Here is a 57671-nt window from a genome sequence, read left to right as displayed (position 1 = left end):
AGGTCGGCGCGACCATCTGCCGCGGCGAGTCCGACGGCGATGCCGGTGGCGCCGAGGGTGACAACGGCGGCCGCGACCGCCAGTGCCACCAACCCGATGTCGTAGTCGCTCTGGTAGCCACGTTCGACGACGAGGCCGCCGTCGATTCCGGCGTCCGCCAGTGCTGAGTCCGCCCGCTCGGCCTCGGCCGCCGTGGGCACCCGGGTCGTGCTGGCCATCACCGCGTCGGGAATGACCGAGTACCCCCGCGCCCGTACCAGCGCCGGGGGCACGACGATCATGTCGATCGGGGTACCGCCGGCGCGCCTGACGAGCCTGGCGGGCAGGACGAGCGTCCGTTCGCTCGTCCCGACAGCGGACTGCCCGGGATCGTACGGCGGACTGACCTTCACGACGACGGTCCCGTCCGCCCGGAGGTACTGGGGGTTCGTCACGGCGACGACGCCGGCTGCCACGACGGCCCGGGCATCGGGGTAGCCGCCGTTGCTGGCGACGTCCAGCGCGGTGCCGTCGTCCACCGCGACGCCGTTGTGGACCTGGATGAGCCCCCGTTCGCCGCACCGTTCGTCGACCGACGCGTCCCACGGGGCCAGGCTGGGGCCGTACGTCCCGTCGCAGGAGAGGTCGCTGCGAGGGTCGGGGTAGGCGTAGGACGAACTGTCTGCGGCACTGCCGATGGTGTAGATCGGCGCGACCCTGTCCACGGGCAGGTTCGCGCGCAGCAACGCCTCCACCTGCGCCGCCGGATGCGGCTGTTCCGGCCCGTTCGGCCCCCACCGCGTCAGGTCGAGCACCACGCCCCCCGGGGCGGCCGACGGCCGGTAGGTGAGGTGGTCGTGGTGGTCGAGCGCGGCGACGTAGAGCGAGATCGCCACCGATCCGGTGACCGCGGCCATCACCGCCCCGACGGCGGGGGCGGTGCGACCACGCTGGCGAGCCGCGTCCCGCAGGGCCATCCGGGCGGCGACCGGCAGCCGCCGGGCGGCCCTGGCGAGGAGCTCGACGATCGATCCCGCGGTCGCGATCAGGCCGAGTGTCACGACCGCGGTACCGGCGAGCAGCGGCAGTGGTTCGGCGGTGGCCGCGCCGAGCGCCGCCAGACCGACCCCCACCGCGACCGCGACCACGCCGAGTACCGGAACTCGCCTCGGGGTGACGAGCGGACCTCGTCGACTGGCCAACGCCGCGACGACGTCGACCCTGCTGGCCTGCCAGGCCGGCACGACGGCCGCCGCAACGGCGGTGAGCGTCCCGACGAGAACGATCAGTGACAGGTCGAGCAGCCGGACGTCGGTGTGCGCGAAGTCGCCGTGTTCGTAGTGCTCGAGGACGGGCAGCGCCGCCGCGCCGACGCCGGCGCCGAGCCCGGCGGCGGCCACCGAGGCCCCGAAACCGACCACGAGTCCGCCCGCGAGCACGATGGCGGCGATCTGCCGGCGGTTGCCGCCGCTGGCGGAGACCAGCGCGAGATTGCGGATGGTGCGCCGAGCGCCGACCGCGAACGCCGGCCCCGCCAGCAGCGCGACCTCGAGCAACACCAGGCCGACGGCCGTGGCGGCGACCGCCGCGTCGGCAGCGGCGAAGGTGCCGGAACTGTTCGGCACCGCGGGCACGTCGCTCGCGGGGGGCGGATCGGCGAACACCGCCCGGCTCACCACGACCGCACCGAGCCGATTCAGGCGCAGCACATCGTTCCAGGTGACAGGGCTCGGACCCACCGCATACAGCGTGTCGTTGCCGTAGCCCGGGGTGTCGGTGGCCGGCAGCAGGCCCGGCGTGCCGAGCACCGCCCTGGTGTTGCGGTCCTCGTGGAGGCAGGCGACTCCCACCACGTCCACCAGGCGCAGGCGCCCCTCACCGCCGGCGGGAGAGACGGCACCGGTGGGTGCGGTGGAGTCGGCGGCCGCACGGCCCGGAAGCTCCAGCTGCATGGTGTCGCCGACCCCGACGCCGAGGTGCCTGGCGAACGAGGCCGTCACGGTCACTTCGCCATCCTTTGCCGGCAGTCGGCCCGAGGTGAGGGTGACCAGGCCGGCGAGGCGGGGGTCGGTCCAGGCGGCCTCGTGCAGGTCCGCGCGAACGAAGCGGCTGCCGTCGTGGGCGCGGGGGTCCTCGATCCGCAGGCGCGCGTCGTGGGCGTCGTGCACGGTGGCGAGCCGGTCCCCGGGCGGCAACGCCGCGGCGAGGCCGGCCCGCGCCCGCTCGGCATCGGGCAGATGGGCCGGCCCGCTCGCGTCGGGGTCGACCGGACTGGCGGTCTCGGCGTCGGGGCTCTGCGCCATGGGGAGCCCGATGTTCCAGCCGGTGAACCGTGCCTGCAGCTCGGGGTGCGTGCCGAGCGTGCGCCAGACCCGCTGCGCAGGGCCGTCGTCTGCCGATCGGGCGATGACGTCGACGGCGGAGACCAGCAGGACCGGCAACCCGATCATCACGGCGATCAGCAGCGTGCGGCCCTTGGCACGCAGCGCGTCGCGTCGGGCGACCCGCAGGGCCGCCCGCCCGGCGGGGAATCCCAGCTTCGTCACCGGTCGGCTCCGTCCGTTGCGCTCCCGCTGTCCCCGTCGGGCCGTCCGGGGTCGGTCGCTCCGGGGCTGGGCCGTCCGGGGCTGGGCCGTCCGGGGCTGGGCCGTCCGGGACTGGACGGTCCGGGACTGGACGGTCCGGGATTGGATGGTCCGGGGTTGGTCCGTCTGGGGACGAACGGTGGGCGGTCGGAGGATCGGCTTCCGTGCGGGTGGGTCGACGTGCTGCCGAGCAGGGACTCGGGGGTCGACGGTTCGCCGGTGGAGTCGACCACCGTTCCGTCGCGCAGGAACACCACCCGGTCGGCCCACCCGGCGTGCCGTGCCTCGTGGGTGACGAGGAGGCCGGCGGCGCCGGCGTCGCAGCGGGCACGAAGCATCCGCATCACCTCGCCGCTGGTCGCCGAGTCGAGCGCGCCGGTCGGCTCGTCCGCCAGCACGAGCCGCCGGGGGCCCACCAGCGCGCGGGCGATCGCGACGCGCTGCTGCTGGCCGCCCGACATCTGGTCGGGAAACCGGTCGGCGAGATCGGCCACGCCCACGTCGGCCAAGGCGGCCACCGCCTCCCTGCGTGCCGTGCGCGTGGCCACGCCGTCGAGTTCCCGGGGGAGCGCGACGTTCTCGGCCGCGGTCAGCGCCGGAACGAGGTTGAGATCCTGAAAGACGTAGCCGAGGCTGCGTCGACGCAGCGCCGCGAGCGCTCTGGCGGACAGTCCTCCCAGCGCCGTCCCGTCGACGAACACGTCGCCCGACGTCGCGAGGTCGAGCCCGCCCGCCAACGTCAGCAGGGTGGACTTGCCCGAGCCGGACGGGCCCATCACGGCGACCAGCTCCCCGGGGTGGACGACGAGGTCCAGCCCGCGCAGCGCGACGACCTGGGTCACGCCACCGCCGTGGACCCGGGTCACGCCGCGCATGCGCAGTATCGGGGCCGAGGCGGGCGGGGAGGTGCCGGGGGGCGCGGGCTCCGGCATGCGAGGGGGCGCGATCGAGGTCATCGTCCGCTCTTTTCGGTCGTGGCTGCGTCTGGGTGGCCTGGCGAGGACAGGGCCGTGGTCGGTGTGGCCGGCGGGGGAGCACCGCTCGGGCTGGCGTCGGTGCGGGCGGCCCGGCGGGCCGTCCGCTCGAGCCGGGCCTCGACGTGGTCGAGCCAGCGGATCTCGGCCTCGGCGGCGAACACGAGGCTGTCGAGCACGAGCAGCCAGGCGGTGTCGTTCGCCTCGTCGGCCCGGCGACTGAGCCTGGTGTACTGCTGCACCGCGCGCATCGTCTCGGTCCGCTGGCGCTGCACGACCGCCTGCACGTCGACTCCGGGCAGCGTGACGGCGAGCGCGAGCTTGATGGCCAGCTCGTCTCGGGCCGGAGCGTGGCGGGTGACCGGCGCCGACCACCATTTTTCGGTCTCGGCGCGGCCGGTCTCGGTGAGCTGGTAGACGGCTGTCTGGTCATCGGCGTACCCGGCGGTGTCCGCCGGCTCGACGAGCCCGTCACGTTCGAGTCGCTGCAGCGTGGTGTAGACCTGCCCGATGTTGAGCGGCCAGGTCGAGCCCGTGCGTGTCTCGAATTCCGCCCTGAGCTGGTAGCCGTACATCGGGCGCTCGGCGAGCAACGCCAGCAGCCCGTGTCGGATCGACATCACGCCTCCCTGCGCCTGCGTCGGCACGTGCCTGGCGGCAGGTACCTGTCGGGCACGGCATACCTGGTATTTACATACTCGGTATGGTCCCCCCCTCTGGGGGCAACATACGCAGTATGGCATACCCGGTATCTACCTGGAGGCTGTCGGAATGAGGTCGCCCGTATCGCGTGGACGACAGACTGCCGTGACAATCCAAAAACGAGTGGCGGGTCCAGGCTGGCGACGCCACGGTGGCCCTCGTCGCACTCGCCCCTGGGGCGGGTGCGATCAGATTCGTTTCACCGCGCGCGCGGACACGGTGAGGGGAAAGTCCTGATCCACCACGTCCAGCTCTGCGGCCGTCACGTCCTCCACGGTCAGGCCCTGGAGCGCGCAGACGGCGGCCAGGACGTTGCCGTGGCCGTGCACGTCATCGCTGGGCAGGCCGGCGGTGGTGAGTTCGGTGCGCAGCCCCGCGGGAGTCCAGCGGTACAGATCCGCGTCCCGGTCATGGGGGTCGAGCCGGGCGAGGGCGGGGACGGTGAGCAGCAGGACGCCGCCCGGGGCGAGGGACTGCCAGAGGTTCGCCAGCGCTGCCTGAGGGTCGACATACTGAAGGACCTGGGTGACGATCGCGCAGTCGTAGGCCCCCGGGGGGAGGCTCCCCACCTTGTTCAGGTCCGCGTGCAGGGTGAGGTCCGGATTGTTCGCGTCGATGTCGACGATCGTCAGCTCGGTCGGCGCCCCGTACAGGTCACTGTAGTGGGGGTTCTTCACCTCCATCACCCGGTTACCGGTGTAGTCCGCGCAGTGGGCGGCCATGAAACCGTCGATGTAATGCCGGTCGACCGGTCGTCCCCGCTCGCTGCCGTACCAGGCGGAGAACGGGCTGGTCCGGCGCAGATTCCCCCACCGCACCGGGTGCGTCTGCCGGTTTCCCGCCTGCACCGTCGCCCGCGCCGCCGCCTTGCCGCGCCGGACAAATCCTGCCACGTCCACCGCATCCTCCCCGCTCTCGCCCCGGCCTCGTCACGACCGTGACCCACCGGCCACTATTGGTATCACCGGAGATGGGGCAACTGCCGGCTATCTCCGGATGTGCGGGGACGAGGGCCGTGGCGTTACGCGGGTCGCGGCATGGCGTGCCTCGCCGGGCGGCCGACAGGACTGCGCGAGTGAGCTCGGCGAAGGGAACTGCCACACCTGGCAAGCCCTTCGAGTCGTGGCCTCACCCGCGAGGATGAGGATGACAGCCGATGTCTGCCGACGGATGTGACCGTGATCGCGGCGAACGGGATCGCGACTGTTGTGGCGCTGGGTACGGACTGGTTGGTGTTCCGGTTGCCGGAGCCGCCGGTCGGGGTGGAAATGATCTCCCTGATTCCGTCGCTACAGAGCAGCCAGGGTTGGTTCAGTGTCAACGCCTGGCAGCCGGGTGTCCCCAGGCCGATGGCTCTCGCGCGGCTGCGGGCTCTCACCCGCGACACGATGCGGTACGCCGCCACGCTGCCCTGACCCGCGCCGGGCAGCCGAGGGGGACCGGCGGGAGGCCGCCCGGAGGGGNGAAAGTGAAATCGGTAGAAATCGGTCATCGGGTAGCGGAGGCGAAGGTGCAGGGGAAGTCGATGGAGCCTGTCCGCCCTTCCGCGTCTATCCTGTCGTAACGGATCCCCTGAGTAAAGCAGGCGTCATGGGTGGACGTGTCGTCAAATTCGTGAGCGATGCCGACGGTATGCGGCTGGCCGGCCGTGGTGGTGGCCGGCCGACCGTGTCGACGAACACCTTCACCCGGGTTCTGAACGGCGGTGGAATCGGTCGTTTCGCGGCCCGCTCTCGGAATCCGGAGATCCCGTCCTCGTCGATTTCTCGGAGCGATGGTGGAATGGCGGTTCCCCGCCCGCTCGCGAAGGTTTGGGCAGCAATCTTCAGTGATACTGAAAATCCCTTCTTCTCCGGGGTTCTTCGGGGCGTCGAGGCCGCTGCGGCCCGCGATGGATATTCGATTCTCCTGTGCAACGCCGATGAGGATCTGGACCGAGAGAACGCCTATCTCGATCTTGCCGTGCTCGGGGAGGTGGCGGGTGTCATCGTCGCGCCGACCTCCGAGGAGGAGACCGATCTCGGGCGGCTGCTCGACCATGGGACGCCCGTGGTGACGGTCGACCGGCGCGCCCTGCGTAACCAGGTGGACGGTGTTCTGGTGGACAATGCCGCCGGTGCGTGCAGCGGCACGGAACACCTGATCAGTGAGGGGTTCTCGCGTATCGCCCTCATCGGCGGTCCGCTGCGCACGACGACGGCACGCGAGCGCCGGGAGGGCTACGAACGTGCCTTGCGGTTGCACGGTATCGAACCGCGTGCCGAGCTGGCGGTGTTCGCCGACTACAAGCGGCAGGGCGGATACGACGCGATGAGCCGCCTGCTGCGTACACGACCGCGCCCCGAGGCGGTTCTGGTCTCCAACAACCTGATGGCGGTGGGGGCCCTCGAAGCGCTCCGGGAGGCCCGCTGCTCGGTTCCGCGAGACATGGGACTCGTGGCGTTCGACGAGTTCCCCTGGAACGGGATGCAGGATCCGCCCATCACCACGATCGAACAGCCCTTTGACGACATCGGGCGATCCGCCGCAGATCTGCTTCTCAGTCGGTTGGCGGGTTCGGCGGCCACCGGGAGGACGGTCGTGCTCAACACGGAGCTGCGCATACGGGAGAGTTCGGTGAAGAACCGAGGCGCGGACCTCGGGTGAGGGTCAGGGTGCGAGCGAGAGGAGCCAGGCCCGCGTGACTGACACGGTGTGCGTCGTCGGCAGTCTGATGATGGATCTGATCACCTACGCCACCCGCCGGCCGCTTCCCGGCGAGACGCTCGTCGGCGACGACTTCACGATGACTCCCGGGGGAAAGGGCTTCAACCAGGCGGTCGCCGCCGCTCGCGCCGGCTCGCGGACGAGCCTGGTCGGCCGGGTCGGCGCCGATCAGTTCGGCAGCATCTTCCGTCAGGCACTGGCCGAGGAGGAGATCGATACCACGCACCTGCACGGCGCCGAGCAGGACGGAACCGGCGTCGGGTTGCCGGTCGTCGAGCGGGGCGGCCAAAACTCGATCATCATCGTCCCGCGGGCGAACGCGTCGGTGACCGCGGCCGACGTGGCCGCCGCCCGGTCGGCGATCACCGCGGCGGACGTCCTGCTGCTCCAGCTCGAACTCCCGCTCGACGCCGTGTGGCAGGCTGCGCGGATCGCGAGGTCGGCCGGGGTGAAGGTGATCCTCAATCCGGCGCCCGCTGCCGCACTCCCAGCGGACCTGCTTTCTCTCGTCGACTACTTCGTGCCGAACGAGGTCGAGGTGTGCCTGTACGCGGAAGGGGAGGTGATGGCGGAGCGGCTGGACGATCTTGCCTCCCGGTTTCCCCGCATGAACGTCGTTGTCACGTGGGGAGAGCGTGGAGTGATCGGCCGGCTTGTGGGGGACGACGGTGTCGCCCTCTCGTTGCGGGAACCAGCCCCGGTGGTGAACGCGGTGGACACGGTCGGCGCGGGGGATGTCTTCTGTGGCTATCTCGCCGCCGGTCTGGCCCACGGAGTCCCCCCGGCGGCGGCCATCCGTTCCNCGGTGTCGGCCGCCTCCCTCGCCGTCACGCGGACCGGGTCGGGGCTGTCCGCTCCTTACGCCAAGGAGATCCAGGCGTAAGGGGGTCCGTGGCAGCGGGAAATCGAGATGCGAGGATACCGGCTGTCCGCCGACCGGCCCACAAGTGAAGGCGATCAGCATGTACCTGGATTCGGCAGCATCCGATGAGGTGGCCCTCGCCGCGTCGCTCGGATATGTGCGCGGAGTAACGGTGAACCCCACCCTGATGGCCAGGGCGGGTGCCGCCGACGACCCCCTGCGCCATCTCGGCGCGTTGCGTGCGCTCCTGCCGGGTGGCATGTTCTTCTATCAGCCGTGCAGCGTGAGTCCAAACGCCGCCCTCGGCGAGGCATGGGCCGCCTTCGAGCAGAATCCGGACCACACCGTGATCAAGATTCCTGCGGTCTCGGAGTACTTTTCCATGGCCGTTGAACTTGTCGGTCGAGGGGTCCGGGTCGCCATGACGGGGGTGTACGGAGGATCGCAGGCGGCGCTCGCCGGCTCGGTGGGTGCCGACTGGGTGATTCCCTACGTCGACCGGGCGGCCCGGCTGCTCGGGCACGATCGTCTGGTGACGGAACTGGCCTCGATTCTCGTGCGTCCCGTGCCGGACCGGAAGAGGTCACGCATCCTGGCGGCCAGCGTGAAATCCGTGCGGCAGGCGGAGGCCGCCCTGCTGGACGGCGCCGATGAGGTAAGCGTGCCGGTCGGGCTGCTCACCGCCCTCGCCTCCCACGAGCTGTCCCGGCAGGCGCTTGAGGAGTTCCAGCAGGCATCCCGCTACACGTTCGTGCCCGGTGTCCCCGACGACGAACAGGTCCCACGGGCGCTGCGCGGGTAACGCCGCTGCGCAGCCCGCGGTGGGCGGTCCTACCGCGCGATGGCCGGTGGCTCATCGGTCGGGTCCGGTCGGGTGCTGTCCGGGGGTGCCGCGCCGGATATCGGCCCATGGGGTGCGTGCTCGTCGGGCTGAAGTTCGTCGGGCTGTGGTTCGGCGGCCGGACGGCTTGCGCCGAGGACAGCGGGACCGACCGCCAGGCGGCTTTCCGATGCGCGGATGTCGGGGTGATCCGCGCCAAGAATGTCTCGCATCCGCTGCAGCGCCTCGGCGTGCAGGGTACGTGCCTCCTCGAGGAAGCCGAGGGCGTACAGGTCGTCGGCGAGGTTGATGGCGGAGGTGAGGGTGTCGGGATGTCCGGCGCCCAGGGTGCGGCGGCGGCGGTCGAGGGTCTCCTCATTGAGCGCTCGGGCGCCGTCGTAGTCGCCGAGGGCGTACAGGTCCACGGCCAGGTTCCCGGCCGCCCCGAGGGTGTCCGGGTGATCGGGGCCGAGCACCGGGCGCATTCTGCGCAGCGTCTCCTCGTGCAGGAGCCGGGCGCGGTCGAACTGGCCGAGGGCGTACAGGTCGACGGCGAGGTTGTTGGCGGAGGTGAGGGTGTCGGGGTGGTCGGCTCCGAGGGTGCGTCGGCGGCGTTCGAGGGTTTCCCCGTTGAGGGCTCGGGCGCGGTCGTAGTCGCCGAGGGCGTACAGATCGGCGGCGAGGTTGTTGGCGGAGGTGAGGGTGTCGGGGTGGTCGGCTCCGAGGGTGCGCCGGCGCAGCGTGTAGACGTCCTGGTCCATCGCCCGAGCGTCGTCGTAGCGGCCCAGGCCCCGCAGGGCCGCGGCGATGTTGTTCGCCGAGCTCAGGCTGTCGGGGTGGTCGGCTCCGAGGGTTGACCGGCGCAGTCGGTGAAAGGCGAGCGCGAGTCGGAGCGCGCCGGCGTAGTCGCCGCGGGCGTGGAGGTAGCGGCAGAACCTGTCCAGCAGGTCGCGCAGTGGATGGGAGTCCGTGCCCGCCGGGTGGGTGGTGAGGTGCAGCAGGTGGGGGCCGAGGACGGCCCAGGTCGGCCAGGTCGTGGGATTACTGGGATCACTCGGCTGGGCGGCCAGGAGGAGTTCGGCGGCCGTCGTGAACGACGCCTGGCGGTCCTCGACGCTCATGCTCCCCCAGATCACCGCCTGCACCAGGCGGTGGACCCGGATGAAACCCTCTTCCCGGCGCAGTAGCGAGTAGCCGGCGATCGCGGCGATGATGTCGTCCAGATCCTCCCCGGGATCCTCACCGCTGACTCGGGAACGCAGCGGTTCCGGCAGGATGGCCGAGGCCTCCTCGAACAACGTCAACGGGATCAGATCCGGGGCGAGGACCGAGACGATCTGCAACAACTGCACGGCGGCAGGTGCGGTCGCCTCCAGGCGTTCCAGGGACAGCGACCAGGCGGTGTGCAGATTCCCGCCGTAGGCCAGGTCCTCGCCTTTACGCAGCATCCGCTCCCGGCGGGACCGGAACTTGTTCAGATAGGTGGACAGCCCCATCTCCGTCCGCTCGATGTAGGCCGAGGCCTGTTCGAGGGCCAGTGGCAGGTCACCGAGTTCACGGGCCAGATCCGCGGCCGAACTCACGTCGCTGCCCGCGTTCCTGCTTCGCAGCAGGGTGATGGAGTCGGTTCGCGGCAGAACATCGACGTCGATTCTCGTCGCCATGTCCCCCCAGCTCGGGCTGCGGGAGGTGATCAGGATGTCACCGGCTCCCCCGGGCAGCCATGGGCGCAGGTCGCGGGGATTTTCGACGTTGTCGTAAACCAGCAACCAGCGGGGGCGGCGCGCCAGCATCGCGAGGACGGCCTGGGCATCCTTTGCGAGAATACCGCTCTCCGGAAGGTCGAGTCGGCTCGAGAGGGCGGCGATCTTCTCCGTGATCAGCGCCGACTGGGTGGCGTTGACCCACCAGACCAGGGTGTACTCGGATGCGTGGCGCCAGGCGTACTCGACTGCCACCTGGGTCTTGCCGACGCCGCCGAGGCCGCGCAGCACGGTGATGGCCGGGCTGCCGCCGGGGCCCGATCGGCCGACCGGCTGCCGAGACAGCACCTCGATCCGGTGCAGGACCTCGACCCGGTCGGTGAAGGTGGGGAGTCTCGGCGGGACATTCCAGATCGGCGGTATCGAACCGGGAAACGGGATCTGCCGGGCACGGTCTGCCCGCCGCTGCGCGGATCCGGTGGACGTCGCTCCGGGCCAGGGAACCCGCTCGTCCAGATGCGGCGCCCGGACCGCGAGCCGATCGAGTAGGCGGGCGGCGGCCTCTTCCTCGCTCAATCCGGTCAGATCTATGTTCGACAACCGGGCAAGGAGTGGCGGCAATGCGGTGGGTGCGACGATCACCGGCACCAGCAGGCCGTCTCGTTCGTGCGCGAGTTGCAGCGCGGCCTCGCGTTCCTCCCGGCCGAAGGAGGTCCGATCGAGGTACGCGGGAGTTATCACGGCGATGATGCGGTCGGCTCTGGCCAGGGCCATGTCCATGCGCGCGAGAAAACTGGTGCCCGCCTGCCACGTCCACTCGTCGTACTCGACCTCGTACCCGGCACGGCGCAGGTGTTGCGCAATCCACCGCGCCCACGGCCGGTCCGGGCCCGCGACACTGATGAACACTCGCTGACGCGACCCGTCCGCAAACAATGTCATTTTTCCCCCGATGCCATGCTGTCACCTTCCCAGACCGGCTGGGGTCGGATCGACAGCACCCACGCCCGCTCTCGACTGCGGGCGATGGCGTGCTTCGGGGGCATCGCGGTCATTTACCGTGGCCCGTCCTGGCTTCCGGACAGCAGGGCATCTGAAGAGGCCGGTGCCGTCACGGCCCTTTCGGCCGAGGCGACAATCGACGGAGGTGACGGCGAGGCCGGCCCCACTACCGCGNGCACGGCCTCGTTCGGCCAGCGGGACTCAGAACCAGCCGCGGCGGCGGCCGAGGTGTTCGAGCTGCTGGTGAAGCAGGCCGGCGAGCGCGTGCCGGTCGGTGTCGTGGTGGGCGAGGCGGAAGCGGCTGAGCTCGTCGCGACCGGAGGACAGCAGCCCGCCGCGGCGGTCGGCCTCGAGCACGACGTCCATCCCGGCGCCGTCGACGAGGAAGGTCACCTCCAGCTCGGAGATCCGCCGGGCGTACTCGCCGGCAGGCTTGAGCTCGATCTCCTGGTAGAAGGGCAGATCAGAGCCGTGCAGCCGGCCCTTCTCGACGTCCGCGGACCGGAAGTGGAAACCCAGGTCGCCGAGCGCCGCCAGCACCGCCTCCTGCACCGGCAGGGGATGCACGCTCACCGGGTCCAGGTCGCCCGGGTCGACCGCGCCGGAGATCGCCAGCTTCGTCCGTACGCCGATCTTCATGCCGTGCAGGTGCCAGCCGCCGACGTCGGTGATCGGCGTCTGCCACGGCACGGGCAGCTCGAACCGGCCGCTGATCTGCTGGCCCGGGTTGATGGTGAAGCCCCCGCCGACCTGCTGGGTGCCGAAGGTGACCTGCTCGTACCAGGTCGAGTCGTCCCGCTCGACCTCGACCGTCGCCTCCAACGCGACGAGGACCTTCTCGACCTCCTGGTCGACCTTGCCGCCGGTGATCGTCGTCGTGCCGGTCACGACCTGACCCGGCAGCGTCTCCGGACGGTCCAGCACGGTCTCGACCTCGGCGGCCCCCACGCCGAGCCGCGACATGAACCGCTTCATCCCCATCGTGCGTTCGTCCCCATCGTGCGTCCGTCCCCTTCGTCGATGATCCCGGCGCCGTCGTCGGGCCGTGCCTGCCCGCCGCGGCGTGCTGGCGCGACCGCCGCCGCGTGCTGGTGCGACCGCCGGACACGCTCTCACATCTCTACGACAGCCCGATCGAGGGAAACAGTCGCAGGTCGGCAAGGTGACATCGGTCAGGACGCTCGGGACAGTCCGTGACGAAGGTGGAGGACGCCGACGGGGTGGGGCATCCGCCGGCGGGGCGAACCGGTACCATTCCGCTTCGTGACCTGCATCGTCGGGGTTCAGCAGGACGGCCGGGTCGTGATCGGTGGGGACAGTGNCGGTGTAGCCGGCTGGTCCATCACCGTGCGCGCGGACACCAAGGTGTTCCGCAACGGTGAGTTCATCATGGGCTTCACCGACTCGTTCCGGATGGGCCAGCTGCTCCGCTACAGCCTCGTCCCGCCCGTGCCTCAGGACTGGGACCTTGACCGGTTCATGGCGACCGACTTCATCGCGGTCGTCCGCGACTGCCTGCGCGAGGGTGGGTTCGCGCGCAACGACTCCGGCAACGAGAGCGGCGGGCTGTTCCTCGTCGGGATCCGCGGGCACCTCTACCGCATCGACTCGGACTACCAGATCGGTCGCAGCGTCGACGACTACTACGCCGTCGGCAGCGGCGACGAGTACGCCTGCGGCTCCCTGCACAGCACCCGCGGCCTCGACGCGGAACAGCGTGTGCAGCTCGCGCTGGAGGCCGCCGCCCACCATTCGACGGGCGTCTGCCCGCCGTTCCACATCATCTCCTCCGACGACGTCTACGCCCCCGACGGCTCCGTCAACGCCGGCTAGGTCACGCCGGCTAGGTCACGCCGGCCAGGTCAACGCCGGCCAGGTCAATGCCGGCCAGGCCAACGCCGGTCAGGTCAATGCCGGCCAGGCCAACGCCGGTCAGGTCAATGCCGGCCAGGCCAACGCCGGGCGCGGTGGGTCAGGGGCGCAGGCGCTCGGCGGCCAGCGCGACGAACGCCGCCGGTCCCGTGACCGGAGTGAAGCGGTCGGCGGCGGCGCTGAGCGCGGCGTACTCGTCCGCGGCGAGGTCGAGGTCGGCGGCCGCGGCGTTGCTCTCCACCTGGGCGACGCCGGACGCCCCCGGGATCGCCACGACCTGCGGATGGCGGATCGCCCAGGCCAGCGCGATCTGGGCGGGGCTCGCCCCGTGCGCGGCGGCGACCTCGCGCAGCACGTCGAGCAGGGGCGTCGCTCGGGCGAGGTTCTCGGTTCCGAACAGCGTGTTGGCGGCCCGGACCCGGCCGCTCGGGCGGTTGGTCACGTCGTAGCGGCCCGACAGCAGCCCCTGAGCGAGCGGGCTCCAGGCGATGACGATCCGGGACTCGCGGGCGGCGAAGTCCAGCAGCGCGGCGCCGTGGCGCGGCCGGGCCAGGCTGTACTCCACCTGGTTGGACAGCACCGGCACGCCGANGGCCGCGTCGGCCTCCTGCCAGCGGGCCAGCGAGTAGTTGCTGACCCCGACGTCCCCGACGAGGCCCACGGACCGCAGTGCGGCCATGCCCCGCATCGTCCAGCGGTCCCGGATCGCCGGGTTGGGCTGGTGCACCTGGTAGAGGTCGAGGTGGCGCACGCCGAGGCGATGCGCGCTGGCGACCGCGCGCTGCTCGACGACCGGGCCCACCGGCACGACCGGTAGGAGCTTGGTCGCCACGTACGCCCGGTCGAGCGCGCCGGGGACCGCGGCCAGCGCGGCGCCGAGGATGCGCTCGCTGCGTCCCAGGCCATAGACCTCCGCCGAGTCGAACAGGGTGATCCCGAGCTCGAGCGCCCGGCGGACGATGAGCGCGGCGTCGGTGTCGGCGTAGCGGCTGCCGTAGCCCCACTGTCCGGACCCGAACTGCCAGGTGCCCAGGCCGATCTTCGAAATCCTCTTCGGACTGGTGGTGACGGAGCCCTCCACGTAGCGCATTCGCCCAGTGAACGCCCTCCTCCCCGCGGGACGCGAGAGGAGGTGTCACGCTGGTGACCTGCCACGGTGACGCGCGCGTGGTGTCCCCTGGGCGACAGCGCCCGCGCGCCCGGCGTGTTCGGCTGGGCAGGTGGGTAGCTGCTACCTTGCCCGCAGTCCGATTCGTGCGGATGCGGGCGCAGGTGGTGGGCCGGGCCGCCGGCCGCCCCGGCAGGCGCCGGGACGGCGGCAGGCGAGTGGAGGGAGCGCGTTGGTCACCCAGTTCAGCCGCGGGCAGAAGGCGCAGCTCTCGGCGGTCACCCAGAGCACCGATCTGTACGTCGGGATCCGGATCGACGCGCCGGGGGAGTGGGACGTCTCCTGCTTCGGCCTGGACGGCGACGACCGCCTCTCCGACGACCGGTACTTCGTCTTCTTCAACCAGCCCGCCTCGCCGGAGAAGTCCGTCGAGCTCCTCGGCCCGCAGTCCGGGGACAGCCAGGCGTTCCGGGTCAGCCTCGACCGGGTGCCCGCCTCGATCGGCCGGCTGTCGTTCTGCGCGGCGCTGGACGGCGCGGGCAGCGCCGCGGCGATCACGTCGGGCTACCTGCGCATCGTCGTCGGCGGCGCCGAGGTGCTGCGCTACTCCTTCACCGGCGCGGACTTCACCAGCGAACGCGCGGTGATGATCGGCGACATCTACCGCAAGGGCGTGTGGCGCGTCGCCGCGGTCGGCCAGGGCTTCCAGGGCGGCCTCGCCGAGCTCATCCGCTCCTACGGCGGCGAGGTCGCCGAGGAGGAGCCGCCCCCCGCCCCCGCCGCACCGGCGCCGCCGAGCTTCGCCGCCCCGCCGGCGGCCCCGCCCCGCCACGATCAGCGCAAGGCGCCCACCCCGCCGCCCGGCCCGCCGAGCCAGCCCGCGCCGGCCTACGGCGGCGGTCAGCCGGCTCCCGCCTACGGCGGCGGTCAGCCCGCCCCGGCCTATGGCGGTGGGCAGCCCGCCCCGGCGTACGGCGGCGGTCAGCCTCCCGCGCCAGGGTACGGCGGCCAGCCCGTGCCGGGTCAGCCGTTCCCGGCCGGCGGGCCGCCCCCCGGCGGCCCCGGGTTCGGCGGCGCGCCGGTGCCCGGCGGCATGCCCGGCGCCCAGCCGCCGGTGGGCGCCTTCGGTGGTCCCGAGCCGCTGCCGTCGCAGGTCCAGCCGACCCCGCCGGGGGCGATGAACAGCCTCGCCCCGTACCGGGAGGTGCCGACGGCCGGGCGCTGGACCCAGCAGAACGGCAAGCTGGTCAAGGTGACCCTCGGCCCGGACGCGCTGGCGCTGCGCGGGTCGATGGTCGCCTACCAGGGCAACGTCGAGTTCGACTACAAGGGCGGCGGGCTGCGCGGCCTCATCGAGGGCAAGCTGACCGGCCAGAGCCTCAAGCTCATGACCTGCAAGGGGTCAGGCGAGGTCTTCCTCGCCCAGGACGCCGCGGACCTGCACATCGTCGAGCTTGGCAGCTCGTCGCTGTGCATCAACGCGAAGAACCTGCTGGCGATGGACGCCACCGTCCGTACCGAGGTGCGCCGGATCGAAAGCGCCGGCATCCCCGGGGGCGGCCTGTTCCACTTCGAGGTCTCCGGGCCGGGCTCGGTGGTCGTCATGACCAAGGGGTCGCCGATGACCCTGCCCGTGCAGGGCCCGACGTTCGCGGACATGAACGCGCTGGTCGCGTGGACCACCGGCATGCGGGTCAGCGTTTCGACGCAGGTGCGGATCTCCCGGCAGATCTACGCGGGCAGCAGCGGGGAGGCCCTGGCCCTGCAGTTCATGGGCTTCGCCGGTCATTTCGTCGTCGTCCAGCCCTACGAGGTCTGAGCGTGGCGACGGTCGTGGGAGCGGGCCCGGCGGGTCGCCCGCCGGCGGGAGGGAGCGGGCCGTGCAGGGCAGCCTGATCGACCACTACGGGCCGACGCCCGTCTTCGAGCGGATGAGCAAGCACGGTTCCAAGATCGCCAAGGTGGTCATGAACCCCGGCCAGGACCTGTTCGCCCGGGTCGGTTCCATGATCGCTTATGAGGGGCTGATCGACTTCAACCCGCAGCCGCCGCAGCTCGGCCGGATCGCGTCGTCCTGGGCGACCGGCGAGGGCGTGCCCCTGATGACGGCGACCGGCCAGGGCCTGCTCTACCTCGCCGACTACGGCAAGGAGGTCATCGTCGCGCAGCTCGCCGGCGAGGGCCTCTCGGTCAACGGCAAGAACATCCTGGCCTTCGACGCCGCGCTGCAGTGGAACATCGAACGCGTCCGCGGCGTCACGATGCTGTCCGGGATGGGGATGTTCAACGTGGTGCTGCGCGGCCATGGCTGGGTCGCCCTGACCGCGAAGGGCAACCCGATCGTGCTCGACACCCGGGAGGCGCCGACGTTCGTCGACACCGACGCCCTCGTCGCCTACACCGACGGCCTGCGCGTCGAGCCCCGGCGCACGGCGCGTCTCGGCGGCCTGATCGGGCGCGGCTCCGGGGAGGCCTTCCAGCTCGGGTTCTCCGGGCAGGGCTTCGTCGTCGTCCAGCCGAGCGAGGACGAGCGGCCGACCATGTCGCTGCGGGGCTGACGCGACATGGGATCCGGTGACGGTATGCGGCTCCTGGACGGCGGGCGGTTCGTGGACGGGATGAACGGCGGCGGCACGCGCCGGGCGCGGCGGACGGCGGAGAGGACTGCGACATGACGCAGGGCGGGGCGTACGGCGGTCATCCGGGCGGTCCCGGCGGTGGCTATCCCGGCGGTCCGGGCGGCCCCGGCTACCCGCCTCCCGGCCCGGGCTATCCGGGTCCGGGTGGCGGCTACCCGCCGGGTCCCGGCGGTCCCGGTCAGGGCGGCTACCCGGGCGGTCCCGGCCAGGGATATCCCCCCGGTCAACCCGGCCCCGGCGGTTACCCGGGTGGTCCCGGTGCGCCCGGCGGCTATCCCGGCGGCCCCGGCGGTCAGGGCATGCCGCCTGGTGGTCCGGGTGGTCCGGGTGGTCCGGCCGGCGGGATCCGCAGCAGCCTGCTCGACAATCCCGAACGGCCCTCCGACGAGCCGTTCTCCCTGCAGAACAGCAAGATGCTGCGGGCGACGCTCGGCGCCCGCGGGATGCGTGAGTTCTACGCCCGCAAGGGCGCGATGGTCGCCTACCAGGGCGCCGCGAACTTCGACGCCCACTGGGAGGGCTGGGGAGGGCACTTCCGCAGCTTCTTCAGCGGCGGCGAGGGCCTGAACCTCATGCAGGTCTCCGGCTCCGGCTCGGTCTTCCTCGCCAACCAGGCGCAGGACATCCACATCCTCGACCTGGCCGGCGACGGGCTGACCGTCGACGGCAAGNACGTCCTCGCCTTCAACTCCGACCTGAACTGGGACCTGGTCCGGGTCGACAGCCAGGTCGGCATCGCCGGCGTCGGCTCCTACCAGGTGGAGCTGCGTGGCAACGGCAAGGTCGCGGTCTGCACGTCGGGCGCGCCGCTGGTCATGCACGTCACCCACCAGAACTACTACTTCGCCGACGCGGACGCCGTCGTCGGCTGGTCGACGAACCTGCAGGTGTCGATGCAGGCGGCGGTGACGTCCTCGGCGGTGTGGCGGCCGCGCGGCAACACCGGGGAGAGCTGGCAGATGCAGTTCAGCGGCGAGGGCTTCGTCATCGTGCAGCCCTGCGAGCTGCTGCCCCCGTACAACGCGCTGGCCGGCGCCGGCGCGGCCGGTCACTTCGGCCTCGGCCAGGGCGGCTTCGCCGGCAACCAGCTCGGCGGCCACCACGGCCAGGGCGGGGCGGGCGGGCCGGGCGGTGGCTTCGGCGGCGGCGGTTTCGGTGGTTTCGGTGGCGGCGGCATGGGCGGACTGTTCGGCAACCGCTGACCCCCGCGACCGGCCGCGTCAATGCCCGACGCCGCCAATCCTGACGGCGAGCGAATATGGCGGGAGTGAGCACGCCGAACCAGGCGTGGAAAGATGCGGGTCTGATCCAGGCGTACGTTCACGGGAAACCACTGCCGCGGAGCGGAGCATTTCGACGGCCCTTCCCGGTAAGACCCGCGGATTCGAGTTCGGTAAGGCTCCGCCGCCCTTCGTTCCGTCGTCACGTTCGGTCGGTGGCAGCGCCAGGAGCGCGCTCGGTCGGGACGGCCCGAGTCCGCTGGCCCGGGTGCGACCCGTGGCCCGGATCCGCTGCGCCAGCGGCCATGACGGTGCCCTGTCGCCCGCGGATGTGCAACACTTCCTGTGCGACTTCCTTTTCTTTCCCGGGAGCGGAACCGCGGCCCGCGGCTCCGGCCGTTCCCGGGAAGGAATCGTCAGGAGGGAACGGGGCGCCATGGCTGACGCTGCAATCGAAGGAGAGCTCGCCGACGTGCGCGGGATCGGGCTCGACCGGCTCCGCGACAGCCCGGACGGCAGGCTCCGCGCGGGCGTACAAAGGCTGCTCCACACCATCGACGTGCCCGCGGGGCGGATTGAAAACGGTAGCGGCGGCGCTAATCCGCGTCGGCGCGTCTGATGCCGTCCACTCCGGCGGCCGCGACCGTGTCGGGCATCGGCATCCACCGGCTGGCGGCGCGTGATGTCGACGCCCTCGCCCTCGGCGTGATCGACGCCGAGGTCGTCGAGAGGCTCCTCGAGACCGAGATCAGCTTCCGTCGGCTCGCGCTGCGCGCGATTCTCGACGCCCTACGGGAGCAGCCGGCAGCGACGGACCCACTGGCGCCCGTGGACCAGGCGTGGGACCTCCTCGTCGAGGTGGAACAGCGCGATCCGGCGGCGGTCCGCGCGGTGATCGACCGGCCCTTCGCGGGGGCATGGGCCACTCGGCTGCTCCGCCGGTTACGTGGGCGACTCCACCACGACGTGCCCCTGTGGGTGGAGGTCGGTTACCTGCATGCCATGGCCGCCGCCGCCGCAGTCCGAGCCGGCGAACCGGTCGAGCTCGCGGTGCCGGCCCACCGTGGCGTCGTGCACCTGCCCTCGCTTGGCCACGCCCGCCTGCCGTTCTGGGAGATCTGGGAGACCGCGGTGGTGCGGGGCACCGGCGGCGACGCCGAGGTGATCGGATCCGCCGGCCGGGTCCGAGTGGACCGCGGTGACGGCGGCGGCGCGCCGACGCGCGACGTCGCGGTCTGGCATCCCACCCGGGCGGCCCGAGCCGTCGGCGTCGTCATCGAGGACGCCGACCCCTACCGCCTGGTGGACCGGGTCGTCCCGCCGGTGCGGCTCGCCGACGCCGACGTCGCCCGCTGGGAGGGGCGCCTGGCCGGGGCGTGGCAGGTGCTGCGGGACGGGCACCCCCAGCTTGCGGCGGGAGTCGACGCGGCCGTCTCGGCCGTCGTCCCGCTGCCCGTGGCGCAGCGTTTCCGCTCGTTCAGCGCCACGTCGGGCGACGCGGTCGGCAGCGTCGAGCTCACCGAACCGCCGGACCCGGTCGACGGCGCCGCGACCCTGGCGCACGAGTTCCGGCACACCGTGCTCAGCGCGGTCCTGCACCTGTGCGACCTCATCGACCCGCAGGCCCCGCCCGTCCTGCGGTACGCGCCGTGGCGTGACGACCCGCGCCCGCCGCACGGGGTGCTCCACGGCATCTACGCGTTCTTCGGCGTCACGGAGTTCTGGCGCCGGCAGCGCCGGCTGGCGGTCGGGGCGGACGCGATGCTGGCCCACTTCGAGTTCGCGCTGTGGCGCGGTGAGGTTCTCGACACGGCGACCGAGATGCTGCGCACCGGTCCGCTGACCGCGCTGGGCCGGCGGTTCGTCACCGGGATCCGCACGACCGTGCAGGGCTGGCTGCCGGAACCGGTCCCCGTCGAGACGCGGCGCCTGGCCGAGCTGGCGACGGCGGACAGCCGCGCACTGTGGCGCATCCACCACCTTGAACCGGACTCGGCCGCCGTCGAGCGTCTCGCCGCGGCCTGGGCGGCCGGCGCCGCCGCCCCGCCGGCCGCGGTCCCCGCCCGCCTCGTGCCCGATCCGGGGGCACGCGCCCTGGATACAAGGGCGTCCCTGGCCCGGCTGTGGCTGGCGGATCGGGACGCGTTCCGCCGGACCGAGCGGGCCGGGCCGGGCCGGGAGTACCGCGGTGCGAGCGCGGCGGACTGCGCCCTCGTGGCGGGCGACCGGGCCCGTGCCCGGCAGGGCTACGCGGCGGACGTGCAACGGGACGGCGACGACCGCCGCGCCCTCGTCGGGCTCGGACTCGCGATCGGCGACGGCGAGCCGGCGGGGTGGACCCTGCTGCGGCGACCCGAGCTGGTCCGCGCCGTGGCGGCCGCGGCGGTCGACCGGGGTGGCGAGGCGCCGGACCCGTCCGCACTCGCCGCCTGGCTGCTTCCCGCGTCCGTCCAGCCGGACGAGCCGGACGCTTCGGGCCAGCCGGACGTCTCGGGCCAGCGGCTCGCGCGGGACGACGCCGCGGCGGCCGCTCGCCTCATCCGGGAGTAGCGGGCAGACCGCGGGGCCTGGCGGGCCTGCTCACAGCGGGCCTGCTACATCGGCATGGGGTCGACGTCGCAGTCCAGACGGATCCCGGCGACGACCTGGCGGGTCGCCGGATGGTCGTGGCCCAGCACCCGGTCCAACCGGGTCAGCGTCGCGGCCTGCAGCTCCAGGGCCTCCTCCTTGCGCTCCAGGGCGCGCAGGTCCATCGCGAGGTTCGCGGCCACCGCCAACGTCGTCGGGTGCGCCTCGCCGAGCACCTCGGTCGAGGTCGCGAGCGTCACCTGGTCACGCGCGTGCGCCTCCTCGAACCGTCCGACCGCATACAGGTCGCTGGCGAGGTTCGCGGCGCAGGCGAGGGTCGAGGGATGCCGGTCGCCGAGCCGCTCGACGAAGGCCGCCAACGTCCGCTCGTCCCGGTCGAGCGCGACATCCGACTGGCCGGACAGCCGGTCGATGATCGCGAGATTGATCCAGGTCGCGAGGGTGTGCGGGTGCATCTCACCGATCTTCGTCGCGTACCGCTGCTGGGTCCGGACGCAGATCTTGCGGGCCTCGTGGAGCTGGCCGGCATGGCGCAGGTCGATGGACAGGCTCAGGGCGGCGGCCAGCGACGCGGGGTGTTCGCCACCGTAGCGGTGGAAGAACCGTTCCTCGACGTCGCGGGACAGCGCGAGCGCCTTGTCGTGGTCGCCGGCCTTGCGGTGCGCCACCGCCAGGTTCCGCCCGGCGTGCAGCCGGGCCGGATGGTTCTCCGAATCCTTGAACAGGTGCCGGTAGCGCGCGTCGATGTTCTCCTGGGTGGCCCGAGCGCCGAGGTAGTCGCCGAGTTCCCGGCGGTCGAGGGTCANCCCGGTGAAGGTGTTCAGACTGCGGTCGTGGTTCTCGCCGTAGAGCTGGATCGAGCGTTGCCAGGTGTCCTCGGCCAGTTCGGCCGACTCGGCGAAGCGTCCCAGCAGCCGGAGGCTCACGGCGACGTTGTGGGCGGCGTCCAGGGTCTGCGGGTCGTCGGCGCCGAAGGCCTGGCGGGCCCGCCGGTAGGCGTCCTCGGCGACGTCGTAGGCGGCGGCGAAGTCGCCGCGCCAGCGCAGGTCGGCCGCGACATTGCCCATGAGCACGATGGTCAGCTCGCCGTCGGGCCCGTTGACCTGGGTCGACAGCTCGAAGGTTCGTCGGTTGACCTCGGCGGCCTCGGCGTAGCGGCCGATCACGACGAGGCCCCAGCCGGAGCGCAGCGCCATCTGCAGGGTGTAGGGGTCGTCCTCGCCGAAGCTCGCCTGCCACTCGGCGTGCACGCCGCGAGCGAGGTCGTTGCTCACCTGGTGGTCTCCCCAGGTCCACAGGTAGTCGACCTCGTTGAGCAGGAGCTGGCGGACGCGGGGGTCCGCGGAACGTTCGGCGAGCGAGGCGATCATGTGCGGGTACAGGTCGGCGTAGGTGGGCCACAGGCCCGGGTTGAACGGATCGTTGGGGTCGCTCGCGGCGAGCAGGACGTGGGCTCCGTGGCGCATCGTCCGCTGCTGGTCCGGGGTCATCCGGCCGATCAGGACGGCCTGGACCAGCCGGTGCATGACGATGGAGTTGTCCCGGTGGTTGATTCTGGCCAGGGCATACCGGTTGATGTCGCGGATTGCCTGGCCGAGTTTGACCGGGTCGCGCAGGGCCTCGTCGAGCGCTGGCGAGATCGTCTCGTTGTGGGCTCGGGAGAGGAGCTGGCGGGAGATCGGTTCCGGCGCGAAGAACGCGCATACCTGGAGGAGTTCGAGGGCGGCGGGATTGCTCTCCGCGAGCCGATCCAGCGACACGTTCCAGGCCGCCGTGACCGGGCGCGGGTAGTCCGCCGGCGCGGTGCTCAGCAGCTCGGTCAGTTTGTCCTCCAACAGCCGCAGGTATTCCTGAGCGGACATCCCGGTCTCCGCCCGCCAGGTCGCCGCCTGCTCGACCGCGAGCGGCAGGTCCCCGAGAGCAGATGCAACCTGGTCTGCGCCGTCGTCGTCCAGTGGACCACCTCGGCTGCGCAGCAGCGCGACGCTCTCCTCGCGCCGGAAGACAGCCACTTCGAGGGGATGGCTGACGTTCGCCCAGCCCGGATTGCGGGAGGTGACGAGAACCCGACCGGTCGGACTCGCCGGAAAGTACTCCCGCACCGCCTGCGGGTCGTCGGCATTGTCGAAAACCAGCAGCCAGCGCTCGTAGGGATGACCGATCCGCAGCGCTTCCACGACCTGGCGGACGGCGACGTTGGCCTCGGTGCCGACGTCCAGCCCGAGCCGGGCGCCCAACTCGATGAGAGCGCTGCTGATCTGGACCGTCCGTTCCGCGGGAATCCACCAGATGATGTCGAAGTCCGAAAGATGGCGATAAATGTATTCGGTCGCGAGCTGGGACTTTCCGACGCCGCCCATTCCGTGCAGCGTCTCGGGCAGGACCGAGGTCGTGCCTTCGAGGAGTCGGGCGTCCAGCATGGTGAGCAGGTCGACGCGCCCGGTGAAGTGCGGATTCCGCGGCGGCACATTTCCCCAGACACGAGGGAGCTGACCCGCGGCCAGCGCCGGTCGTAGGGCGGTGCCCACAGTCACGGTGGGTCCTCCTCGTGTGGTGTTCGCCTCGGCGCCGNCAGCTCCCATCGAGCCGTCACCCGCGCTGGACCTCGGCCGACTCGTTCCAGCGATACTACTCATCGTAAGGGAATCTTCGCTCTCAGTGTCAGGTGTCCGTGGTGGCCTTGGCTCTCCGGCCGGAGCTCCCGTGCTGCGCGGCGGCCGTGCGCTGGGGGTTCGGTCGAGGGGCGCGGCTGCGTCCCACACCGGCGCGGGCGTGTCCGCCTCGCCGGGTGGACGGACGGGCGGCTGGTCGGAGGGCGTGGCCATGGGCATGCCGAGTGGCTCCGTCCCCGCGTTGTCCGCGTCGGATCCGACCGCCCGGCGAATCCGCTCGACGTCGCTCCTGCTCACCTGCGCGCGAAGCTTCGAGCGGATTTCCGGAATGATATCGAATGTTGTCGACAACGAATCGATCACAAGTAAACCGAAGGCAAAAATCTCGGACAAATCCCGGCGGCTGGCGCCTGCGATGCCGGCGACCGTGCGCAGGCTTCGGCGGCTTAGGGGCTGGATCGCCAGGAGTCCCGCAAGCTTTCTTGATGTCGGCGTGGCAAGCGCGAAGAAATCCTCGAGTCGCTCGTCCGGCGGCGACGACTCGATCCCGTATTCAGGTGGAAAGCGGCGGTCGGACCCGGCGACGACGGCGACTGTCTCGAACCACGTCGGTTCCGCCGCAGCGACAAAGCGGGCCCAGTAGCCGATCCACTCCGCGTCCAGCTCCAGGACCGGGACGGCGCGCGCCGTCCGCGCGGATCCGGCGACGCTGCCCGCCGCAGCAGCCCTGTCGCCCTCGACGCCCTCGACGCCGTGGTCGGGATCGTCGCCGGCCTGGTCGAGCAGGCCGCCCTGGTAGGTCCAGGAGCGCACCCGTCCCGTCCCGAACCCGCTGCCGTGCAGCCGAACCCGCTCGGCGTCCAGGTCAGTGTGGTCCCAGGTGCGCGAGGCGAGGACGTCGATCACCGCGACCGGTCCAGCGTCGGCCCACTCGGCGAGCACCTGCGCCATGCGGCCGGAACGCCACGCCTCGCCCAGGCCGTCGGTGAGCAGCCAGATGACGCGCCGCCCGGTGCGCTCCGTCAGCTGGGACGGTGGCCGTGTGGTCGAGCTGGCAGGTCCGCCGCGCAGACGCAGGGCACCGTCGTGACGGTCGTCGGGAACGAGGTAAGCGACGATAACGTCACGGAACGCGAGCTGGCGCTCCAGGATCTGGATGATGCCGGGGAGGGCATCCCCCCAGGCCGCGAAGAACGTCGGATTCGCGTCGACGACGAGGGCGAGTTCCCACCGCGGCGGGGCCGATCCCTTGACCGTGACCTGCCCCATGCGGCTCTGCAGCAGGTCGCGTGCGGTCCGCTGCGTATCGAGCGGGCGGGACTGCGGAGCCGGGACCTGATCGACGAGCGGGTGCAGTGCCCGGGCGAGGGCTCGCTCGTCGCGAATCGCCGGCGCCAGGTCGATGTGGACGGGCCCGGGCAGGTAACGGACGCGGCTCGGCTTGTCGGGCTGATCGCCGGCGGTAAGTCCGTCGGTGCCGTCGTCGTCGGCGTGACCGTTGTCGGCGTGACCGTTGTCGGCGTGACCGTTGTCGGCGTGACCGTTGTCGGCGTGACGTCGGGTCACGGCAGGCCCGCCGAGGGATCGTCAGCCGCGCCGCCCCAGACGGCGTCGAGGGCGAGTCCCGTGCTGTCGTCGTCCAGGACGCCGGCCGCTGCCAGGTGGAGGGCGTCGAGGAGCTGGTCGATCGTCAGCTCGGCACCCGCGCTGCGGCGTTTGTCGAAGCGTGCGATCAGGGCGGCCACGCCGGGAACGGCCCCATACCGGGATTCCGCCACTGTCTGCAGCCTCGTGCGGGATGGCGCGGGCATCCGGAGGTGGACGCAGCGGCCGTGGAAGGTCGGCGAGAAATCCCGTTCGCCGCTGCTCGTGATCACGACGACCGGCGGTTCCGCGCACTGGATGATCCCAGCATCGAGGAGCGCGTGGGCGCCTGGATCGTCCACAGCCACGGGGAGCGGCCCGGTGGTGGGTGGCAGCCTGGCCAGCTCTGGCACGACGGCACGGCCCTCGTCGAGCACGTCGAGAACGTCGTCGGGCAGGTCGTAGCCGCTGCGGTCGAGTCGGTCGATGAGCAGCACCCGGGGGCGAGTGCGGCCAAGCAGCGCGGTGCCCAACGGGCCGAGCCTGACGTACCGGTGAACCGGGAGCGAGTCCGGCGGCCTGCGCTCGGCGTCGTGGCCGAGCAGGTCGGCGAGATGGCCCTTGACGGACCTGCGCGTGCCGGGGGGCGCGCCCGGCTCCACCACGGGCTGATCGGCCCGCAGCTGGATCGCGGCGCTCGCCAGGCCAAGCGCATCGAAGTCGTGGACGCCGTCGCGCAGCGTCGTATGACGGTTCACCGACCAGCGCAGGACCCGCCCCAGGCGCAGTTCCCGGGCGATCAGGTGGGCCAGCCCCGCCTGCCCGGAGCCTGGCGCAGCGGTGACGAGGATCGGTCGTCGCAGCAGCAGCGCGACGTTGACGGCCGAGACCTGGGCGGGCGTGAGCAGCATGGCCGACACCTCCCCGCGCAGACGCGAGATCTCCTCGTCGTCCTCTGGTGGCGGTGGACCGTCGACCACGGGGCCGGCGAACCGCCGCCAAGGAGGGGCCGGCGGCCACTGGAGGTCGGCGTCGGGGGGCTCGCCGGTGCCGTGGAACAGCCACCAGCGTCGGGCGCCCGGTCCCTCGGCGTCCGGCTCCAGCATGATTCTCCCGTCGTCGAAGCTCACGCGGGCCCCTCCGGTTGTGTCCCGGCCGAGGGCGTCGCCTGCCCGAGTTGCGTCGGGCGCCGCGGTAGCCGTGCCGATCCGGCGATCGCTCGCCAGGCGGCGCGGCGCGGGTCGTCCCACAGCAGAATCGCGGTGCGTCGCGCCGCCGCCTGCGCATCGCAGGCGGTCGGGCCGGGCGCGTGGCGGTCACCGCGTGGTTCCAGTCGGGTGAGGTTTTCCCGCCGGAACCGCTGGGGCAGGCGGAACGGATCGCCATGGGCGAGCAGCTCGAGCAGCGGCCTGTCGGTGTGGGGCCGGTCGGGGTCGTCGACCTGCCACGCCGCGACCGCGAGGCCCGCGCTCAGCGCCTCGGCGAGCTGCCGCTGCGCCGGCGAGCCCTGCGTCGGTGGCCCGCTGAGTGTCACCGCGGCGATCCGCTCGTCCTTGGCCAGCCCATGTCGCCCGACGCGCGCGGCGTCCGCCACCACCATCCCACTCGGGTCGGGGGCGGTGAGCGCGGCCCAGCGCTGCAGCCACAGGAAGCGCGAGCCACGTCGGTGCAGGCGTTCGAAGCTGCGCACGACGACTGGGTGGTCCTCGACCAGCAGGCGCGGCGTTCCGTGGATCTGCCGGCGCCAGCTGGTGACGGGCAGGTCCATGTAGGCGAACGGCAGGAAGATCTCCACGACCAGCTCGGCGGACTCACCCGTGGGTATCTCCGCGCCGAGGATCTCCTCCGCGTCTTCGACGACCGCGGCCGCGATCTGTTCGAACAGCTCCGGCCGGGCCGGCCGCGCCCCACCCTGGTGCGGCGTCGCTGCGTCGGCCCAGTGCAGCCACCACGACGCGAGATGATCCTCGGACCTGGGCCCGACTGGCTGGAACTGCAGCGAGACGATCCCCGTGCGCCGCCGCGGCACCGGGGCCGCGGCGAGCTGGGCCAGCTGCATCTGGTGGGTCAGGTCGCGCCGGTGCGCCTCGCCGCGTAGCCACGCCTCGACCCGGACGAACGTGCCCGGGGCGAGCACGTCGGCGCACCGGATGAGGAACACCGCATGCTGCGGGAGTCGGGCGGGTTCTGGATGACGGTTCGCAACCCAGAGGAACAGCTGCCACGCCGTGGTGCAGTGGCGTGGTGGCTGGGCCGGGTGGCAGGCATGGCGGAAGGCATGGGCGACCCGCTGCGCCGGCAACGCGCTGAGCTCCCGCCGCAGGAGATCCCACAGCTCGCCGGCCCCCTCGGCGACCTCCGCCGCCCCCTGTTCGGCGAGAATGTGCGCCAGCCGGTGCGCGACGGCGGAGTCGGGCCGCAGGTCGGACACGGCGTCCACGAGGATCTCGGCTCCGTTGTCCAGCTCGACGCAGCTTTCGACGAAACGGAAGCACCAGTCCCGGGCGACATCGAACTGGGGGACGAACAGCCGCCTGCCGGCGCGCCGTTCGAAGCGCCTGACCAGCAGATCTCGGGTGGCGGGGCTGAGTAGATCGGCGGTGCTCTCCAGGCAGCCGACAATCTCCAGGACAAGGTCGGACTCCAGGACGGGGTCGGACTCCAGGACAGAGTCGGACTCCAGGACAGGGTCGGACCGCCATGCGTCGTGTCGTGGCGACGACGGATCGCGGTTGGTCACGATTCCCCCGACGGATCCCAACGCGCTTGACGGCCGGCGGGCTCTGTTACTCAGCACACCGAATCTGGTGTTTAGCGTAACCTGCCCGATGGCCGGCGCGGAGGAGGTCGTCGGACCCCGACTGGATGCCGTAGGTCCAGCCGACGGAGCGGGCGGAGTCGTCATGACCGGCCGCTGGCTATCGGGGCCGGCCCGCAGCGAAGACGTCGTTCGCGGGGAAGCGGAAGGCAGCCGCCGCGAGCACTCGCCGCCGGCCATCGCGAAGCAGCCCGTGGCCGAGAAGCGCCGACACTTCCGCCCAGAACGTCGCGGCGTCGATGTCCGACGGTGGGATCCGCTCCGCCGGCACCCCGGCGTCGACCAGGAACCGCCGTGCGCCCCCACCCTGGCCGAACGCCGAGGCGAGTTCCCGGATCTCGACCGGGCGCAGCGGCTGTGGTGGCCCGTCGACCTCCGCCGCCGCGCGTCCTGACGGCGGGTCCGCCGGTGGGGATGCCGTCACCCGCGGCATCGCGGCCCCGTGGTCCTCGGCCCACCTCTCGCCGACGCCCTCATCGGCGGCCGCGACAAGGCGGGCGACCACCGCGGCCACCCGCGAATCCGGTTGCAGATCGTTGACGGCCCGGCCCAGCGCGGCGAGCCCGCCGGACTCCTCGCCGAGCCGGTACACGAGGGCGGCGAACCACTGGTAGCGCACATCGTGCTCGACGAGATGCAGCCGGTGGCCCGGCCCGAGGTGGTGGGCGATGCGGTCCTGCAGCAGCCGCCGGGCCGACTCGCGACCGAAACCGGGCTCCCCGTCGAGAACGTCCACCAGGTCGGTGAGGACTGCGTCGTAGGCGGCCGCGTCGCCGCGCGATTCCGGCTGCACCTCGCTCCTTGCCAGGGGCATGCGGAAGCCTCCGCCCCGAACGGCGCCGGTCGCCGCGATCGGTCTCAATACCCTGAGTGTCCGCCTGGCGCCGAGATGACGCAATATGCGACAGGAAGAACCCGTCCACCGGGTCCGTCAGGGCGCGCGGTGTCGGGGCCGGGGCAGCGCACTGGGCCGCGACAGCAGGAACACCCCGCCCACGACCAGCACGGCGGAGACCGCGACGCCCGCGATGACCCCGGACCCCCTCGGAGCGGGGACCCCGAACACCAGGACGCCGAGCGCGTAGGCGGCGGTCGGGTTGGTGATGTTCATGGCGGTGACCGCCGCGGTCAGCGGACCGACCGCGTAGGCCATTTGACCTAGACACAGGCTCGTCAGTGTCACCCCGCAGAGGGCATAAGCGAACCAGTGCGTCACTGTCGTGTCGAACCCGTTGTCGAGGGTTTCGTCGGTCGCCTGCTTGAGCAGCAGCGCGCTGAGCGCGAAGAACAATCCGGCGGCGACGCCGAACAGCGCCGCCCGTGCCGCCGGCCGCCGCCCGCGCGATGCGATGACCAACGCCGCGGCCAGCGCGGCGATGGCGATGATCGCCAACACGAGGCGTTCCTGGTCGAGCGGCGGGCGGGTGGGTAGCCGATCCTGCACGCCGAGCAGCAGCGCGAGCCCGGCGCAGATCGCCGCGATGGCCCACCAGGCCGTGCGGGCCATCCGCAGGCGGGTGCCCACCAGGCCGAGGGGGAGCGCGAACAGTAGCTGGGTGACCATGAGCGGCTGCACCTCGGCGAGCGATCCGAGATGCAGCGCCAGGGCCTGGGTGAGGAAGCCGGCCAGGTTCGTCAGCCAGCCCACCAGCCATAACGGCTCGCGGACGAGGTCGAGCAGGTGTCCGAACCCGGGCACGGCCAGGTCGTGGTCGTCGCGGGCCGCGAACCGGCTGCGGCCCGCGGCGCGCTGCTGGAGAGCGGCCGACGACGCCAACAGGAACGCGGCGAGCAGCGCGAGCGGGATGAAGAGCGGCACGGGCGGTGCGGGCGATCAGTGGGTGCGGCCCTGGCCGGCGGCGGCCGGCGCGGGGCGGTGCGGCGGTCGCGTCGCGGTCACGCTGCCGTCGCGGGCGCCTGCGCCCAGACCGCGGCTGAGCCCGGGACCGACCGACCGAGGATGATCATCCGGGCCGGGCGCGTTGGAGTCGATGGCCCGTAATGTACCGGTCCAGCCTGGTCCGGACCTGCGGCCATGGCACCGATCGAGCGGCCTTACCACCCGAACCGGCTACCTCGCTGCGTGTCATCGATATGGGCCCCGTCCGGGCTGGTCACCCGTACGTTGTCACTTGCCCGCGCATGACAGGAATGCGGGACTGATCGGGCCTTCCCGCCCTTGATTTCCAGGCAGGGGGGCGGGCCCGCGGTGACCTGTTCGGGGGGGAAGGACGGCGATGCTGACGCCGGTGCTGATTCTGGGGGGACTAGTACTCGTGCTCGCGGCGGCGGTGGGTCTGACCCGCCACACGCCCGACCCCGAGACGTTCCCACCCGACCGAGATCCATACGAGCAGTGGGCGACGTCGACCGTCGACGTCGACGCCTGGGGACCGCTGCCCGAGCGGACCCGCAAGGACGCCGGTGCCGACCACCCCGACACCGACGAGCCCGCCGCCGCACCTACTGCCACTCCCACCTGCACGCCCACTCCCACGTTCACGCCCACTCCCACGCCCACGTTCACGGCCATTCCGCGACCCCGTCCGGCCGAGCCGCCGGCCGCCACCGTTCCGCCCGCCACCGTTCCGCCCGCCACCGTCTCGGCGGGGCCGGCGGCGGCTGTGGTCGCCGCGGAGGACCTCGCGACCGCCGGAACCCGGAGGGCATCCGCGGTGCCGGCTGGCGCCGCCGCATCCGGGGACGACGCGGTGGCGAGCGAGCCGAGCACCCCCACCCCGGACGAGGGCGTGCCCGCCCCGACGGCCGACGACGCCCCCGACGATGCCCCCGGCGACGCCGGGCGGGAGGACCCGGCCGCCGAACCCGAAAGAACCCCCGCGCCGAGGACCGTGCCCCCGTCCTCTCGGCCGGCGACGCCCCCGCAGCTCCCGCTGCCACGGACTCCGCCGGCCGCGCCAGCGCCGCGCCATCCGTCGGCTCCGGCGGGATGGCCGCGGCATCCGTCGCCGTCCGCTCCGCCTCCACGGCTTCCGGCAGAGTCCACGCCGCCGGGCGCCGTCCCGAGGCGGGTTCCGGCCCAGCGGTCACCCCTCGCGCGTCGGCCGCCATGCCCCCGGCCGACGCTCGTCCCGCGCGGGCGCTCGTCGCCCGCCGGCCCGCCGCCCGCGCCGGTGACCGGCACCGACGGCTGACCGCTGGGCACCCCCCGGCGCGGGCGGGCGGACCGGGTCGCTCCCGCGACCCCACCGCCGCCCGCGCCGGGCAGGGACGGTTCGCCGGCTGCGCCGAGCATGGTCCCGGTAGCGTGGCGGCACCGCAACCGTGCCGTGGACGCAAGGAGCGCGCCATGCCCGTCGGGGACCGCCGCATCGTCGACCTGTCCCATCCCATCGTCGACGGCATGGTGACCTATCCGGGCCTGCCCGGTCCGCGGATCTCCACGTGGACCAGCCGGGCCGCCTCGGGGGAGCGGCTCGCGCCCGGGGTGTCGTTCCACATCGCCGCCATCGACCTCGTCGCGAACACCGGGACCTACCTCGACGCCCCGTTCCACTTCCACGCCGACGGTCCGGACGTCGCGGCGCTCGACCTGGCGCGGCTGGTCGACGTGCCGGCCGTGGTGGTCCGCGCGGGCGGGGCACGGGCCGTCGGCGCCGAGCGGTTGCCGGTCGCCGCCGAGCTCGCCGGGCGGGCTGTGCTCGTCCACACGGGCCATGCCCGGCACTGGGGGAGCGAGGCGTACTTCGGCCCGGCGCCGCATCTGACCCGGGCGGCCGTCGAGGCCCTCCTCGCCGCCGGGGCGCTGCTGGTCGGCATCGACTCGCTGAACATCGACGACGTCGATGACCTGGCCCGTCCCGCCCATCAGGGTCTGCTCGGCGCCGGCATCCCGATCGTCGAGCACCTCACCGCCCTGGACGAGCTGCCCGACGGCGAGCCGGTCCGCCTCACCGTGCTGCCCGCGCCCGTCCGCGGCATGGGCACCTTCCCCGTGCGCGCCGTCGCCGTCGTCGGCTGACCGCGCTTCAGGCGCCGCCCGGGCGGCCTCCCGGCGAGCCGGTCGGAAGTGTCGGGAATCATCGACGTGTCGGGATCAGGTGCGGCGTTCGACGGGAACTGGACGACCGGGCGGCCGGTGGCCGAGGGCCCCCGCCCGGTGCGGCCGGCCGCCGCCGTTCCGACGGCACCCGGGAGGATGGCGTGCATGACGACGTTGCTGGTCGTGCACCACACCCCGTCGCCGACGATGCAGGCCATGCTGGAGGCTGTGCTCTCCGGGGCCCGGGACGACGCGATCGAGGGCGTCGACGTCGTCGTCAGGCCGGCGCTGAGCGCGACGGTGATGGAGGTGCTCGCCGCCGACGGGTACCTGCTCGGCACCCCAGCGAACATCGGTTACATGAGCGGCGCGCTCAAGCACTTCTTCGACCAGATCTACTACCCGTGCCTCGACGCGACCATCGGCCATCCGTACGCGCTCTACGTACACGGCAACTCCGACACGACCGGCGCGGTCCGCGGCGTCGAGACGATCACCACCGGCCTGAAGTGGAAGCGCCTGCGCGACCCACTGTCGATCATCGGCGAGCTCGACCCCGCCGCCCGCGAGTCCTGCCGAGAACTCGGCGGGACCATGGCTGCGAGCCTGATGCCATAGCTCGCGGACCTCACCACCCGTTCACGGCGAGAGGTTTAGCAAGTCCTCGACACATGGATGCCGAGCCGGCCGGCTGCTGGGGCCGCCCTGCCATGGCGGCCTGATCTCGTGCACACGTAGTCCGCTGGCCCGAGACCTCTGTGCGGGCCGGCGACGCGGGCGGAAGCCGAGTGCCGCGCGGCCGTTGCGTCTGGGATGATCGGGGCATGGACGAGACGCTCGCTACCATCGCGACGCGCGACGCTGTCGCCGTGCTGCGGCAGGCGGGCGCGCAGTTCGCCTATCTGCACGGCAGCCGCGCCGTCGGGTGCCAGCGGGCGGACTCGGACATCGATATCGCCGCCTTCTTCGGCGGCCCGCGGCCTCCGAGCGCCTTCGACATACTCCTGCCGCCCGGCGTCGACCTCCTCGTCCTTGACAGCGCGCCGCTCGAGCTCGCCGGCAGGGTCGCGGCCGGCGGGCGGCTGCTCTTCGAGGACGACCGGGCCGCGCGGGTGCGCTGGGAGGCGATGACCAGAAAGATTTACTTCGACGAACTTCCGCGGATCACTCGGGCGCACCGCGAGTTCGCCGCGGCTGTTCTGGACCGGAACGCGTAGCCGGTGGTCGACGAAGTCCGGGTGCTACGCCTCCTGCGCGCGGTCACCGACGATCTGTCTGTGCTCCGCCGCGAGTCGGGCGCCGACGACGAGCGCCGTGCGGACCCGATCTGGCTGCGCGGGGTGAAGTACACCTTTGTGACAGCGATCGAGGCCTGTGTCGACGTCGCGCAGCACATCTGCGCGGCGCAGGGCTGGGGACCGCCGGCGGACAACGGTGACGCGATCCGTCTGCTCGGCGACCATGGAGCGCTGGCCGCAACGCTCGCACTGACGCTCCGCAAGTCCGTCGGTTTCCGAAACGTCCTCGTCCACGACTACATCGCGGTCAACGATGAGATCGTCGTTGCTCGACTGGATGCCCTCGACGACCTTGACGAATTCGTCCGGCAGATAGCGGTGTACGTGTCTGCCGCGGGGGCGTAGCCGGGGCCCGTGGGTAGTCGCGCCCGACCTGGACGATTGCCACGCGGCCCGTGCCGGCGAACCTCGTGCGACACGTGGCGTGACCGTATGACGCATGCGACTTTTCGCAAGTTCCGCGACCAGATCTACTGCCCGGTCCTCGAAGCCACCGTCGGCCGCCGGTATGCCTTGTACGTCCACGGCGGAAGCGACATCAGCCTGTCCGTGGCGTCGGGACCATCACGACCGGCCTGAAGTGGAACGCCTGCGTGACCCTGTATCCGTTAAGGTGACAAACAATTGTTGGCCCGGGAAGCCGTACGCGGTCTATGGCTGATCGGCCCTCCTTCGGGGCCGGCGGCAGAAAGAGCGCCGCGTATGCCCACTCCGCGTCCGACCTGTCCGGAGGATAGCGGCGAGATCTCCCATTGTCCGCCTGTGACAAACCCGTCCCGGCGCGATCATTCCATCGCGCCGCGAAAATCGCGAGCAGGTCATTGCCGGCACGCGCGATCAAGATCAGGTTAGGCGCCTTACGTTCCGAACGGGGTCGTAGTCAGGAGTGGTCGAGGCTTTCTGGGACTCTTCAAGTGCGATTTTCAGGCCGTTGGCGCGAGCGAGGTTCCGTAAGGTCGGGTTGTAAGGGTAGAGGGCGAGTGCGGCGGCGAGCAGGCGCCGGTATGGGTTGAAAATGACTCCGTTGTCGAACTCGGCGAAAATTTGACTCCACCCGACTATTGGCGCCACGGATTCCAAGCCGACTCGTCTTTCTCTGGGTAAACCCACCTGGTGGAGCAGGTGGCCCGCGTGATTTTCGGTTGGGAAGAGGCTGGCCACGGTATCCAGTAAGGCCGCGCGGTCTGGGGCGGTGAGGTCGATGTCCGTGGATACCGGCCATGCCTCGCTGGCGGGAATAGGTGGAACCGTCGGCGAATATGTCCACTTCGGATGTTCCGGTGGGGCTGGCGGCGTGGGCGGCACTGATGTCGGGACGATGTCGCCGATCGCCGCGCGGGCCCGGTCAACGGTGGTTTCGACCGAGAAGAGATCATCGTCAAGTTGGCGAGCGAACCAGGTGGCCAGGGCGTCGTCGTCGGCATAAAGGCGATGGTGGTCCGCATCGGCCCGATCGCGGGCGCTCGCCGGGATCTGGTCGGCCAAGGCGGCCATGTTCGCGGCACTGGCCTCCACGGACCGTCGCATCTGGCGCAGTGCCGTGGCGGTGCCGGCCAGGTGCACGATCTCGGCCCGCAGCAACGCCACGGCGCGGTCAAGCGCGGTCTGGTTCGAGTCGAGCAGAGCTCCAGAGTGTGCCGCGGAGTTGAAGGGAACGGGTCTGGCGGCCAACAGTGAGCTTTCATCGAGCAGGGCGGTGACCGTGGCGAGCGCGGACTCGGTGTCTCGGCGGGCCGCCCGCACCGGCGCCCCCGCCGCCCAGACGCGCAGGTGGTAGCGGAGCTTCGCCGCCTGCATCAGGTACCGCGCGAGCGGTGTGATCACCATGCCCTCGGCGGGCCCGCCCCGGCTCCAGGCCCAGGAACTGAGCTCGGCGGCGTGGTCGGCCGGGGCCAGGGCCACGATGCGCCGGGTGAGGCGGTCGTCCGGACCGGTGTCCGCGTCCCAGGCGATGAAGCCGCCCGCCGTCGACACACCCCGTCCATCGAAATCGGCGGCTGCCGGGGCTGGCAGCAGCGCGCGGCAGGCCGCACTGAGATCGGCTCCTGCTTCGGTCCGTTCCAGTCCTGACGCCGGGAACAGTGCGAGGTAGAGTTCGGCCGTGCCCAGCAGCCCGTCGGGGAGCGGCTCGCTGATGCTCGCCCAGTCGCTGCGCAGCCGTGCCCAGGTCAGATCGCTGCCGTGGCGCGGCGCCAGGGACACCGACAGGCACAGCACGTCATGCACCCGCCGTAGCAGAACCTGATGCACCCCGTCGCCCTCGCGGCGTGCGGCGGCGATGGGGGTGAAGACCGCGGTCTCATCCGGCTCGCTGTGCGCCGGCGGATCCGGTGGGACCCCCAAGGCCGGAATGGGGCTGGTCATGCCGAGTTCGACCTGGCAGCGTGACCAGAGACCGCGCAGGTACGTGTAAAGTTCGACAGCCCGCGGGCTTGACGTGGGCGCGTACAGATGCGCGACGAACTCGTGAGCGGTCAACGTCTCGGCACTGTGCTGGGACATGTCCCTCCGCACGATCTGGACTGCCTCCGATCCGGATGCCCCTGATCAGGACTCCCGAGATACCAGCATAATCGTGCGCATGGCGAGGGACAGCGGGTGCATTTCGGTGGCGGCATGATCGACGAGCAGATTCGGGAGGAGGCTCTGGACGTCCTGCACAGTGCCCTGGACTGGGAGACAACTCCGGGCATCTGGAGTCGTGTCTCTCGCACTCTCCAGTCGCTTCAGTTGGCTGTGGACGCCGAGGACTCGGGCGCGGTCAAGGAGTTGACGCGGGTGCTGGAAGACCTTCGGCTCGACTCCGGCCGTGGCAACGACGCGGGTAAGGATTCGGGGACGAAGGCAACGGGCGTCGTTCGCGAACGGCTGACCGACACCATTCACAAACTCGGCAAATAGNCCGGATTAGCCGTGTTTGGGCGCTGGTGGACGTCCGTAGTCGGGATCGCGCGCCGCAAGGAGGACCCAGCCGCGGTCGGCGTGTGGCGGGCACACGGCCGAAGAGCGCGCGGTCCAGGTCCACAGCCGGAGAGTTCCGGGGATGAGGCCGACGTGACGCAGTGGACCCGTGCCGCCGTGGCGATCCTGCAGGAACCTGCCGCGATGGCGGACTCCGAGCAGGTGAATCACGCGGTTCGGCTGTTACGCGACGCGGTCGAGATGACGTCCGAGTCGAGTCCTGACCTGGCCGGACGGCTTTCGAACCTGGCGGGGGCACTCCATCAGCGTCACAACCGTTGGGGTGGCGAGGCGGATCTGGACGAGTCGGTGGCGTTCGGCCGGCGTGCGCTGGCGGTGACCACCGCGGATGACCCGCACCTCGCCATCCACGCGAGCAACCTCGCCGCCGCACTCACCACCCGCTACGAGCTGCGTCACGATCTCGACGACCTCGTGGCGGCGATCACGGAGGGCCGGCGGATTCTCGACGTCACCGAACCGGTCGACCCCAGACTGCCGGGCCGGCTGTCGAACATGTGCAGCGCGCTGCGACAGCACTGGGAGAGGACGGGCAGCCGGACCAGCCTCAACGAGGCGATCACCATCGGTCAACGCGGCGCATCACTGGCGGCGGCCGGGCACCCGCAGCGCGCGGCGGTACTGTCCAACCTCAGTACCGCGCGGCAGCAGCGCCACGGTGCCACCGGAAACCTCGACGATCTCCTCGCGGCCGTCGAGGCCGGCGAGGAGTGCGTCGCCCTGACCGCGGCGTTGACCGAGGACGACGGCAACGCCGCCGGGCGGCTGTCGAACGTGGCTTCGATGTTGTCCGACCTGTATGAACGCACCGGCGAGTTGGCCCATCTCGAACGGGCGCTGAACCTGGCCGCGCGGGCGGCCACGCTGCCCTCCGCGAGTCGCAATCCCGTGGCGCTGCTGGCGTGTCTCGCCGGCTGCCTGATACTGCGCTTCGAGGCGACCGGCGACCCCACCGACCTCACCTTCGGCATCGAAGCCGCGCGGGGAGCTCTCGCCGCTGCCCCGAAAGGGCATCCGGCCAGGTCAGGAGCTCTGCTTGCGCTGTCAAACGCGCTGCAAACACAGGCGGAGGCTACCGACTCGGCGGATGGCTTCGACGAAGCTACCGCGCTGGTGGCGGAGGCGATAGACGCCCTGCCGCCGGGGCATCCGCACCTGGGGCTGCTGCACAACGGTCTCGGCGTCGCGCTGCGGCTGCGCTTTGACCGCCAAGGGCATCCAGAGGATGTGGAGCGGGCGGTGTGCGCCAGCCAGACGGCGGTAGATCTCCTGCGGGTGACCCGGGCTGGCGCCTCCACCGCGAGTGCCCTGGCCAACCTGAGCGCGTCCCTCCAGGCCCGGTACGAGTATGGCGGCCAGGAGTCGGATCTGGAGCGGGGCGCGGAATGCGCCCGTGAGGCCGTGATGATGACCTCTCGCGGTGACCTGGCATATCCCCGTCTTGTGTCGGCTCTGGTCAGCGCGATCCGGCTCCAGGTCGAGACCTCTGGCGATTCCGGGCTGTCGGACGAGATGGTTGGCTACGCGCGCGATGCCGTCGACGCCACTCCGCGGCCCGGCGAGCTCCGTGCGTCCCGGCTGGTCAACCTGTCGGTGGTGGCACGGGCCCGCGCGGAACGCCGTGCCGCACTGACCGACGTCAACGACGCGGTGCGGTGGGCCAGTGAGGCCCGCGACCTGCTCGTCCCGGGGCGCCCGCTGCGTTCGGAGGCGAGTTCCGCCCTTGGCCTGGCGCTGGCGACCCGATACGAGCTGACCGGCCGGACGGCGGACCTCGATGAGGCCGCGCGCCAGTTGGGAGCCGCCGTCGACGAGAGCCCGACTTGGCGTGCGGACCGGGCCCGGCATCTGTCCAACCACGGAGGGGTCCTGCACACCCGGTTCGAGCTGACCGGGGCGGCGGTTGATCTCGACGCGGCGGTGGAGGTGCTGGAGGCCTCGGTGGATGCCACGGCCGCCAGCGACACCCGGCGGGCGGGTCGGCTGGCGAATCTCTCCGGAGCCCTGCGCGCCCGCTACCTCATCGGCGCTCGTCGCGCCGACGCCGACGCCGCCGTCGCGTCGGCGCGGGCCGCACTCACAGCCATCCCGGCCCACCACGTCGATCGCGCTTCCTATCTGACCAAACTCAGCCTGGCGTTGACCGCCTCACTCGGCGGCGCGACCGACCAGCCAGCAGACAGCGTCCCCTATTCGGGGCGCACCGGGCTGCGCGCCGAGGCGCGGGCGGAGGCGGCCGTTCTCCGGGAGGCGCGAGAACTGGTCGGCGAGGCCGTGCAGGTCACGTCGCCGGCCAGCCCGTCCTACCTCGGACGCCTGTCCAACGAGGCGGGCCTGCTGCTCCAGCTGTTCGAACGTACAGGGGCGATGGCTGATCTGGACGAATCCCTCGCCCTCGTCGAACGCGCGGTGGAGCTGACTCCACCCGGCCATCCCGACCTGGCGGTGTACCTGTCCAACCTGGGGCGGGCGCGATACGCCCGGTTCGTGAGGACCGGCGAACAGGCCGATCAGGCGGCGGCGCAGACGGCCTACGCCACCGCGGCCCGGCTGGACACGGCGACCCCGACGGCCCGAGCGGGTGCCGCTCGCGCCTGGGCGATCGGCGCGGCTGAGATGTCCGACTGGTCGACGGCCACGCAGGCCGGTGAACTGGCGATCGAGATGCTGTCGCGCACAGTGGGACGTGGGCTGACTCGGCCGGACCAGCAACGGCGGCTCACGTCGGTACAGGGACTGGGATCCCTGGTCGCGGCCTGCGCCCTGGCCGACGGCATGCCCGAGCGGGCCGTGGAGCTGCTGGATCAGGCCCGGGGCGTTCTGCTCGGGCGGATCGGCGAACTGCGAACGGACGTAGGGCAGCTCGCACAGACCAATCCGGACCTGGCCGGGCGGATCGAGGCGGTACGCCGTGCGCTCGACGCGCCCACCGACGACCTGGCGCGTGAGGCCGGCGCGCCCCGCCGGCTCCATGTGGACGACGCTCAGCTTCAGCAACATCGACGTGACCTTGCCGCTCAGTTCGAAGCCCTGCTGGCTGAGGCCCGTCAGCTGCCCGGCTACGCCCGCTTCCTGCTCCCGCCGGACCTCAGCCAGATGCGTGACGCTGCCGGGGCCGGCCCGGTCGTCATCATCAACCCGCACCGCATCCGCTGCGACGCGCTCGTACTGACCCGAGCGGGCGTCCACCAGGTGAGGCTGGCGCACCTGTCCGCGGCCACCGCCGGCGACCAGGTGCTGGCGCTGACGGCTGCCGTCGCGACGGCCACTGATTCCACCGTGGATCTCAATCTGCGCACCGCGGCGGAGGAGCGGATCAACGCGGTGCTGCGGTGGCTGTGGGACAGCATCGCGGAACCGGTTCTCTCGTTGCTGGACCAGCGCCGGGTCTGGGACCAGTACGGCGGCGTACGACGTCTGTGGTGGTGCCCGACCGGGGTGCTGGCGTTCCTGCCGCTGCACGCCGCCGGTCACCAGATCGCCGACCCGGCGACGGACGCCGTTGGCGGGCAGCCCCGGACCGTGCTGGACCGAGTCGTCTCCAGCTACACGCCGACCATCCGCGCACTGCTGGATTCCCGCCGGCCGCCAAATGGGGCGGTCGGCTCGGCGGCTTCCGGGTCGTGGGCGCCCGAGATCACCGCGGTAGCCCTACCGAAAACACCGGAACGCAAGCCCCTGCCCAACGCGACTCGGGAAGCGTCCATGATCGCCGAGGCATTTCCCGGCCGCGTTCAGACCCTGACCGGTCCGCAGGCGTCGCGGGAACGTGTTCTGGCCGCGATGGTCGCCCGGCCCTGGATCCATCTGGCGTGTCACGGAGTGACGGACATCGACGAGCCGTCAAACAGCGCGCTCCTCGTCTACGACCACCAACATCAGCCGCTGACGGTGGCCGACATCGTCCGGCGACGGGTTGACGTCAGTGGCCTGGCGTACCTGTCGGCATGTGGCACCGCCGAGCCCAGCGTCCGGCTGCTCGACGAGTCGATCCATCTCGCCTCGGCCTTCCAAGCCGCGGGCTACCGCCATGTGATCGCCACCCTGTGGACGGTGTGGGATCTCGCGGCGCTGCGGGTCGCCCGCTCGGTGTACCGCCAGTTGCGAGACGCCGAGGCGGATTCGGCCCTAGGCCCTGCCGCCGCCTCGGCGCAGGCGCTGTACGACGCCACCCTCGCCGCCCGCGCCCGAGATCCCGACCGACCGTCCGCCTGGGCATCCTTCGTCCACTACGGTCCGTAGCGCTCACTGGGTGTCCGGAGGCCCGGCTGCGTGCGCATCCCGGCATCACCACGACAGAAAGCCTGGTCGACACTCGGTGTGATCGCCCGACGCACGCGACTCTCCGCAGGTCCTTCGACCAGATCTACTGTCCCGTGCTCGAAGCCTCGGTAGGACGGCTGTACGCGCTGTATGTGCACGGTGGCAGCGACACGACCGGGCGCGATCCGGGGGTCGAGACCATCGCCACCAGCCTGAAGTGGAAGCGACTGCGAGAGCCGCTGTCGATCGTCGGCGAGATGGATACTGCGACACGCGAGGCCTGCTGGGAGCTCGGCGCCACCGTTGCCGCGTCGCTGGTGGCCGGCTCACGGCGATGTTCCGGCGGGACAGCGCGCGTAGCGGCGGAGGTGTCGTGAGGTGCCCACGAACGCTCCTGGCGAGGTTGACGCGAGGATTCATGCGTGATGCATGAATCATGGTAGCGTGGACAGATGAGCGAGTCTGCCGACGGGGGCATCATCCAGGTGCGCGATGTCGATCCGACGACGCTCGCGGTCCTCCGCGAGCGGGCCAGATCGCTCGGTCAGTCGCTGTCCGGGTACCTGCGGGACCTGATGGATGCCGATGCGGCCACGGAGACCAACGCCGAGGTCATCGCCCGCATGGTCCGCGACAGGGAACCTGTGGGGCTCACCATGGACGACATCCTCGCGGCGCGCGACGAGGGGCGGCGTTGACCCTCACGTACGTGGTCGACTGCTCGCTCGTCATCGATGTGCTGTCGGTCCGCGATGGCGACGAGGTGCTCCGGCAGCGCCTGTCCGCCCCGCGGACACTGCACGCCCCGCACCATCTCGACGTCGAGGTCGCGTCAACAGTCCGTCGGCTTGCCGCCGGAAAGAAGATCACTGCTCATCGTGGCGAGCAGATGTTGGCTGACTACGCGCGCCTGCGGATTACCCGTCATCCGGTCTGGCCCTACCACCCCCGGATGTGGGAGCTGCGGCACAACCTCGGTGCTTACGACGCCGCCTACATCGCGCTCGCCGAAGCACTCGGCTGCAATCTGCTCACAGGCGACACCAAGCTCAAGAACGCTGCCGGACACCGCGCGACGGTCATCGTCACGCGGTAGCAGGTACGGGCGGATTTCTCTCGTCCTGCCTGCCGGAGGCCGGCCGGGAAGTGTGGCGTCAGGACGCCCCGCGGTTCTTGAGGCCGCGGACCACAGCGTTCCGAGAACCACGTAGTGTGATCGCGCGACGGACGCGACTTTCTGCAAGTTCTGCGACCAGATCTACTATCCGTGTCTCGACGCGACCGTTGGCCGGCCGTATGCGCTGTACGTCCACGGCAACAGCGATACGACCGGCGCGGTCCGCGGAGTCGAGACCATCACGACGGGTCTGAAATGGAAACGTCTGCGCGACCCGTTTACCGTCCCTGGTGACCTGTCAGCCGCCGACCGAGAGGCCTGCTGGGAGCTCGGGGCGACGGTCGCGAAAGTATCTGGGCGGGCCGGAACTGGCCGGCGATCTCGATCAGGCCGACGAACGGGAGTGCCCGGATGCCTCGGCGGCGAGTACTGCGCGCCCAGTGTGTCGCGCAGGTCATCCGCTTGGAACGCCAGGCTATGTGGGCGGCGGCCAGGCCGCAGGCTGCCTCATGATCGCCCTGTGCCCAGGGCATCGCGGAGAGATTGAGCGCCGCCAGGACCGTGTCGAGATGATCGCGCGGCGGTGTTGCCGGCGCGATCGTCGATTTCTTCACGCACCTGCAGGCGCACGTCGACGCCGTGGTGGGCGACGCGTGAGGACGGTGATCCAGGAGGTGGTTGACCCGGCGCTGTCGACGCGGCAGTGGGGGCGGATGCTCTGTGCGCTGGCCGCTGGGCGAGCATCGCGGGACCGCGGGCGAGTCGGTGCGAGTGTCGCGGGCGGGCCTCGGCCCAGGGACGCGGGCCTGCCGGGCCGGGGGCGCCCGTCTCGCGCGTTCCGCCCCTCGGTACCTCGACTGCCGTTCCGCCCCTCGGTACCTCGACGGCCACCAAGGTCGATCTCGCGGAGATCGAGCACCCAGCGGCGGGAACTGCCTCGTCACGCGGCAGGCGTGTCGGTGCCGCGCAGGATGTACAGGTCGTCGCCGAAGACGGCGGTGATCTGGAGCTGGCCGCCGAGGGCTCGGACGTAGCGGGCGATGACGTCCACGGTGGAGACTTCGCCGCGTTCGATCTGGGAGACCCGACTCTTGCTGACGCCCATGTGTTCGGCGACATCGGTCTGCGTCAGGCCGAGGAGTCTGCGGCGATCGGCGAGCCGGTGGCCGTCGATGTAGGCCTGGTTGCGCCTGTGGGCCTCGGCCAGGGCCTCCTCGCCGCCGGCGTCGGCGACCAGGCCGGCGCGGACGTCGTTCCACCGGGGAAATCTGGTCATGAGCTGCCTTCCTCGGCTTCCCGTTCCTTCACGTACTCGACGTACAGCGTCTCCGCCCGTGGGATCGCTGTGCGGTACCAGCCGGACCAGTCGCCCGACTTGTCGCCCCCCACCAGCAGAATCGCGCAGCGCCAGGGATCGAAGACGAACAGGACGCGGATCTCCGAGGAACCCGCGGAACCTGGCCTGAGTTCCTTGAGGTTGTGGATCTCCGAGCCGACCAGGCGGTCGACCAGTGGCCGCCCCAGGCCTGGCCCGGCGTCGGCCAGCCGGTCTATCGCGTCGACCACGAGCGCCTTCGATCTCGGATCGAGCCCGTCGACCCAGGCCAGAAACTCGTCGGTGACGCGGACCTCCCACTCGTCCACAGCGAAAAGTTTAGCAAATCCTCGACGTCTGGGTGTCGAGCTGGCAGGGCCGCGCCGGCCGTCTCCTGGCCCGCCCTGCCATGGCGGCCCGATCCGTGCACACGTAGCGTGGTTGCGCAACGTATGCAACTTTCCGCAAGTTGTGCGACCAGATCTACTATCCCGTGATTGAAGCGACCATTGGTCGCCCATAGGCCCTCTACGTTCACGGCAACTCCGACACGACCGGCGCAATCCGCGGGGTTGAGGCGATCACGACCGGCCTGAAGTGGAAGCGTCTGCGTGAGCCGGTGACGGTGATCGGCACGCCGGACGCGAAGGACCGGGAAGCCCGCTGGGGTGTCTCACACGAGTCTGACAGGGAGGGGGGCGCCTCTACCGCCGCGAGCCTGCATCCCGGAGTAGGTCGGCCTGCCCTCGGCGGGTGCGGTGCTCGGGGCTGCCCTGCAAGGTGCGCGTGGTCGGTGGCGACGTCGAGGGCTTTCCGACCGGCGGCGGCTCCGTGCGATGATCGGTTCATGCTCGATGCCGCGGAGAACGCGGATGAGGTCGCCGGCCCCCGGTGGGATTTCTTCATCTCCCGTGCCCCGGTGGACAGGGAGTGGGCCATCTGGGTCGGTTGGCACTTGGAGGAGGCCGGCTACCGGGTGCTCCTGGAGGACTGGTATCTCGTCCCAGGCATGAACCGGCAGGCGTTCTTCGAGAACGGTATCGTCGGCTCCGCCCGGACGATAGCCATTGTTTCCAGCGCCTACCTGCGTTCGGGTCAGGGCGGCACGGACTGGCGGGCCGCGTGGGGAGCCGATCTCGCGGGCACCGACCGGAAGCTCATTCCGATCCGGGTCGCCGACTGCCGGCCTCCCGACCCGCTGGGGTCCGTCGTCTTCATCGACCTGTTCGGGCTGGCGGCTGGCGCCGCCCGGGTGGAGCTGGTCACGCAGGTCAGGGCCGCGCTGGCGGGCCAGAACCGGCCGCGGACCGCCCCCGACTACCCGACCCGACGCCGGGAGCCGGCCGCCGACGGCAGCGCGGTGGCGGCGCAGCCACCGCCGTCCCCGGTCCGCAGGGTGCCTCGACCGTCCCAACCACCGCCCCTGCCCAGCGCGCGCCCACCGGCGCCGATCGCCCGCCCGGACGGTCAGCAGGGTGAACCGGCGCGACCACCCGAGGCTTCGCAGGATCGGGGCCGCCCGCGGGATCGGGGCCGCCCGCGGGATCGGCGCCGAACGCCCGGGCTTCCTATGCCCGGGTTCTCCGCATCCGCGCGGCCGGTCGCCCTGGGCGTCGCCGTCCTGGCCGGGCTGGGCCTCGAGGCCGGCGGCATCGCGTGGCAGTCCTCGGGGGGCGGTGGTCTCGCCGGGGTCGCCTTGGGCGTCGTCGCGGTGGGCGTTGCGAGTACCGCCGTGATCCGCTGTCTGCTCGCGACCAGGTGGCGGCCGACCGCGGGTGAGCTGGCCCGGACCGTCGTGCTGGCCCTGCTCGGGGCGGCCTGCGGGGCCGAGGTCGCGACCTTCGTCTCGGCGGACCATTCGGCGGGCGCGGTGGCTCTGCAGGCCGGGATCGCCGGAATGCTGGTGTACGCGCTCGCGTGGCGTCAGCAGGAATGCCCGCCGCCGGGATATTCCACGGCCGCTTCCGAAGGCGACGAACCGGGACGGGTAACATAGCCGCCTGCCGTCTATCCGGACGGCGTGGAGCATGGTGGGGGGCTGTTGCTCTGTGTCCAGTGCGGGGTCATTCTCGCGGGGTGAACGCGGTGTTTACCTGGCCATTGGCGTAGCGGTTGTCGTCGTGGGCATGCTGGCCGCCGTCCTCGGTGCGCGAACGCGGCCGGCCGCTCCGCGAGTGCTCGGCAGGTGCCCGGTCATCGACATTTTCGCCGGGCAGGGCGGCGCCGCGCATGATTCGACGACCACGCCTTATGACGAGTATGCGGATGTCATCAGCAGAAACATTACGCAGCGGTTTCCCGGGTCGGTCGTGAACGTCGTGGCGACACAGGGGAGCGCCTTCAACGTCGGGGTGCTGGCCGACCCGAAGGCCGCCACCTGCTGGCTGTCCATCAGTGGCCTGAGCACGGCGGTGGACGCGCACGAGGCCGTCTACCAGTTCGAGGGGCGGCCCGTGACCACGGTGCGGACCATCGGCCCGCTGTGGCTGGACTTCATCCAGGTGGTCGTCCGGGCGCCGAACCCGGGCAGTCCGGACGACCGGCCGGTTACCACGCTCGGTGATCTCTGCCAGCAGAACCGGACCCTGGAGACGGGGCTGGTCGAGTCGGGGACGGAACGCACCGGCACGATTCTCCTTCGCCAGCTCCGGGCCCAGATCCCGGACTGCAACCCGACGATGGCGCACAGCACGCTGGCCGACGCGGTGGACGCCGTCCGCAGCCGCCGTGCCGACGCCCTCCTGTGGTCGGGAGGAGCACCGACGCCGACCATCGCGGACGCGCTGAAGGACCCGGAAGGGGCGACGCTGACGCTGCTGCCGCTCGGCACGGACTATCTCGTGAGAATGCAGTCCGAATGGGATGCCAAGTATCCCTTTCTGCACGGCGGAGACTATCGGAAGTGGACGCTCCGACGTGACGACTACACACGGATCGACGCGACGGACACGATCGCGTCGTCGAACGTCGTGCTGGCGAACGCCAAGGCTGACGGTGACCTGGTCACCTTCGTCGCCGGCTTGCTGGTTGACGACCGCAGCGAGTTCGAAGCCGCCCTGTGGAAGAACGACCCGCACAACCGGCATTTTCTCGATCTGAAGACCGGAATCCAGGACAACAAGCTCTACTGTGCCGTCCAGCTCCATCCCTCCGCCGCCGCCTACTACTGGGACCACCTGCACGCCATGCCTACCTGCCCGCGGCCAGGCCGAGACGGCGGTGGGCAGTGATCCACGACGGCCGGGGACGGCCCGGCCACTGCGGCGGAGCGCGCCGCGGCGGGCATCCCGGTCTCGGCGCGGCGTTCCCGCACCGGCGTAGATACACCTCCGGTGCGACGCCGCGGCTCCTGGCCGGGGGATGGTCTGATGACGGCATGGGGACAGGGGTGAGGCGTGCGGCTGCGCGCATGACGGTGGAGGGCAGGATCTCGCCGCTGTTCTATCTCGCCGGAATACTGTCCGCGCAGTTCGTGGACACCCACGGCAAGGTCGGCGTCATTATCGCAACCGGCTGCTACACCGTCGTCGCGCTGATCTGGATCGTCCCTGACCGCCGCATCGGCCGTGCCGTGCGCGAGTTCGGAGCCCCGGACTGATATTCCCTGCCTCCTACCCCATGGGCGATCGTCCTACCCCGTGGGCGATCACGTGCGCCTGGTCGGCGCCGGGAACCGCCGTGATCTGGATCTGGTCGGCCATGCGTTGACTGCTCGGCGACGACGTCGGTCACCCGACCGGACCTCCGCTCGCGGCTTCGGTCGCCGAACCGCTTCGCGGCGCGGGTGTTGGTGCGGCCGCGGCGGTGGGTGTGGCCGCGGCGGTGGGTGCGGCCGCGGCGGCGAACGGGTTCGGGGCGGGCACGCCGCCCGCCGGCTCGCCGGGCACCCGGATGGCGGTGAACGTCACCCGCCGGCGAAGGCGGAAACCGAGCTGTTCGTAGAGCCTGATCGCGCCGGTGTTGTCCGCCGAGGCGTGCAGGAACGGCGTCTCCCCCCGGGCCCGGATGATCGCGGCGACGGCGTGCACGAGCCGGGTGGCCAGTCCCTGCCCGCGGTAGGCCTCCTCGGTGCACACCGCGCTGATCTCCGTCCAGCCCGGCGGGTGCAGCCGTTCCCCGGCCATCGCGACGAGCACGCCGCCGCGCCGGATGCCGAGGTAGGTGCCGAGCTCGATGGTCCGGGACCGGAACGGCCCGGGCCGGGCGCGGTCGATCAGCGCGAGGATGTCCTCGACGTCGTCCGGCTCGAGCCGGACGGCCTCGTCGTCGGGCGCCGCGGCGACACCCTCGTCCACGAGCTGCACGCCGGCACCGTGTCCGACCACCTCCCATCCGGTCGGCAGCACGTCGTCGAAGCCGGCGAGGGGCAGGATCGCCCCGGGGCCGAGCAGCGTCGCGGCGTCCCGCCAGGTGCCGGCGTCGGGATCGTCCGGCAGGGCGATGAACGGTGCGACGTCCTCGGGGTAGCGCAGCACGCTCCCCTGCCGCACGGCGAGGTGCGCGTGCGGTCCCAGCAGCGAGGCGAGCGCCGGGTTGTCGAGCGGATGGCGTTCGGTCACGTCGGGGCACCCTGGGGGGTCCGGTCCGGGGCGGCCGAGTCCCGGGGGAGGCCGAAGTTGTCCCGCAGCGTCGTCCCGCTGTACTCGGCGCGCAGCGAGCCGCGTTCCTGCAGCAACGGGACGACCTTGTCGACGAACTCGTCGATTCCCCCGGGGGTCACGTGCGAGCCCAGGATGAAGCCGTCCGAGCCGTCGTTCTGGACGAAGTGGTCGAGCCGGTCGGCGATCTGGGTCGGCGTGCCCACGAACTCGGTGTGGCTGAACACGCGGATGGCGAGGTCGCGCAGCGAGTACCGGTTGGCCTCGGCCAGCGCCCGCCACGTCCGCACGGTCTCGAACGGGTCCTCGGCGATCCGGGCACGGCCCTGGATCACCGGCGGGCCGGTCGGGTCCGGATCGACGTCGGGCAGCGGGCCGTCCGGATCGTAGCCGGACAGGTCCCGGTTCCAGACGGTCTCCAGCAGGATCTGCGCGGTCCGCCCGCTGACCTGGGCGCGGGCGACCTCCCGCTGCCGCTCGACGGCGTCGGCCGCGGTGTCGCCGAGGACGAACGCCCCGCCGGGTAGCAGCTTCACCGAGCCCGGCGGCCGGCCCGCCCGGACGACTCGGGCCTGGATGTCGCGGTAGTACTCCTGGGCCGGCCCGAGCTCGCGGTAGGGCGAGAAGATCGCGTCGGCGGTGGCGGCGGCGAAGTCACGGCCCTGCGGGGAGACCCCGGCCTGCAGGATCACCGGCCGCCCCTGCGGGCTGCGCGGCACGGTGAACTGACCGGCCACGTCGAACTGGCGACCGGAGTGGCGGAACGTCCCGACCGCCGCGTCGCGCAGGAACCGGCCGTGCTCGGCGTCGGCGACGATCGCGTCGGCGGCCCAGGAGTCCCACAGCTGGCGGGCGAGGGCGACGAACTCCTTGGCCCGCACGTACCGGTCGTCGCGGTGCAGGAAGCCGCCCCGGCGGAAGTTCTGCCCGGTGAAGGCGTCGAACGAGGTCACCACGTTCCAGCCGGCCCGTCCGCCGGAGAGATGGTCCAGCGAGGCGAGCTGGCGGGCCAGCTCGTACGGCTCGTTGAAGGTGGCGTTCAGGGTGCCGACGAGCCCGAGATGCTCGGTGACGGCGGCCAGCGAGGCGAGCACCGGCAGGGTGTCCGGGCGCCCGACGATGTCCTGGTCGAAGATCTGTCCGAGCCGCTCGCGCAGGATCAGCCCCTCGGCGAGGAAGAAGAAGTCGAACTTCCCGCGCTCCGCCGCCTGGGCGGCGTGCTGGAACGACGAGAACGCGATCTGGCTGCCGGCGGCCGGATCCGACCACACCGTGGTGTGATTGACCCCGCCGATGTAGTGACCCAGGATGATCTGTTTGCGTGGACTGGTCATGTGCAGGCCCTTCCTGCGCCATCGAGGGCGACGGCACGATGTCGTGGTCGGCGGGTGGACGTCGTGGTCGGCGAGTGGACGTCATGGTCGGCGGGTGGACGTCATGGTCGGCGAGTGGACGTCATGGTCGGCGGATGGATGTCGTGGTCAGCGGGTGGAGGCGAAGCGGGGGTCGGGACGGGTGCCGTCGACGGCCAGGTCCGCGAGGATGCGTCCGATGGCGGGCACGAACTTGAAGCCGTGGCCGGAGAATCCCGCCGCCACGACCACCGGGCCGTGCCGGTCCAGGACGAAGTGCCAGTCCGGGGTCGTGGTGTAGGTGCAGCTGATCGGGGCGAAGCGGTCCGGGTCCACGCCGGGGATCCAGCGCCGCACGTATTCCCGCAACGCCGCGAGCTGGGCCGGCACCGCAGCGAAGTCGCGCCTGTCCGGGTCGACCACCGGCCCGACCCCGTGGAAGCCGACCTTGACGCCCTCGCCGGGGGTCTCCAGCCCGTAGACCCCGCCGTGGAAGGCGATGGCCTCCTGGGTTCCGGCTGTCAGCAGGTGCACGAAGCTGGGCCAACGGTCCCGATCCGCTCCGGCGGACGTGCCGAGGCCGACCGGCGCGAAGTGCGCCGGCTGCTCCTGGGTGACCCGCAGGGCCGGCAGTGGCACGAGGCCGCCGAGCAGCTTCTCCGTCCAGGCCCCGGCGGCGACGACGACGCGGCGGGCGAGGTAGCGGTCGTCGTCGGTGTGGATCTCGACGGCGTCGTCCCCGCGCACCGCGAGGGAGCGCACCGGCACCTCGTGCCGGACCACCCCGCCGTGCTTGACCGTGCTCTCCTGCAACGCGGTGACGGCGTTGTCGGCGTGCAGGCGCCCGGAGTCCGGGTGGACCAGCACCCGGGTGTCGAAGCGCAGGCCGGGCCAGCGCCGCGCGGCCTGGCGCGGCGTCAACCACTCCGACGCCACGCCAGCCGCGGCGGTGGCGTCGGCGACCTGGTCCAACACGGGGTCGCCGCCGTGCTCCAGCCCCCCGGTGACGGTGAGCAGCGCGGTGCCGGTGAGATCCTCCAGCTCCCGCCACAGCACCCGGGCCTGCTGGGCGAGGCGGATGTAGCCGAGGTCCGGGTAGGCGAGCCGGAAGATCCGGGACGCGCCGTGGGAGGCCCCCCGGACGTGTCCGGCCGCGAACCGTTCGAGCAGCACGACGTCGACGCCGCGGCGGGCCAGCTGCCAGGCCGCCGCCGACCCCATCGCCCCGCCGCCGAGCACGACGACGTCGACCTTGTGGACGGTCATGCCACCGCTCCTTCGCTTTCCGGCACGGTCGTCGCCCGTGGTTCCGCCGGGGGGCGCAGCGCGGCGCCGTCGAGGGTCGGCACCGCGGCGAGCAGACCGCGGGTGTAGTCGTGGCGCGGCTCCCGGAAGACCTGCTCGACATCGCCGGACTCGACGATCCGGCCGTCCTTCATGACCAGCACACGGTCGCTGACGTGGTAGATCACGCCGAGATGATGGGAGATGAACACGTAGGCGATGCCGAGCCGGGCCTGGAGATCGGCGAGCAGGTCGAGGATCTGGGCCTGGATGGAGACGTCGAGGGCCGAGACCGGCTCGTCGCAGACGATGACGCGAGGCCGGGGGGCCAGTGCCCGGGCGATCGCCACCCGCTGGCGCTGCCCGCCGGAGAGCTGGCGCGGTCGCCGGTCCAGCACGTCGCGCGCCAGCCCGACCTGGTCGAGCAGCTCCAGCACCCGGGTCCGGCGCTCGGCGCGGGAGACCCGGGCCACGGCCAGCGGCTCGGCAATGATCTTCCGAACCGGGTATCGCGGATCGAACGAGCTGAGCGGGTCCTGGTAGATCACCTGGATGTGCTGGCGCAGCCGCGCACCCGTCCGGGCGTCGATCTCGCCCCAGGCCGTGCCGTCGACCTCGACCGCGCCGGAGTCCGCCCGCTCCAGGTCCAGCAGCAGCCGGGCGGTCGTGGTCTTGCCGGAACCGGACTCGCCGACGATGCCGAGCGTCTCCCCGGCCCGCAGCTCCAACGACACATCGTCCACGGCGGTCAGGATGCGGCGCCCGTCCAGGGCGAACGTCTTGACCAGGTCCCTGGCCGCCAGCACGACCCCGTCGCCGACGACCGCCCGAGGCTGCGCGACCGGGCCACCGGGCTGCGGTGACAGTCGGGTGCCGCGGGCGTGCGCGACCGGCACGGCGGCGAGGAGCTGGCGGGTGTAGGGGTGCCGCGGGTCGTCGAGCACCTGCCGGGTCGGGCCGTGCTCGACGAAGATCCCGTCCTTCATGACGAAGACGTGGTCGGCGACCTGGGACACGACGGCCAGGTCGTGGCTGATGAGCAGCAGCGCCGTCCCGGCCCGCTTGCGCGCGGCGAGCATCTCGAGGATCTGGGCCTGTACCGTGACGTCCAGCGCGGTGGTCGGCTCGTCGGCGATGAGCAGCTCCGGGTCGGCCGCGATCGCCGAAGCGATCAGGGCCCGCTGCCGCAGCCCGCCGGAGAGCTGATGCGGGTACTGGCCCGCGCGGGCCTCCGGCTCCGGTACGCCGACCTCCCGCAACAGCTCGACCACCCGCGCGTCGACCTCCGCCCGAGGAACCACCCGATGGGCCCGCAGCGTCTCGGCGATCTCGGCGCCGACCCGGCGGGCCGGGTCGAGTGAGACGAGCGCGTCCTGCAGGACGAAGCCGATATGCCGGCCGCGCAGGGTCCGCCATCGGCGTTCCGGCAGCGTCCGGGTGTCCGTGCCGGCGATGACCAGGCGGTCGGCCCGCACCTCGGCCCCGCGTCCCGCCAGCCCGACGAGGCTGCGGGCGGTGACGCTCTTCCCCGAGCCCGACTCTCCGACGACGGCGATGCTCTGACCGGCGTCGATCCGGAACGACACGCCGCGCACGGCGTCCACCGAGCGTCGACCCAGCCGAAACCGCACGCGCAGGTTCGCCACGTCGACGAGGGTTCGGGGATCGCCGGGCTGCGTCGCCGGGTCCGGCGCCGTCGGATCACCGATGGTCGGATCACCGATGGCCGGGTCGCCGGTGGTCGGGTCACCGGTCGTCGGGTCGCTGTCGGTCGTCGGGTCGCTGTCGGATGTCATCGTGCGTTCCGACCTTCGAGTCGTGCCTGGAGGAACTGTCCGGCGACCGTGATGGCCAGGACGGCGAGCGTGATCGCGATCCCGGGGAAGATCGCGGGCCACCAGGCGACCGAGAAGTAGGTGCGACTGCTGGACAGCATCGCGCCCCACTCGGCGGTGGGCGGCTGCGGGCCGAGCCCGAGGAAGCTCAGGGTGGAGCCGAGACTGATCGCCCCGCCCACGTTGATCGTGGCCAGGATCAGGACCGGACCCAACGCGTTCGGCACCAGGTGTCGGATGATCACCTGCCGCTTCGGCCAGCCGAGCGCCCGCGCGGCCTCCAGATAGACCGAGGCGCGGATGCGCATCACCTCGCCGCGGACCACCCGGGCGAAGCCCGGGGTGAAGATGAGGCTCAGACCGATGATCGAGTTGCGGGTGCCGGGGCCGAGCATGGCGATGACCAGGAGCGCGAGCAGCAGCCCCGGAATGCTGAGGAACACGCTCAGCAGCCAGTCTGTCACCGCTCCGAGCACGCGCCCGCCCTGCGCCGCCGCGACGCCGACGGCCGCTCCCACCACGAGCGCGAGCGCCGACGCACTCAGACCGATCCAGAGGGAGAGCCGGGTGCCATGGACGATCCGGGCGTAGATGTCCCGGCCGTTCTGATCCGTGCCCAGCAGGTGGCCGGAACCCGGTCCCCGCAACGTCTGCGAGATGTCGGCGGCGTTCGGATCGGTGCCGGTGAACAGGTGCGGCCAGAACGAGGCCAGGACCAACACCAGGAGAAAGGCGAAGCTCAGGACCACCCCCGGCCGCGACACGCGCAGCCAGGGCCAACGTCCGCGGGTCGAGGTCGAGGTCGAGGCCGAGGCCCCGACCGGCGTGCCCGGTGATGCGCCGCCGGGCGGGAGCCCGGTCGGATCGACCGGTGTGACGGTCATCCTTCGCCCTTCTGGTCAGCCCCGGTCGCGGAGACGGACGGGCTCGCTGTCGAGGTGATGCCGGCGGCGGCCGCGTTCACGGGCCCGGCTGTGGTCGGGGCGACGGGACGCAGCCGGGGATCCAGCAGCGGGTAGACGGCGTCGATGAGCAGGTTGATGACGACGTAGAACGCCGCCGCGACGAGCACGACCCCGGAGACGAGCGGGAAGTCCCGGCGGCCGAGTCCGCCGACCGTCAGCGTCCCGAGCCCCTGCCGGGAGAACACGTTCTCGATCACGATCGCGCCACCGAGGAACGCGCCCGCGAGCCAGCCGGCGATGGTGATGGCCGGCATCAGGGCGTGCCGCAGGGCGTGCCGCACCAGCACGGCTGTCTCACGGATGCCGCGGCTGCGGGCGGTCGTCACGAACGGCTCGTCGAGCGCGCGTTCCAGACCGTCCCGCAGCACCTGGGCGAGAGTCCCGCCCGGGGCCACGGCCAGGGCGATCGCCGGCAGCACCAGTCCCCGGAAGCTGTTCGATCCGATGGCCGGGAACCAGTGGAGCTGGAAGGAGAAGACGGTGAGCAGCAGGATCGCGAACCAGAACGCCGGCACGGAGACGCCGACGATCTCCAGGAAGGCGAACGGGCCGCGGATCCAGCGGGGCCGGTTGGCGGTCAGCAGCGCGACCACGATCGCCCCGACCAGCGCGAGCACGACGCCGGCGGCCATCAGCTCGAACGACGGCGCAAGCTGGTCGCCGATGGCGGTCGTGACGTCCATCCCCTGGTTGTAGGAATGGCCGAGATCACCGCGCAGCAGGTGCCCGAGGTAGTCGAAATACTGGACCAGCCAGGGCCTGTCCAGGGCGTAGTCGGAGATGATCTGCGCCCTGACCTCGGGGGAGACGGCCGCCTGCCCGATGATCGCATCGATGATGCCGCCGGACTTCAGGTGCAGGGCCGCGAAGGTGACGGTGACCGCACCCCAGAGCACACCCACCGCGTACCCGACCCGCCGCAGGACGGCGAGCCCGATCGAGCGGGCGCTGGAGGCGGTGAAGCCTCCTGCGCGCCGCTCGTCCGTCGCCAGGGCGATGGTCAATTGCTGGTCCAGGCGTCGTAGAACAGCGGGAACGCCTGCGGCTCGAACCGCAGCCCCTGCACCTTCGTGCTCGATCCGAGGACGTAGTTGAACACGTAGATCGGGAACACCGCGGCGGCCGAGGTGATCCGCTGCTGCGCGTCGCCGTAGAGCGCGCCCTGCTTCGTCAGGTCGGTGGTGCCCAGGGCGTCGGTGAAGTCCTTGTCGAGGGCCGGGTCGGACAGCCGCGAGCCGTTGGTGCCGAAGCCGTCCTTCGGGATGGCCGCGCTGCCGAACAGGGTGCGCAGCGCGTCGGGCGAGGCCCGCTGCCAGCTGAAGTCGATGAGGTCGTAGTTGCCGGCCGCGACGTCCTTGATGTACGAGGTGTACTCGGGGTTCGTGGTCTTGACCTCGATGCCGATCTGCTTCGCCGCGGCCTGGACCTGGTCGGCGACGACGTCGCGCTGTTCCCGGGCGAACTGCTTGAGGAAGGGATGGACGATGGTGAGCCGCTTACCGTCCTTGGTGCGGTAGCCCTGCGCGTCCCGACCCGTCCAACCGGCCTGGTCGAGCAGCCGGTTCGCCTTGGCGGCGTCGTAGCGGTAGGCGGATTCGATCGACGTGTCGTAGCCGACGGTCGACGGGGACAGCGGGCCCTTGCCGGGCGGGAAGACGCCGAAGTACAGCTTGTCGACGATCGTCGCCCAGTCGATGCCCGCCCGGAACGCCTCCCGGACCTTGACGTCCGCGAAGGGCCCCTTGGCGGTGTTCGGGTAGTAGTTGTAGTTGCCGCCCGGCGCGGACGCGGTCTGGATCCGGAAGCCCGATGTCGACTTGAGCTGCGCCACGTTCACCGGCGGGACGCTCGCGATCGCGTCGATCTGCCCGCTGGTCAGTGCGCCGTACCGGGAGGAGTCCTCGGGGAGGCTGCGGATCGACAACGCGTCGAGGTAGGCCGGGCCGGTGTGCTTGGCGTTCTTCGGCGCCCAGTTGTACTTCGCGTTGCGGACGTAGTCGATGCCCTTGCCCTTGACGTAGCCGCCCGAGCTGATGAACGGACCGCTGCCGACGATCTTCGAGCAGAGTTCGGACGGCGGCTTCGTCAACGTGCTCGGCGCCTCGATGCCCAGGTAGGCCGTGGCCAGCGAGGGCAGGAACGCCGAGTTCGGCGCGCTGAAGTGGACCTCGACGTGGGTCGGGTCCGTCACCGTGGTTCCGGTGTAGGTCGCGATGGTGCCGGCCGCCAGCTGCGACTTGGTCGCCGGGGCGACGATGTGGTCGAGGTTGGCCTTGACGGCCGCGCCGTCGAACTTCTCGCCGTTGCTGAAGGTGACGTCGTCGCGCAGGACGAACGAGTACGTCTTCTGGTCCGGCGAGACGGTCCAGCTCGTGGCGAGCCAGGGGGAGATCGTGCCGTCGTCGCTCAGGGCCACGAGCGAGTCGACGATCGACCGGGCAAAGAACCCGTCGACGTCGGCCGGGCTCTGGTGCGGGTCGAGGCAGGTGCCGTCGGAGTTGATCGCGAACGTCAACGTCCCGCCCCGAACCGGGGTGCCGGTCGAGCCGGCAGAGCTGCCCGCGGAGCCGCCACTGGAGCCGCAGGCCGCGAGCGCGAGCGCTGCGGATCCGGCGGCGAGCGTCAGCGAGACTCGTTTACTGACGCCGAAGACGTTGCTGGACATCGGGTTTCCGTTCTCCTGATCGAGTGGTCGACGGGGTTGGGGTTGGTCGTGGAGGCGCGTCGGGACCGAGCCGCGTTGGTCGTGGCGATCGGAAACCGGCCCGGCGGTCCGACGGCCCGGCGGTCCGGCGGTCCGACGGTCCGGCGGCGCTTCCTGCCGCGCTCGGTATCGGGATTCCGGCAGGCCTGCTGGATGAGCCGGCCGGCCCGGGACGCGACCTGAACGAGGCTGCCGGCCTGACCGAACCCGGGCAGCCGAGCAGCCCCGTCCGGGCACTCAGCCGACGGACGGCGACAGTCGGGTGAACTCGGGCGGGTGGGGCGACGGAGGCGGCGGAACCGCGGGAGCCGGCCGGCCGGGCCGGCCGGCAGCGGGAGTCAGGTCGTCGGACAGAGACAGCTGGACGAACGACGCAGGTCGATCGACAGGCGGCGGGTAAGCCGTACCTGTGGTGACCGGGGGGCCCGCGGGCCGGGCACGGTGTTCGTGCCCGGGACGCGACCTGCGGTCGTGGAGCGGCCACCCGCGCGGCGAGTCGCTCCCAGCATGTCGTTGCTCCCTCGGCCGAGGCCCAGGAGACCGGGCCCGCGCTTTGCCGCATCCACTGGATGCGGCCGTGTCCTCACCCGGGGCACCCCTTCGCGGTGGAGGGTTGCCGGCCAACAAGCCGGGGCTGGACGTTGGCACTCGTGACAGTTGTGATCTTCAGTCAGGTGACTGACCTGGACGAAGGTAGCCCGTCATGTCGACTTTGTCTAGGCGTGGCGTCGAGAAGCGCACCCCGGCGAACATCGGTTACCTGAGCGGCGCGTTCAGGCACCGCCACCACGGCCATCCACGCCGACCAGCGACGGATCCTCGGCAACGACGATCCGTGTGTGCTGACCAGCGCCGACCACCACGGCGTCGGTCAGTCCTCGGTCGGCAGCCAGGTGGTGGTGGTCAGGGTCCGTGCCGAGGGGCCGTCGGGGTCGTTGTCGGGCCGGTTGCCGCGGGTGACGGACCGTTCGGCGATCCGCCAGCCGTGCGGCGTACGGACCACGGTGTCCTGGTAGTCGCCCGATCCCGCGGTGCCGTCGCCGCGTATCACGAAGTACTTCGCCCACACCCGCAGCGTGTCGTCGTCGATCCGGTGGACGGCGATGTCGGTGGTGTGGTGCGGGAACATCACCCGCCCGTACGGGAGGCCGCTCGCGGCCTGCGCCAGCGGCGTGCCGCCCATGGTCGCATCGTCGGTGTACGCCGCCGGTGCGGTTCCCAGCGCGATGTTGTCGAACAGGTACGGATGCTTGGCGAGCAGGCTGCACACCTCGGCGTAGGTGGCCGCGTCGACCGGCACGATCCTCACGCCCACGGGGCCTCCCCGTCGGTGACGACGACCGGGCCGCCGTGGCGCGGGTGGACGGTCCGTCGGGCCACGCGCCAGCCGGCGGGCGTCTCGGTGAGCACGTCGACGACGTCGGCGCTCGCGACGCTGCCGTCGCCGGCGATGGTCACCAGCCGGCTCCACGCGGCCAGGCCGCCGGGGACCTGCTTCACTTCCGTGTTGACGGTGTGGTGCGAGGGGGACGTCGCACCGTCGAGGGCCGGCGGGTCGACGAACACCCGCGCCAGGAGGTCCGGGTCGCCGTTGTCGACCGCGTGGCCGTAGAGCGCGAGAACCTGCAGCACCGCCGCGGTCTGTTCGCCGGTCGCGTCGCGCAGCGCGGCGAACGCCGCGTACGTCTGCGGCAGGCGGTGCTGCTCCACCCGCACGTCAGCGCTGTCGCGCACGCCGCCGGGCGGGTGACCGCCGGCCCGCAGATGCCCCGCGATGTGGTCCGTCGTCATGGTCCGGACGCTAGTACTACAGCGACAGTGGTCGGTGTGTGATCTCTTGCTTCGAGTGCGGCGTGGTGTGGACGGAAGAGCGGCCACCGTGTGTTTCTCCATGTTTTNTGANAACAAAGNGAGAGACCGCGGTGGCCGCGGCTCAGAGTGTATCCGAGGTGGATGTAGCGATGTGGGAGGCGGGGCTGGAGGAGCTGTTCGGCCGGGTGGAAGGCTGTTTCCGGTCTGATCAGCCCCGGGCGCAGGCGCGGGCGTATGTGGCGGGGTTGTTGTCTCGGACCGAGCGGAAGAACGGGTGGACGCTGGCGGAGTTCAGCCGTGAGTCCGGGCCGCAGAAGATGCAGCGGTTGTTGAACGAGTACGCGTGGGACGCCGACGGGGTACGCGAC

General features: G+C 71.5%; 47 protein-coding genes, 7 pseudogenes and 1 riboswitch (1 of these 55 running past the window's edge). Of the genes and pseudogenes, 27 read left to right on the top strand and 27 right to left on the bottom strand.

All coding sequences use genetic code 11. The features are described from left to right. From UK82_RS26475 to UK82_RS26460, 4 genes and pseudogenes are all read right to left on the bottom strand, one after another. Window positions 1-2525 carry the 5' portion of an FtsX-like permease family protein gene (locus UK82_RS26475; RefSeq protein ID WP_055409993.1) on the bottom strand. 298 nt of this gene lie to the left of the window's left edge, so the window shows 2525 of its 2823 coding nt (coding positions 1-2525); it begins with the start codon at window positions 2523-2525; its stop codon lies beyond the left edge, outside the window. 221 nt (window positions 2526-2746) lie between these two features. Continuing rightward, window positions 2747-3496: pseudogene (locus UK82_RS26470) on the bottom strand (ABC transporter ATP-binding protein); the annotation flags it as partial. Window positions 3497-3516: 20 nt separating this feature from the next. Then, window positions 3517-4158 (bottom strand): PadR family transcriptional regulator, encoded by a 642-nt coding sequence (locus tag UK82_RS26465; protein ID WP_044888608.1) that lies wholly within the window; start codon window positions 4156-4158, stop codon window positions 3517-3519. 270 nt (window positions 4159-4428) lie between these two features. Further along, complete coding sequence (locus UK82_RS26460; RefSeq protein WP_128423431.1) at window positions 4429-5133, bottom strand: bifunctional 2-polyprenyl-6-hydroxyphenol methylase/3-demethylubiquinol 3-O-methyltransferase UbiG; 705 nt, start codon at window positions 5131-5133, stop codon at window positions 4429-4431. Between the two features lie 285 nt (window positions 5134-5418). On the opposite strand from UK82_RS26460, the gene UK82_RS26455 reads away from it, so the two are divergent. The 5 genes and pseudogenes from UK82_RS26455 to UK82_RS26440 all read left to right on the top strand — a co-directional run bounded on the left by UK82_RS26455 (window position 5419) and on the right by UK82_RS26440 (window position 8610). Next, window positions 5419-5655 carry a hypothetical protein gene (locus UK82_RS26455; protein ID WP_128423432.1) on the top strand — a complete coding sequence of 79 codons (237 nt, stop codon included), beginning with the start codon at window positions 5419-5421 and terminating at the stop codon, window positions 5653-5655. Between the two features lie 199 nt (window positions 5656-5854). Further along, window positions 5855-6886 carry a substrate-binding domain-containing protein gene (locus tag UK82_RS26450; RefSeq protein WP_161849171.1) on the top strand — a complete coding sequence of 344 codons (1032 nt, stop codon included), beginning with the start codon at window positions 5855-5857 and terminating at the stop codon, window positions 6884-6886. A gap of 34 nt (window positions 6887-6920) precedes the next feature. After that, window positions 6921-7748, top strand: a pseudogene (locus tag UK82_RS43420) (ribokinase); the annotation flags it as partial. Between the two features lies 1 nt (window position 7749). After that, the coding region (locus UK82_RS43415; RefSeq protein WP_396230653.1) for a hypothetical protein at window positions 7750-7829 on the top strand (80 nt) is incomplete at its 5' end. A gap of 79 nt (window positions 7830-7908) precedes the next feature. Then, window positions 7909-8610 (top strand): transaldolase family protein, encoded by a 702-nt coding sequence (locus UK82_RS26440; protein ID WP_128423433.1) that lies wholly within the window; start codon window positions 7909-7911, stop codon window positions 8608-8610. Between the two features lie 29 nt (window positions 8611-8639). On the opposite strand, the gene fxsT (UK82_RS26435) is transcribed toward UK82_RS26440, so the two are convergent. Beyond that, window positions 8640-11273 (bottom strand): FxSxx-COOH system tetratricopeptide repeat protein, encoded by a 2634-nt coding sequence (fxsT, locus tag UK82_RS26435; RefSeq protein WP_083507378.1) that lies wholly within the window; start codon window positions 11271-11273, stop codon window positions 8640-8642. 261 nt (window positions 11274-11534) lie between these two features. Next, a complete protein-coding gene (locus UK82_RS26430) occupies window positions 11535-12314 on the bottom strand; it encodes a sporulation protein (RefSeq protein ID WP_044887390.1) in 780 nt (259 codons plus the stop codon). Between the two features lie 341 nt (window positions 12315-12655). On the opposite strand from UK82_RS26430, the gene UK82_RS34475 reads away from it, so the two are divergent. After that, a partial coding sequence (locus UK82_RS34475) for a hypothetical protein (protein ID WP_236706472.1) occupies window positions 12656-13166 on the top strand: 511 nt, incomplete at its 5' end. Next, window positions 13051-13284, top strand: a pseudogene (locus UK82_RS43410) (hypothetical protein); the annotation flags it as partial. The gene UK82_RS34475 and the pseudogene UK82_RS43410, both read left to right, overlap by 116 nt. Window positions 13285-13305: 21 nt before the next feature. Here the strand turns inward: UK82_RS43410 and UK82_RS40350 are convergent. Both UK82_RS40350 and UK82_RS40345 read right to left on the bottom strand, forming a co-directional pair. After that, a pseudogene (locus UK82_RS40350) lies at window positions 13306-13796 on the bottom strand (aldo/keto reductase); the annotation flags it as partial. Window position 13797: 1 nt separating this feature from the next. Next, on the bottom strand, window positions 13798-14295 hold a 498-nt coding region (locus tag UK82_RS40345), incomplete at its 3' end, for an aldo/keto reductase (RefSeq protein WP_236706471.1). Between the two features lie 250 nt (window positions 14296-14545). Between UK82_RS40345 and UK82_RS26415 the strand changes: the two genes are divergently transcribed. From UK82_RS26415 to UK82_RS26395, 6 genes and pseudogenes are all read left to right on the top strand, one after another. Beyond that, window positions 14546-16132 carry a TerD family protein gene (locus UK82_RS26415; RefSeq protein WP_044887387.1) on the top strand — a complete coding sequence of 529 codons (1587 nt, stop codon included), beginning with the start codon at window positions 14546-14548 and terminating at the stop codon, window positions 16130-16132. 61 nt (window positions 16133-16193) lie between these two features. Continuing rightward, window positions 16194-16871, top strand: a complete 678-nt coding sequence (locus UK82_RS26410; RefSeq protein WP_044887386.1) for an AIM24 family protein — start codon at window positions 16194-16196, stop codon at window positions 16869-16871. A 113-nt stretch (window positions 16872-16984) separates the two neighbouring features. Beyond that, window positions 16985-17623, top strand: a pseudogene (locus UK82_RS40340) (AIM24 family protein); the annotation flags it as partial. A 1-nt stretch (window position 17624) separates the two neighbouring features. Next, window positions 17625-18154: AIM24 family protein (locus tag UK82_RS40335; RefSeq protein WP_236706470.1), on the top strand; the 530-nt coding region annotated here is incomplete at its 5' end. 454 nt (window positions 18155-18608) lie between these two features. Next, on the top strand, window positions 18609-18791 hold the full coding sequence (locus UK82_RS33225; protein ID WP_128423376.1) for a hypothetical protein: 183 nt from the start codon (window positions 18609-18611) through the stop codon (window positions 18789-18791). After that, the gene (locus UK82_RS26395) at window positions 18791-20722 is read left to right on the top strand and encodes an HEXXH motif domain-containing protein (RefSeq protein WP_083507377.1); all 1932 of its coding nucleotides are present in this window, start codon (window positions 18791-18793) and stop codon (window positions 20720-20722) included. Before UK82_RS33225 ends, UK82_RS26395 begins: the two co-directional genes overlap by 1 nt. Window positions 20723-20766: 44 nt before the next feature. On the opposite strand, the pseudogene UK82_RS40330 reads toward UK82_RS26395, so the two are convergent. The 7 genes and pseudogenes from UK82_RS40330 to UK82_RS26375 form a co-directional block, all read right to left on the bottom strand. Beyond that, window positions 20767-21566 (bottom strand): annotated as a pseudogene (locus tag UK82_RS40330) (tetratricopeptide repeat protein); the annotation flags it as partial. Window position 21567: 1 nt separating this feature from the next. Next, the coding region (fxsT, locus tag UK82_RS40325) for an FxSxx-COOH system tetratricopeptide repeat protein (protein ID WP_236706469.1) at window positions 21568-23295 on the bottom strand (1728 nt) is incomplete at its 3' end. Between the two features lie 38 nt (window positions 23296-23333). Continuing rightward, the coding region (locus UK82_RS41900; RefSeq protein WP_304438070.1) for an SAV_2336 N-terminal domain-related protein at window positions 23334-24939 on the bottom strand (1606 nt) is incomplete at its 3' end. Next, window positions 24936-26087: a hypothetical protein gene (locus UK82_RS33220; protein WP_052681382.1), complete on the bottom strand. Its 1152-nt coding sequence runs from the start codon at window positions 26085-26087 to the stop codon at window positions 24936-24938. The genes UK82_RS41900 and UK82_RS33220, both read right to left, overlap by 4 nt. Further along, window positions 26084-27697: an effector-associated domain 2-containing protein gene (locus tag UK82_RS26385; RefSeq protein ID WP_055409980.1), complete on the bottom strand. Its 1614-nt coding sequence runs from the start codon at window positions 27695-27697 to the stop codon at window positions 26084-26086. Before UK82_RS26385 ends, UK82_RS33220 begins: the two co-directional genes overlap by 4 nt. A gap of 178 nt (window positions 27698-27875) precedes the next feature. Then, window positions 27876-28589, bottom strand: a complete 714-nt coding sequence (locus UK82_RS26380; protein ID WP_128423375.1) for an effector-associated domain 2-containing protein — start codon at window positions 28587-28589, stop codon at window positions 27876-27878. A 117-nt stretch (window positions 28590-28706) separates the two neighbouring features. After that, window positions 28707-29594 carry a DMT family transporter gene (locus UK82_RS26375; RefSeq protein WP_044887381.1) on the bottom strand — a complete coding sequence of 296 codons (888 nt, stop codon included), beginning with the start codon at window positions 29592-29594 and terminating at the stop codon, window positions 28707-28709. Between the two features lie 457 nt (window positions 29595-30051). Between UK82_RS26375 and UK82_RS33215 the strand changes: the two genes are divergently transcribed. From UK82_RS33215 to UK82_RS26350, 5 genes are all read left to right on the top strand, one after another. After that, window positions 30052-30930 (top strand): hypothetical protein, encoded by an 879-nt coding sequence (locus UK82_RS33215; RefSeq protein WP_236706468.1) that lies wholly within the window; start codon window positions 30052-30054, stop codon window positions 30928-30930. A gap of 155 nt (window positions 30931-31085) precedes the next feature. Next, window positions 31086-31757, top strand: a complete 672-nt coding sequence (locus tag UK82_RS26365; protein WP_044887399.1) for a cyclase family protein — start codon at window positions 31086-31088, stop codon at window positions 31755-31757. A 177-nt stretch (window positions 31758-31934) separates the two neighbouring features. Next, the gene (locus tag UK82_RS26360) at window positions 31935-32396 is read left to right on the top strand and encodes a flavodoxin family protein (protein WP_044887398.1); all 462 of its coding nucleotides are present in this window, start codon (window positions 31935-31937) and stop codon (window positions 32394-32396) included. A 206-nt stretch (window positions 32397-32602) separates the two neighbouring features. Continuing rightward, window positions 32603-32995, top strand: a complete 393-nt coding sequence (locus tag UK82_RS26355) for a nucleotidyltransferase domain-containing protein (protein WP_044887379.1) — start codon at window positions 32603-32605, stop codon at window positions 32993-32995. Window positions 32996-32998: 3 nt separating this feature from the next. Next, a complete protein-coding gene (locus UK82_RS26350; protein ID WP_044887378.1) occupies window positions 32999-33421 on the top strand; it encodes a type VII toxin-antitoxin system HepT family RNase toxin in 423 nt (140 codons plus the stop codon). A gap of 498 nt (window positions 33422-33919) precedes the next feature. Here UK82_RS26350 and UK82_RS26345 read toward each other — a convergent pair whose 3' ends face one another. Continuing rightward, a complete protein-coding gene (locus tag UK82_RS26345) occupies window positions 33920-35578 on the bottom strand; it encodes a CATRA conflict system CASPASE/TPR repeat-associated protein (protein WP_055409978.1) in 1659 nt (552 codons plus the stop codon). A 96-nt stretch (window positions 35579-35674) separates the two neighbouring features. Between UK82_RS26345 and UK82_RS26340 the strand changes: the two genes are divergently transcribed. The 5 genes from UK82_RS26340 (at window position 35675) to UK82_RS26320 (ending at window position 41417) form a co-directional block, all read left to right on the top strand. Further along, window positions 35675-35977 (top strand): CATRA system-associated protein, encoded by a 303-nt coding sequence (locus UK82_RS26340; RefSeq protein WP_044887377.1) that lies wholly within the window; start codon window positions 35675-35677, stop codon window positions 35975-35977. Window positions 35978-36130: 153 nt separating this feature from the next. Next, the gene (locus UK82_RS26335) at window positions 36131-40300 is read left to right on the top strand and encodes a CHAT domain-containing protein (protein WP_052681380.1); all 4170 of its coding nucleotides are present in this window, start codon (window positions 36131-36133) and stop codon (window positions 40298-40300) included. A 134-nt stretch (window positions 40301-40434) separates the two neighbouring features. Continuing rightward, a complete protein-coding gene (locus UK82_RS26330) occupies window positions 40435-40698 on the top strand; it encodes a hypothetical protein (RefSeq protein WP_055409973.1) in 264 nt (87 codons plus the stop codon). Window positions 40699-40773: 75 nt separating this feature from the next. Next, window positions 40774-41019 carry a hypothetical protein gene (locus UK82_RS26325; RefSeq protein ID WP_044887376.1) on the top strand — a complete coding sequence of 82 codons (246 nt, stop codon included), beginning with the start codon at window positions 40774-40776 and terminating at the stop codon, window positions 41017-41019. Continuing rightward, window positions 41016-41417, top strand: a complete 402-nt coding sequence (locus UK82_RS26320; protein WP_044887375.1) for a type II toxin-antitoxin system VapC family toxin — start codon at window positions 41016-41018, stop codon at window positions 41415-41417. Before UK82_RS26325 ends, UK82_RS26320 begins: the two co-directional genes overlap by 4 nt. Window positions 41418-42378: 961 nt before the next feature. Here the strand turns inward: UK82_RS26320 and UK82_RS26315 are convergent. Both UK82_RS26315 and UK82_RS26310 read right to left on the bottom strand, forming a co-directional pair. Beyond that, a complete protein-coding gene (locus UK82_RS26315; RefSeq protein ID WP_044887374.1) occupies window positions 42379-42714 on the bottom strand; it encodes a helix-turn-helix domain-containing protein in 336 nt (111 codons plus the stop codon). Continuing rightward, a complete protein-coding gene (locus UK82_RS26310; protein WP_044887373.1) occupies window positions 42711-43082 on the bottom strand; it encodes a type II toxin-antitoxin system RelE/ParE family toxin in 372 nt (123 codons plus the stop codon). Before UK82_RS26310 ends, UK82_RS26315 begins: the two co-directional genes overlap by 4 nt. A 518-nt stretch (window positions 43083-43600) precedes the next feature. On the opposite strand from UK82_RS26310, the gene UK82_RS33795 reads away from it, so the two are divergent. The 3 genes from UK82_RS33795 to UK82_RS26295 all read left to right on the top strand — a co-directional run bounded on the left by UK82_RS33795 (window position 43601) and on the right by UK82_RS26295 (window position 46351). Further along, window positions 43601-44749, top strand: coding sequence for a toll/interleukin-1 receptor domain-containing protein (locus UK82_RS33795; protein WP_055409971.1), 1149 nt, complete (start codon window positions 43601-43603; stop codon window positions 44747-44749). A 31-nt stretch (window positions 44750-44780) separates the two neighbouring features. Beyond that, on the top strand, window positions 44781-45983 hold the full coding sequence (locus UK82_RS26300; protein ID WP_083507375.1) for a TAXI family TRAP transporter solute-binding subunit: 1203 nt from the start codon (window positions 44781-44783) through the stop codon (window positions 45981-45983). A 179-nt stretch (window positions 45984-46162) separates the two neighbouring features. Next, window positions 46163-46351, top strand: coding sequence for a hypothetical protein (locus tag UK82_RS26295; protein ID WP_201784246.1), 189 nt, complete (start codon window positions 46163-46165; stop codon window positions 46349-46351). Window positions 46352-46481: 130 nt separating this feature from the next. Here the strand turns inward: UK82_RS26295 and UK82_RS26290 are convergent, their stop codons facing one another. The 9 genes from UK82_RS26290 to UK82_RS26250 all read right to left on the bottom strand — a co-directional run bounded on the left by UK82_RS26290 (window position 46482) and on the right by UK82_RS26250 (window position 57282). Further along, window positions 46482-47312: a GNAT family N-acetyltransferase gene (locus UK82_RS26290; RefSeq protein ID WP_055409965.1), complete on the bottom strand. Its 831-nt coding sequence runs from the start codon at window positions 47310-47312 to the stop codon at window positions 46482-46484. Further along, entirely contained in the window at window positions 47309-48685 is a 1377-nt protein-coding gene (locus UK82_RS26285; protein WP_044887371.1) for an NtaA/DmoA family FMN-dependent monooxygenase, read from the bottom strand. The genes UK82_RS26290 and UK82_RS26285 overlap by 4 nt, the downstream gene beginning before the upstream one ends. Window positions 48686-48832: 147 nt before the next feature. Continuing rightward, window positions 48833-49969, bottom strand: a complete 1137-nt coding sequence (locus UK82_RS26280) for an FAD-dependent oxidoreductase (RefSeq protein ID WP_055409961.1) — start codon at window positions 49967-49969, stop codon at window positions 48833-48835. Beyond that, window positions 49966-51783, bottom strand: a complete 1818-nt coding sequence (locus tag UK82_RS26275) for an ABC transporter ATP-binding protein (RefSeq protein ID WP_082122175.1) — start codon at window positions 51781-51783, stop codon at window positions 49966-49968. The genes UK82_RS26280 and UK82_RS26275 overlap by 4 nt, the downstream gene beginning before the upstream one ends. Next, on the bottom strand, window positions 51780-52706 hold the full coding sequence (locus UK82_RS26270) for an ABC transporter permease (protein ID WP_236706466.1): 927 nt from the start codon (window positions 52704-52706) through the stop codon (window positions 51780-51782). The genes UK82_RS26275 and UK82_RS26270 overlap by 4 nt, the downstream gene beginning before the upstream one ends. Then, window positions 52703-53791, bottom strand: a complete 1089-nt coding sequence (locus UK82_RS26265; protein WP_055409959.1) for an ABC transporter permease — start codon at window positions 53789-53791, stop codon at window positions 52703-52705. The genes UK82_RS26270 and UK82_RS26265 overlap by 4 nt, the downstream gene beginning before the upstream one ends. Then, window positions 53788-55452 carry an ABC transporter substrate-binding protein gene (locus tag UK82_RS26260; protein WP_055409957.1) on the bottom strand — a complete coding sequence of 555 codons (1665 nt, stop codon included), beginning with the start codon at window positions 55450-55452 and terminating at the stop codon, window positions 53788-53790. The genes UK82_RS26265 and UK82_RS26260 overlap by 4 nt, the downstream gene beginning before the upstream one ends. Before the next feature lie 582 nt (window positions 55453-56034). Then, a riboswitch (SAM riboswitch) is annotated at window positions 56035-56147 on the bottom strand. Between the two features lie 215 nt (window positions 56148-56362). Continuing rightward, a complete protein-coding gene (locus tag UK82_RS26255) occupies window positions 56363-56806 on the bottom strand; it encodes a nuclear transport factor 2 family protein (protein ID WP_055409955.1) in 444 nt (147 codons plus the stop codon). Then, window positions 56797-57282 (bottom strand): hypothetical protein, encoded by a 486-nt coding sequence (locus UK82_RS26250; RefSeq protein ID WP_044887366.1) that lies wholly within the window; start codon window positions 57280-57282, stop codon window positions 56797-56799. The genes UK82_RS26255 and UK82_RS26250 overlap by 10 nt, the downstream gene beginning before the upstream one ends. Window positions 57283-57452: 170 nt before the next feature. Between UK82_RS26250 and UK82_RS26245 the strand changes: the two are divergent. After that, window positions 57453-57671: pseudogene (locus tag UK82_RS26245) on the top strand (IS701 family transposase); the annotation flags it as partial.

The organism is Frankia sp. ACN1ag (assembly GCF_001414035.1).
Lineage (GTDB): Bacteria > Actinomycetota > Actinomycetes > Frankiales > Frankiaceae > Frankia > Frankia torreyi.
This window is presented reverse-complemented; position numbering and strand designations above follow the sequence as displayed.

What these genes read in the sequence shown, in the direction of transcription:
- UK82_RS26465 (WP_044888608.1), bottom strand. Translation starts at nt 4,158, where the DNA reads ATGTCGATCCGACACGGGCTGCTGGCGTTGCTCGCCGAGCGCCCGATG.
- UK82_RS26440 (WP_128423433.1), top strand. Translation starts at nt 7,909, where the DNA reads ATGTACCTGGATTCGGCAGCATCCGATGAGGTGGCCCTCGCCGCGTCG.
- fxsT (WP_083507378.1), bottom strand. Translation starts at nt 11,273, where the DNA reads ATGACATTGTTTGCGGACGGGTCGCGTCAGCGAGTGTTCATCAGTGTC.
- UK82_RS26430 (WP_044887390.1), bottom strand. Translation starts at nt 12,314, where the DNA reads ATGGGGATGAAGCGGTTCATGTCGCGGCTCGGCGTGGGGGCCGCCGAG.
- UK82_RS33225 (WP_128423376.1), top strand. Translation starts at nt 18,609, where the DNA reads ATGGCTGACGCTGCAATCGAAGGAGAGCTCGCCGACGTGCGCGGGATC.
- UK82_RS26395 (WP_083507377.1), top strand. Translation starts at nt 18,791, where the DNA reads ATGCCGTCCACTCCGGCGGCCGCGACCGTGTCGGGCATCGGCATCCAC.
- UK82_RS26380 (WP_128423375.1), bottom strand. Translation starts at nt 28,589, where the DNA reads ATGCCCCTGGCAAGGAGCGAGGTGCAGCCGGAATCGCGCGGCGACGCG.
- UK82_RS26365 (WP_044887399.1), top strand. Translation starts at nt 31,086, where the DNA reads ATGCCCGTCGGGGACCGCCGCATCGTCGACCTGTCCCATCCCATCGTC.
- UK82_RS26360 (WP_044887398.1), top strand. Translation starts at nt 31,935, where the DNA reads ATGGCGTGCATGACGACGTTGCTGGTCGTGCACCACACCCCGTCGCCG.
- UK82_RS26355 (WP_044887379.1), top strand. Translation starts at nt 32,603, where the DNA reads ATGGACGAGACGCTCGCTACCATCGCGACGCGCGACGCTGTCGCCGTG.
- UK82_RS26345 (WP_055409978.1), bottom strand. Translation starts at nt 35,578, where the DNA reads ATGTCCCAGCACAGTGCCGAGACGTTGACCGCTCACGAGTTCGTCGCG.
- UK82_RS26325 (WP_044887376.1), top strand. Translation starts at nt 40,774, where the DNA reads ATGAGCGAGTCTGCCGACGGGGGCATCATCCAGGTGCGCGATGTCGAT.
- UK82_RS26315 (WP_044887374.1), bottom strand. Translation starts at nt 42,714, where the DNA reads ATGACCAGATTTCCCCGGTGGAACGACGTCCGCGCCGGCCTGGTCGCC.
- UK82_RS33795 (WP_055409971.1), top strand. Translation starts at nt 43,601, where the DNA reads ATGCTCGATGCCGCGGAGAACGCGGATGAGGTCGCCGGCCCCCGGTGG.
- UK82_RS26300 (WP_083507375.1), top strand. Translation starts at nt 44,781, where the DNA reads ATGGTGGGGGGCTGTTGCTCTGTGTCCAGTGCGGGGTCATTCTCGCGG.
- UK82_RS26295 (WP_201784246.1), top strand. Translation starts at nt 46,163, where the DNA reads ATGACGGTGGAGGGCAGGATCTCGCCGCTGTTCTATCTCGCCGGAATA.
- UK82_RS26285 (WP_044887371.1), bottom strand. Translation starts at nt 48,685, where the DNA reads ATGACCAGTCCACGCAAACAGATCATCCTGGGTCACTACATCGGCGGG.
- UK82_RS26280 (WP_055409961.1), bottom strand. Translation starts at nt 49,969, where the DNA reads ATGACCGTCCACAAGGTCGACGTCGTCGTGCTCGGCGGCGGGGCGATG.
- UK82_RS26275 (WP_082122175.1), bottom strand. Translation starts at nt 51,783, where the DNA reads ATGACATCCGACAGCGACCCGACGACCGACAGCGACCCGACGACCGGT.
- UK82_RS26270 (WP_236706466.1), bottom strand. Translation starts at nt 52,706, where the DNA reads ATGACCGTCACACCGGTCGATCCGACCGGGCTCCCGCCCGGCGGCGCA.
- UK82_RS26260 (WP_055409957.1), bottom strand. Translation starts at nt 55,452, where the DNA reads ATGTCCAGCAACGTCTTCGGCGTCAGTAAACGAGTCTCGCTGACGCTC.
- UK82_RS26250 (WP_044887366.1), bottom strand. Translation starts at nt 57,282, where the DNA reads ATGACGACGGACCACATCGCGGGGCATCTGCGGGCCGGCGGTCACCCG.